Genomic DNA, 55404 nt, shown 5'->3' with positions numbered 1-55404 from the left:
CGACCCGCTGCGCGAGATCGGTGCGACCGACGTGAACGGCACGACGTCGTTCGACCGCACCAATTATTTCGAAACCGTGCCGCGTCCGGCGCTGGAGCGCGCGCTGTTCCTGGAAAGCGACCGCATGGGCTATCTGCTCGGCGCGGTGACGCAGGAGCTGCTCGACGAGCAGCGTGGCGTCGTCCAGAACGAAAAGCGCCAGGGCGACAACCAGCCCTATGGCCTGGTCCGCTACAAGCTGAGCGAAGGCATCTATCCGCCGGGGCATCCCTATCACCATTCGGTGATCGGATCGATGGCCGACCTGTCTGCGGCGCGGCTCGATGACGTGAAGAACTGGTTCCGCAGCTATTACGGGCCGAACAACGCGATCCTGGTGCTCGCCGGCGATATCGACGCAGCGGAGGCACGGCCGCTGGTCGAGAAGTATTTCGGCGCGATCCCGTCGGGGCCCGAAACGGTGACGCCCAAGATCACGATCCCGACGCTGGCCGAGGCGAAGTCGGAAGTGATCAAGGATCGGGTGGCAACCACGCGTATCTATCGCCTCTGGCCGGTCCCGGGCTACAAGAACGCCGACGCAGTGCAGCTCGACATCGCCGCCAGCGTGCTCGGCGGCCTTGCCTCCTCCCGCCTCGAAACCGCGCTGGTCCGTGAGGACAAGCTTGCGGTGAGCGCGTTCGCCTTCAACCAATCGCTCACCGACGCGGGCAGTTTCGGGGTCGGGATCGACGTTCGTCCGGGCGTCGACAAGGCGGCGGCGATTGCGCGGATGGACGCGGTGATTGCCGATCTGGTCGCCAACGGCCCGACCGCCGACGAAGTCCAGCGGGTGGCCACCAACACGCTCTCAGGACGCCTGGCGGGCCTGGAGGCGGTGGGCGGCTTTGGCGGCAAGGCGGTCACGCTGGCGCAGGGCGCATTGTTCGCAGGCGACCCGGCATTCTACAAGAAACAGCTGGCGGCCCTGGCGGCGGCGACCCCGGCGGACGTGCGCGCGGTCATGCAGAAATGGCTGACGCGCCCTGCCTACACCCTGACCGTCGAGCCGGGCGAGCGCGAGAATTACGTTGAGGCAACCCCCGTTGCCAAGGCGGCGCCCGCCCCGGCGGCTGCGGCAGCCCCGGTGGCGAAGGTCGATCGTGGCACCCGGCCCGAAGTCGGCTCGATCGCCGATCTGAGCTTTCCGAAGGTCGAACGGACCAAGCTGTCGAACGGTATCGAGCTGGTCTATGCCCAGCGCACCGCGGTGCCGGTCACGCAGATCGCGATGAGCTTCGATGCCGGCGTCGCCGCCGACCCGGACGGCAAGCTCGGCACGCAATCGCTGACGCTGGGGGTGATGGACGAGGGCACGACGACGCTCAATTCGCTCCAACTCGCCGAAGCGCGCGAGCGGCTGGGCGCGCGGATCACCAGCGACAGCTCGGCCGATCGTACCACGCTCCAGCTCTACACCCCCAGCGCCAACCTGGCGGGCTCGGTCGCGCTGGCGGCGGACATCGTCAAGAACCCGGCCTTCGCCCCCGCCGAAGTCGATCGGGTGCGTAACCAGCTGCTCGCCGGGATCCAGGCGGAGTTGAACAATCCGCAGGGCGTGGCACAGCGCGTGACCCCGCGGCTGCTGTTCGGCGACGCGCATCCCTATGCCAAGCTGGCCGCGGGTTCCGGCGACCCGGCGGCGGTCGCGAAGCTGACCCGCGACGACCTGGTCGCGTTTCACCGCAGCTGGATCCGGCCGGACAAGGCCAAGTTCTTCATCGTGTCGGATCAGCCGCTGAGCGCAGTCAAGGCGGCGCTCGAGGCACAGTTCGGCGGGTGGAGCGCGCCCGGTGCGCCCGGCGTCAAGGCGTTCGGCGTCCAGCCGGTTCAAACAAAGCCAAAGATCGTCTTGATCGACCGACCCAATTCGCCGCAATCGCTGATCGTGGGGGCGCAGCTGACCTCGCTCGATCCGAAATCCGATCTGCTTCCGACGCTGACGTCGAACGAGATCCTGGGCTCCGGGTTCCTGTCGCGCATCAACCTGGACCTGCGCGAGGCGAAGGGCTGGTCCTATGGGTCGCGCGGCGGCTTCGGGCTGAACGAGCGCGCGGTCAGCTATGTGGTCAACGCGCCCGTTCAGGCCGACAAGACCGGCCCCGCGATCGAATCGCTGCAACAGGTGATCGGCGGCTTCCTGAACGACAAGGGCACGACGAAGGTCGAGTTCGACCGCACGATCAACGGTGAGATCCGCGAACTGGCCGGCCTGTACGAAACCGGCGGCGCGGTGCTGACCGCGATGCAGTCCAACGACCGGTTCGGGCGGCCCGACAATTATTACAGCACCGTCGCGGCCGAATATCGCACGCTCCAGCCGACCCAGCTTGACGCTGCGGCACGCGCCGCGATCGACCCGAAGAACTTCGTCTGGGTCGTGGTCGGCGATGCAAGCAAGGTCCGCAGCCAGCTTGACTCGATCGGCCTTCCGGTCGAGGTCATGCCCGCCGCCGCGGCGGCGATGCCCGCAACCGCCGGCCGCCCCGCCAAGTAAACGACCGCGATAGGAGCAACGAACATGGCCAATGTGGATGGAAACTGGGATACCGTCGCCAAGACCCCGATGGGGGATCAGAAGGCGACGCTGTCGGTCGCATCGTCGGGCGATACCTTCACCGGCACCTATTCGGGTGCGATGGGCACGACCGAGATCAAGGACGGCAAGGTCGACGGCAACAACCTGACCTGGAAAGTCGACATCGTCGTGCCGATGCCGATGACGCTCGATTGCTCTGCGACGGTCGACGGCGACACGATCACCGGATCGGTCGGCGCCGGCGCGTTCGGCAGCTTCCCGCTGTCGGGAACCCGCGCCGCCTGATCGGGCGAAACCGCCGCAACCATGCGGCCCGCGCTCCCCGGTGGAGCGCGGGCCGTTTTGCTTCGGAGGTATGCGGCCGTGGCCTATTCGGCGGGGAGCGGTGCGATCGGTGTCCGCGATGCCGTCCGCTTCGCGCGGCGGCCGCCACGCGCCCAGAAGCTCCACACCGCCAGCGTGCCGAGCAGGGTGAGCGCAACGCCGGCCAACGTCAGCGCCAGACGGTAGGCGATGCCGCCGACCATCGCCGCATGCAGCGGGAACAGGGCGTTGAACGCCCGCAAACCGGGTGACAGCGTCATGGCGTCGCGTGCCTCGACCAACCGCGCATCCGCGGGGTCGAACCACAGCATCGTCCGGCCGTTGGGGAGCCATTCGGCGGGCTGGCGCATGCGGAGCTGCACCAGGTCGCCGGCCTCCCTTGGCATGCGGACCAGCCGGACCTCGGCATCGGGAAAACGCTGGCGCGCGCGCGCGAGCACACGTTGCCAGTCGATGCGGGCGGGAAGCGCGCTGCCCCTGATCACCGGCGGCTTGGTCATGCCGTCGAGCTCGCCCGCCGTCGAAAAAGGCGCGAGCATGACCGACGCGACCGGGCGTAGCGTCAGCATCATTCCCGTCGTCATACTGATCGCCAGCAACGGCGCGACCAGGATGCCCAGGTCGCGGTGATGCGTCAGGATTGCTGACCGGGTCAGCCGGCGGGGCAGCAGGCGCAGGCGGAAGGTCCGCCGGGTCCGCCACCACAGGATCGCCCCGGTGACAATGAAGCCAAGCCCGACGAGCCCGGCGATCCCGCTGATCGTCTCGCCAGCTTCACCGATCAACAGGTGATGGTGCAGGTCGAACAACCACAATTCCGGCCGCGCCCACACGCTGTCCCACCGCGCGACGATCTCGCCGCCCTGGCTCGCATAGGCCCCATGGCCGCGCCCATAGCCAAGCTGGCTGAGGCCGAACCCGTCGCTGGCGAACAGGATCGATGCGGGGCGATCGGCCGGCGCAACATTCGCCAGGCGATCCAGCTGCGCGGCCAGCGATGCCACGTCCTGGCGCGCGGGATCGTCGCTGCCGGGCGCGGAGATCCATTGCTGCTTCCACAACAGGATCGTCCCGCTCAGCCCGAGCAGCGCGAGCAACAGGCCGATCAGCCCGCCGGTCCAGCGGTGAATCAGGTCGAGCCAGCGCATCAGAAGCGCCAGTCCCAGCCGAGCGTGAAGTTGCGCCCGCGCCCGGCAAAGAAACGGGTGCGATCCGTCTGGAACAGCGTGTCGCTGTAATAGCTGACATATTGTTCATCGGTCAGGTTCTGGACCGCCAGGCTGATTCCGCCCAGTCCGGTGTCGTAGCGGATATAGGCGTCCGTGACCGTATAGCCCTCGAACCGGGTGTTCGCCGCGCGACCCGCAAAGTCGCGCGAGAGATAGACGTTCGCCTGCACCCGTGCGGTCAGTGGCCCGCTGACATAATCGGCGGCGAACAGCGCGCGGTCGGGAGAAATGTTGGCGCCGTCGAGATCGAGGTCGACGCGCCCGTCATTGTCGCTGTCCGATTTGCCGAGCAGGTGCGAATAGCCCACTTGGAGCTTCAACCCGTCGATCGGCGTCCTGACGCCCAGGTTGATTTCCAGCCCCTCGATTTCGATCCGCTGGCGCTGGACCTCGAAAATGTCGCCGGCGTTGCGCACCAACAGGCTGCCGAGGTCGCTCGACGACCAGAAATAGGTCGCCGACAGATCGAGCGGCCCGCGTTTCACCTCAACCCCGATCTCGCGATTGTTCGACACCACCGGGCTGACATTCAGGAAATTGTCGACGTCGACACCCGCGGTGTTCACCGCGCGCAGGATGCGGCCGATGTCGGCGATCGTATAGCCCTCGGCATAGCTGCCATAGACGCGAATGCCCTTTACCGGCTCGACGATCACGCCGCCGTTGAGCAGGACGTCGTCGAAGCTCGGGCTGCCGCCCGCCACCTGCTGCGGGCCATAGAAGAACAGGGTTTCGTAATCGGGGATGTCGAGCCGCACATTCTCCCACCGCGCGCCGCCGGCCAGCCGCAATTTGCCGTCGAACAGGCCCAGGTTGAGCTGGCCGAACGGGGCCAGGCTGCGAAATTCGGTGAAAGGCACCCAGGCGCGACCGGTCTGGAGCAGCTCCTGGCCGGTGCGGTCCCACAGGCTGTCGAAACCGACCGTTGCGGAAAGCGCGTCGATCACTTCGCGTTCGTAACTGAACCGCCCGCCGATCTTGCGCGACCGGTTGACCGACTGTTCGAACAGCGTGCGGGTGGGGTCGATGCGCGGATCCTGGAAATCGGCGAAAACGCCGCCGCCGAAAATGTCGCGCGACCGGTTCCAATAGCCCTGCAGGATCAGGTTGCCGCCGGCCAGGTCGGTATCGGTCAACGTCAGCGAGATCGTCTCGACCCGATTGGAGGCCGGTTCGCCCGGCGTCGTGCCACGTACACCGATCGTCGGCCGCCCGGCGGCGATGTCGGCGGGCGAACGCGGCACCACGACATAATTGGCGCGGCCCTCCAGCGCGAACCGGTTGGCGAACAACTCGATTCGCGCGGTGTCGCTCAATTGATAGCCGAGCCGCGCAAACACCGACCAGCTGTCGCTGTCCTGCACTTCGCCCTGGGTACCGTCAGGACCGATCACGTCGCCGTCACCGTCGAGGAAGACGCCGCGCCGCTCGAACGCCGCGCCGACGGTCGCGTCGAACGCGCCGCCGCGCCACGCGACCAGTCCCGCCGCCTTGCCGCCAAAGCCCGCATCCTCGAACCCGTTGCTCGCATTGCCCTGAAGCAGCAAGCGGCCGGCGATCCCGTCCGACTTCGGCGCTTCGACCACGACCTGGTTGATCACCCCGCCGGTCGCGCCGATGCCCTGCAGCGCGTTGGCACCATAGATGAGCTCGACCCGGTCGAGGAAGAACGGGTCGATCGTATAGCCGTCGCGCGATCCGTCGCGGATCGGCGTCGTCTGCGGAATGCCGTTGATCGCGAACAGCGGCGCGCGGCCGCGCAGCGATTCGCCCGCGCCCGACAATTTCTGGCGGGTGGGGGAGAAGGACGGCGACAGGTTGGCGACGGCGTCGACGGTCGATCCGGCAATCGCGACCTGCTGGCGCAGTTGCTCGCGATCGATGACGTCGACGGTCAGCGGCAGCGCATTTGCGGGCAGCCGCGTGCGCGCGGCGCTGACGACGATTTCGTCGTCGGCGGCGTCGTCGCCCGCCGGCAGGGTCGACTGTACGGCCGGGGCAGGGACGCCAGCCAGACCGGGCACATCGTCGCGATCAGCTGCATGTGCTGAAAACGGGCACAGGATCGTGCCGGCGGCGAGCAGGATGTTGAATTGGTAACGCATGGCCCTCCCTTTTCCGAGAGGGGTGGTAGCATCCGCTTTTGCAAATGCAAGCGGTTCGCAATAGCGATGTGGTTCAGGCTGCCCGGCTGGCGCGCAGGGCGGCGGAGCTTGACGCCCTGATGGCGTATCTCGACGCGAAGATCGCTTGGGTCGAACGCGGGGGGCAAGGTGAGGCGCCCCGGTTGCTGCCGCCGCCGCAGCAGCGACCCTAGAGCCCGTCTCCGACATCAAAGTTTTCCCGTGACCCCGGGCTTGACCCGGGGTCAAGCTCCCTTGCGCCGGATCAAGCAGCGGGACCCCGGCGCAAGGCCGTGGTGACGGGGAGAAAGCGGCCGGACTTCAGGACCGTGTCCATTCCCGGTCGATCTCTTCGAAGCGGGCTTGGCCTTGTCGTCGGACCGCCGTCAAATATCGGCGCGAGCGATCAGGGGGTCGCGCGCGATTCGACGCGGTCGCGGACCTGGGCGAAGGCGGTGCGCAGATCGTCCGCCGATGCCCGGTCGAGCGCGCCCGCGGCAATCTCGTCGGGCGACCAGAACAGCGAGGGGGCCTCGTCGTCCAGCATTGCCCAGTTCGGAAACATCCGCGCATCGACTTCGGCACTGACCAGCAGTCGCACATCGCCGTGGCGATCGTCAGCGACGATCCGCTCATATAGCGCATCGATGGCCGGTTCGGGGCCCTCGATCAGCTGCAGGTACAAGTCCTGACGACAGATCAGCGCACCGGTGATCTGGTCGCGGGGATTGTTCCGCCGCGCGCCGGACAGGATTCCGGCGAGCATCGCCCGGTCGAAGCCGAAGGGTTGCGACCGATAGATCAACTGCTTCACCATGGCCTGCTCCCGTCGAACCTCGACCGGGGTACGCGAAACGAGCGCCCGTGCAAGCGAGGACTTCGGGGCCGGCTGAGATCGCGGACGCCGTCGCGCCAGAGCGAATATGAAAAGGGCCCGGCGTCGCCGCCAGGCCCTTGTTCATTCGTGCGTCGAAGCGATCAGGCTGCGGCGATTTCCGCCACGTCGACCTTGATGCCCGGGCCCATCGACGAGCTGACCGCGATCTTGCGGACATATTTGCCCTTGGCACCCGACGGCTTGGCCTTGACCACGGCGTCGACCAGCGCGTCGAAATTGGCGCGCAGATCGGCCTCGGCGAAGCTCGCCTTGCCGATGCCGGAGTGGATGATGCCGGCCTTTTCGACGCGATATTCGACCTGACCGCCCTTGGCTGCCTTGACCGCTTCGGCGACGTTCATCGTGACGGTGCCCAGCTTCGGGTTGGGCATCAGGCCCTTGGGGCCCAGCACCTTGCCCAGGCGACCGACCAGGCCCATCATGTCGGGCGTGGCGATGCAGCGGTCGAATTCGATCGTGCCGCCCTGGATGGTTTCCATCAGGTCCTCGGCACCGACGACATCGGCTCCGGCTTCGCGCGCTTCGTCTGCCTTGGCACCCTTGGCGAACACGCCGACGCGCACCGTCTTGCCGGTGCCGGCGGGCAGCGTGACGACGCCGCGCACCATCTGGTCGGCGTGACGCGGGTCGACGCCCAGGTTGAGCGCGACTTCGATCGTTTCGTCGAACTTGGCGGTCGCATTCGCCTTCGCAAGTGCGATCGCCTCGTCAATGCCGTGCAGCTTTTCGGCGTCGATCGCCTGGGCCAGCGCTTTCTGCTTCTTGGTCAGCTTTGCCATGATCTCAGCCCTCCACCACTTCGAGGCCCATCGCGCGGGCGGAGCCTTCGATGATGCGGGTCGCCGCTTCGATGTCGTTGGCGTTCAGGTCCTTCATCTTCGCCTGGGCGATCTCGCTCAGCTTGGAGCGCGCGATCTTGCCTGCCGACACCTTGCCCGGCTCCTTCGAGCCCGACTTCAGGTTGGCAGCCTTCTTGATCAGGTAGGTCGCCGGCGGGGTCTTCGTCTCGAACGAGAAGGAGCGGTCGGCATAGACGGTGATGACCGTCGGCAGCGGCGTGCCCGCTTCCTGGTCGCCGGTCTGCGCGTTGAACGCCTTGCAGAATTCCATGATGTTGACGCCGCGCTGACCCAGGGCAGGGCCGATCGGCGGCGACGGGTTGGCCTTGCCTGCAGGAACCTGCAGCTTGATATAGCCGGTAATCTTCTTCGCCATTTACTTCACTCACTCTATCGGCCGGACGCGCGGGGCGTGCCGGCACCAAGTTTAGCGGTCCAAGCGACCGCTCTTTCGAACGGCCTCCCGCAACATTTCCATTCACGCGGAATAGGAAGGCGCGGCGCATAGCGTAAAGCCGTGCGCCGCGCAATCATTTGATACTTCCCTCCGGGCCGGTTGGTTCCGGCCCGCCGGGTCGACGGATCAGGCCGCCAGCAGTTCGGGCGGCGGCGTGATCAGGCTGATCGTGCTGGCCGAGCCCGAGGTCGCGAAGATGAGCGCCGCTTCGGTCACGCGGTCGCCCCCGCTCAACAGGATGGTGACGTCGTTGTCGCCATTTTCGATGAAGATGCGGTCGGCAGAGATCGTCACGTTGCTCCTCCCGATGCCGGTGAAGGCGGTCAGGTCGATGCGGTCGCCGCGGTCGAAATTGACGATGGTGTCGGTGCCGCCGCCCGGCGCGAACAGGAAGGTGTCGGAACCGTTGCCGCCTTCCAGCCGGTCGTCGCCTTCGCCGCCCCACAGCGTGTCGTTGCCATTCCCGCCATAGAGGCTGTCCGCGCCCGTGCCGCCGACCAGCGTGTCGTTGCCGTTGCCGGCTTCGATGCGGTCGTTGCCGCTCCCGCCCCACATGCTGTCATTGTCGTTGCCGCCGTCGATCGTGTCGTCGCCCTCGCCACCGTCGATGGTGTCGCGGCCATTTCCGCCGTCCAGCCGGTCATTGCCGCTGCCGCCGGCCAGCGCGTCATTGTCGTTGCCGCCGTCGAGCCGATCGTTGCCGGCGTCGCCCGCCAGCCGGTCGGTCCCGTTGCCGCCGTCGATCGTGTCGTCGCCCGCGCCGCCGAACAGCCGGTCATTGGCGTTGCCGCCATCGACGCGGTCATTGCCGGCACCGCCCTCCAGCACATCGTCGCCGTTGCCGCCGCTCAACGTATCGGCGAACGCGCTGCCGATGACGCGCTCGATGCCCGTGAAGCGATCGCCGTCGCTGCTGGAGCCCGCCCCGCTGTTGCCGACGGTGACGCGCACGCCGCTTTCCGCGTCGACATAGCTGATCGTGTCGAACCCGGCCCCGCCGTTCAGCACGTCCGCGCCGCCACGGCCGATCAACAGGTCGTCGCCGCCATTGCCGTTCAGCGTATTCGCGCTGGCATTGCCGAGCAGGACGTCGTTGCCGCTGCCGCCGCTGGCGTTTTCGATGACGACGCCGTTGGCGATCGTATATCCGCCCCAGATGCCATCGACGAACGACACGACCCCGCCGCCCGTCGGCGAATAGTCCAGCGTCGCTGCGGTCAGATCGATCTGTGCGTCGAGCGCGCCCGAATAGCGGATTTCATCGACGCCGCTCGTGTCGATGATGGTGGTGTAGAAGGTGCCGAGTTCGTTGACGTCGCGCAGCTCGTAGACATTGTTCCCGGTGTTGTAGGGGTTCACGCCATAGCGCGCCTGCAGGACGGCGATGTCGAACGCCCCCAGCGTCCCCGACCAGCCATTGTCCAGCCCCGCCGCGGTGAACGGCGTCGGGCCGGCAGGATTGAGCTGCCACGCGTCGTTGTACGACATCGTAGAGTAGACGCCCTGGTTGAGGTCGTAGAGGCCGAGCGTGCCGGTCGCCGAGGTCACGCCCAGCAGGACTTCCGAGCCACCGCCATTGTCATGCGGGTGGGCGAGCCCGTGCGCATGGCCGAATTCGTGAAGGATGACGGCAAAGGAATAGCCGCCCTGCAACAGGCTCTGCTGCTGATCGAAGCTCCACCCCCCGCTCAGGACGTTGAAGACGCCGACGCCCTGGTCGTCGCCGAACGCGGGACCCTGGGGGAAGAAATACGCGCCATATTGTTCGGACTCGGTCTTGAGCAGGCGGAACGTCGCCTGGTTGACGTCCTCGGTGATCTCGTACTTCACGCCCAGGACACGCTCGAATTCCCGGAGCGCGAGCATCACCTGCTGCTTTTCGAAGTCGTTCCAGTCGATGGTCACCATCGGCCCGCCATCGTCACCGGTCTGGCCGAAATTTTCGTCGGAATCGCCGAAATAGACGTAAGCGGTCGGCACGCCGTTGACGTCGACGAACTCGACATTGTTGGCGTTCGCCCAGTTGATCGAATCGAGCGGATCGAACTGGCTGGGGTCGACCTCGCGCACGTCGAGCGTATAGCCGCCGGTCTGATTGGGGTAAGCGAGCGTATCGAGATAATAGTATCCGCTCTCTTCCGGCACGAAGATCAGCCCCGAGCTGAGATCGGTTGGGAAGCTGAGATCGTCGTTGAACGTGACGAGATTGCCGCCCGCGTCATAGAGCGCGAGGATCGTGTCGAGTTCACCGCTCGGAACGGCGTTGGGATTGGTCCGGTAATCGGTCCCCCCCGCCAGATCGAAAAGGTAGACTTTGCCGGCCTCGAGATAGATCTTGTAGGTGTCGGTATCCTGGCTGGTCTCGATGTGACCGAACGTCGTGCCGAGCTCGATTTCCACGGCACCGGCGAAGGTGTCGGGAACCTGGTCGGTCGGCCGCTGAACCCAGATGTCGAGGGTGTAGTCGCCGTCATCGGCGGGATCGAAGGATTGCGCGGTGACGAAATAGGTGCCGCTGGTCGTGGCGGTGAAGGTCAGGAGCGAGGTGATGCCGACGCCGCCATCGTCGTCGAAGCTGATCAACGAGCCGGTGCCGCTGAACAGCGCGAGCAGCGGGTCGGCGAGCGGGTCCTCGCCCGCACCGCGCAGTGCGAAGGAATAGGTCTGGCCGGCCACCAGGGTGAGCGAAAAGACGCCCTGACCATCGGCGGTCAGCGTTCCGCCCAGCGTCGCGTCCGAATCGACCTTGATCGTCGCCGGTACGGTTCCGGGGACGATTCCGGCGATCGTCGCGGGAATGTCGTAATTGCCGTCGCGATTGCCGAACGCCTTGCCCTGGCAGGCCATACAGCCGCAGTTCACCACCGACTGTTCAGCCTTCGCCGCACCCAGTGCTTCGATGTCGAGATACATGAACGACCCTTTCCTGCTAACGCCGGGGCATCGACATCGCCCCCGATGACGACAAAGGATCATGGATCGGCGATGACTTCAAACACTCTTTTGCAGAAGGATCGGGCATGGTTGTATTGACAGGTCTCGCCTGCCTAATGGCCCTGGGCAGCGTCAATATTTCCGATGATGCGATGGCGTCGCGCCGATCGGAGCACGCCGGTCATGTTTCTGAAAAGGACGCTTCATCTCCGCCGCAATCGGGCACACCCCCGAAACGACTGCCCGATTCCGGCGGCAGGACGTTCGAGACGCTGGATGCCTATCTGGAACACCTTCGCACGCATGCCGCACCGATCGACCGGCCGTGGTATCGCGAAGTGCGCCCGGGCGTGTATCAGCTCGAAACAGGAAACTTCAGGCCGCTCGCCGGAGGGGGAAAGCCGCGCCTCTTCACGCGCGCGGAATTGATGCGGCGTTTCGGCTTCACCCGCTGAAGTGCAGGCGCGGCGCGCGTCAGAAGACGGCGTGATCGCCCAGTGCTGCGTCGATCTCTCCCGCGATCAGCCGTGCGTAATGATCGCGCAGCCGGTCATTGCCGAACGCGGGCGTGGCATCGGCGTCATAGGCGCCCGTTGCCTCGTCGCGCACCAGCATCGATTCGGTCGCATAATAGCGCCCGATTCGCGCGAGCTCGGCCTTGGCTGCGAGGCGCGTGCTCACGCGCCCGCCCGCGTCGAGCGCGGCGATGACCGCGTCGAGCATCCTGACCGGGACGTGGGTGAAACGCGCAGGCCGTCCCGTCAGTTCGAACAGCATCTCGCCCTGGTCGCGCGGGGTGATCGCGGGACCCGGCCCGCCAATCGGCAGAATGCGATTGATCCGCGCCGGGGCGTCGATGCAATCGGCCAGAAATGTCGCGAGATCGCGGTCGCTGATCGGTTTGCACGCGGTCAGCCGGCCGTCGCCGAAGACCATGAAGGGCTTGCCCCGCCGGACGCGCTCGACCTGACCCGACAGCGATTTGAAGAAGGCGGTCGGGCGGACAATCGTCCAGTCGAGCCCGGACTGCATCAACGCGGCCTCGAAGGCCAGCTTGGCGTGCTGAAAGGCGAGGCGGGGGGTCTGTACGCAGATCGCCGACAGCTGGATCATGCGGCCGATCCCCGCGGCCTGTGCGGCCGCCAATGCCTCGACATGCGCGGCATGGTCGATCGCCCAAGCGTCCGCGGGGACGCCGGTGCGCGACGCAAGGCAGGAGATCAGGACATCGAAGCCCCCCGCGCGAATCGCGTCGCGGGCAAGCGCCCCCGCGCTGGCGGCTTCCGCGACGTGCAGTTGCGCACCGTCGAGCTCGGCGAGCGTCCGGGCGCTGCGCCGGACCGGGCAGACGACGTGATGCCCGCGCGTGACGAGCGCGCGCGCGGTCGCGCGACCAATCGTCCCCGTCGCGCCGAGCAGCAAGACGCGGCGCGCGGGCGGAGCGGGGGCGGGCGGCGTCATATGATCACCCGCGCGTCGCCGTCGGCATCTTGATTATTTGCTGCGCTCGACCTGTTCGAAATCGAGTTCGACCGGGGTGGCGCGACCGAAAATCGACACCGACACCTTGACCTTCGACTTGTCGAAATCGAGCTCTTCGACCAGCCCGTTGAAGCTGGCGAAGGGGCCGTCGAGCACCTTGACCTGATCACCGATCTCGAAATCGACCTTGACCTTCTGCTTCGGCGCGGCGGCGGTCTCTTCCTTCGAATTGAGCATCCGCGTCGCCTCGGCTTCGCTGATCGCCTGGGGCTTGCCCGACGAACCCAGGAAGCCCGTCACCTTCGGCGTGTTCTTGACCAGGTGATAGACGTCGTCGTTCAGCTCGAGCTTGGCGAGCACATAGCCCGGCATGAACTTGCGCTCCGACTGGACCTTCTTGCCCCGGCGCACCTCAGTGACGTTCTCGGTCGGCACCTCGATCGCCTCGACGAGCTGGTCGAGCCCCATGCGGGTCGCCTCCGACATGATCGCGTCGCGAACCTTGTTCTCGAAGCCCGAATAAGCGTGGATGATGTACCAGCGTGCCATGTAAAGTTCCGTTGTTTGGGTCGCGATGGGCGCAGTCGGGCTCAGGCCAGCGCCAGCAGGCTCTTGACGATCATGTCGAACGCCGAATCGACCGCAAGGAAGAAGACGCCCAGGATCGTCGCCATGATGACGACCATGACGGCAGTCATGATCGTTTCGCGCCGCGACGGCCACGTGATCTTCGCGCGCTCGGCATTGACCTGGCGAAAAAACTCGGCGGGAGAAGTCTTGGCCACCTTGAAACATCCTGTTGTTGCATCGACCGCTTTTGGCAAAGGTCCGCCGCCCGGTCCTGCTTTCAGGAACCGGCGCCATCCCCCCAACGCTGTCGGATTGGGACCAGTATCTAGCGAAGGACGGCGGCTTTCGCAAGCATGCGCGACAGGTGGTCGGCGACCGGTGGTACGGACCTCGCCAATGGTGCCGCGCCGACCTATCCGTGTCGACACCGGGGCGTGGTCGCGGCGCTGCCGTGACGACATGCGCCCAAACGAGCCGATGGCGGGTCAGGCCGCATATGGCCCGCACCTCCGGCACACTATCAGACTGTATCGACGGCAAAATTGACGGACAGCCGTGACCGGAAAGGGCAATGCGTGGATTGCCCCGACGTTCGGGCTTGTCTATCCGCTTTGCCTCCGCCGGCTGAATACAGGATTGAACGATGACGCGCAGGAGTTTGGGTACGCGGCTCGTCAAGGCGGTGCAGAACCGGCGCGACACCTTTATGGCCCGTTCGGACGTTATCGCGCGCCTGCCGCTGTTTGCGCCCAATTCCGCGCCTGGATCATTACGCCAGCTGACCGACCTCACGCTGCAGGCGTGCGACCAGACCTTTCCGTTTCTGGTGGAGGTGGTGCGGGGTTGCGGCATCACGCCGATCGCGATCGAGGATGCCGAGGCGTTTTGTGCCGATCCGGCGCATCGGGCGATCGCCGACGCGATGAAACCGCTGTTCGACGGCCATGGCAGCGACAAGGCCAATGTCCACCAATATCACCTCGCTTACGGCCGCATCCTGGCCGAGATCGGTGCGGTGCAGGCGATGTTGGAGATCGGCATGGGTACGAACAATGTCGATGTCGCTTCAAATATGGGATCGGAAGGGCGGCCGGGCGCGTCGCTCCGCGCGTTCCGCGACTATCTGAAGGACGCCCAGATCTTCGGTGCCGATATCGACCGCGATATTCTGTTCACGGAGGAGCGCATCCGATCGTTCTTCGTCGACCAGACCGATCTGTCGAGCTTCGAACGGCTGGACGCCAGCCTGCCCGACAGTCTTGACCTGATCATCGACGACGGCCTGCATTCGCCCAACGCGAACCTGGCGGTCCTCGGCTATGCGGTGCGCAAGCTCAGGCCCGGCCAGTGGTTCGTGATCGAGGACATTCCCGAGCGCGCGACCACGTTCTGGCAGGGCATCGACCCGATCCTGGCGCGCCTCTTCGAGACGCATCTGATCCGGGTGTCGTCGGGTCTGCTCTATGCCGGGAAGCGCCGACCGGCGGCGTGAGATACGGCCCGGGTCGGCCTCATCGCCAGACCTTCATCAGGTCGCCGATGTGGCAGGAGTGGAGGGACTCGAACCCCCGGCCCTCGGTTTTGGAGACCGATGCTCTACCAACTGAGCTACACTCCTGTGCAGCGCAGGTCCCTAGCGTTCGGTGCCGGGCAGGGCAAGCGTTTCTCAGGCGGCGGCGCTGGCGGCGTCGCGGCCGGTCGTGAGGCGCCGGGCTTCCTCCACCGGCAGCGGACGGCCGAAATAGTAACCCTGTACCTTGGTGCAGCCCAATGCCTGGACCATGCGGTGCTCGTCCTCGGTCTCGACGCCCTCGGCGGTCGTCGCCATGCCCAGCGACTGGGCGAGCGCGACGACGGCGCGGATGATCGCGATTGCTTCCTTTTCGCCTTTCGACGCCGCCTGGACGAAGGAGCGGTCGATCTTGATCGACGTGAAGCGGGTGCGGCTCAGATAGCCAAGCGACGAATAGCCGGTGCCGAAGTCGTCAAGGCTCAGCCGCACCCCAAGATCGAGGATGCGTTCGAGCACCTGAACCGCGCCGGTGCCCTCGCGCATGAAGGCGCTTTCGGTGACTTCGAGCTCGAGGCGCCCCGGCGGCAGGCCGGTGCGCATCAACGTATCCGCGACGACGTTGACGAAACCGGGATTGTGGAGCTGTTCGGCGCTCACGTTGACCGCGACACGGACGGGCTCGCCCCACTTCACCGCTTCGGCACAGGCGGTGCGCAGCACCCAGTCGCCGATCGGGGCGATCAGGCGCGCATCTTCGGCCAGCGGCACGAACTTCGCCGGCGAGATCACGCCCATTTCCGGATGGGTCCAGCGCAGCAGCGCTTCGAACCCGGTGAGCGCGCCGGTCCCCGCGTCGACGACCGGCTGATAGGCCAGATGCAATTCGTCGCGGTCCAGCGCGCTGCGAAGCTCGATTTCGAGCACCCGGCGCTCTTCGGCGCGGACATGCAGCTGCGGCTCATAGGTGTGGTAGGCGCCACCGCCCGAATCCTTCGAGCGATAGAGCGCCAGATCGGCCGAACGGATCAGCATTTCCGCCGTCCGCCCGTCGCGCGGCCCGATCGCCACGCCGACGCTGGCGCCGATATACATGGTGTGATGGTCGACTTCGTAGGGCTGCGACAGCGTGGTGATGATCGTATGCGCCAGCGCCTCGATCCGCGCGGTGTCGCTGGCGTCGCGGACGACCACCGCGAACTCGTCGCCGCCCAGGCGACCGACCATCTCATTGTCGTTGACCAGCCGCGCCAGCCGCTCGGACACCTGGCCCAGCAGCCGATCGCCAATCGGATGTCCCAGCGAGTCGTTGACCGCCTTGAACCGGTCCAGGTCGATCATCATGAAGGCGCAACGCCCGCCCCAACGTTCGGCATCCGCCATCGCCCGCGCCAGCGTCTCGTTGATCAGGAGGCGGTTCGGAAGCCCCGTGAGCATGTCGAGGCGCGCCATGCGGTTGATCTTGTCCTGGGTCTGGCGCGCTTCGGTGACATCGGAGCCGACCCCGCGAAAGCCGATGAACATGCCGCGATCGTCATATTTCGGGCTGGCGGCCATTTCCCACCACCGTTCCTCGCCATTGACGTCGACCGGCAGCAGCAGGTCGCGAAAAGCCTCGCGGCCCTTCAGCTTCTCTGCAAGGACGCGCAGTCCCGCCGGCACGTCGCCGCTGTGCCAGGCCGGACCGGCGAGCACTTCGAGAAAGGGCCGGTCGTTGATCGTCGTCGGATCGACGCCGATCGACTGCGCAAAGCGGGGCGACGCGCGCACCACCCGCCGCTGTGCGTCGATCTCCCACAGCCAGTCCGCGCCCGAATCCTCGAACTCGCGCAGCAGCATGCTGACGGTCTCGTCGCGCTCGGCCAGTGCGATCTGACTGGCACGCAGCATCACGAGCGCCTTGCCCCGGGTGAAGCAGGCCAGCAGCAGCAGTCCCGTGAAAAGCAGTGAAAGCGACGCGCCGATCGCCGAACCGCCGAGGTAGATCATTGCCGATGCCGCGCCGCCAGTCACGAGCAGAAAGGTCAACCCGGCGAGCGGGAGCGATGCCATCGAAATCGCGACGCCGACCATGAGCACGCCGAGGATGAGGCAGACGCCGAACTGCTGCTGGGGGATGGCACCGGCCGCGAACAAGAGGGGAGGGACGCTCCAAACCGCTGCCAGGGCGACGCCTTCAAGGACGGTGTCGCGGATCTCCGACGCGCTGGCGATATAGGAAACGGCCGCTTTTCGCGCCAATCGCCGAAACACGATGGCCAGCGCCACCGACGCCACCGTCGCGCCCCAGCTCATCAGTTGCCAGGCCGGAACATCCGGCCGGAAGAGCAGGATCATCAATGCCGCGCAGATCAGGTTGGCGCCGCCGGTAAACAACGCCAACTGCCGTGCCGCATTGAGCTGTGCCGCACGCATAGCGCCCCAGTTCGCGCCCTCCGCAGAGTCGCGCAGCCCCAAAAGCGCGCCGTTATCGATGCGCGGCTCGGACAAAAGGGGGCGTTGCGGCTTGCTCACCGCGCCACGCTTACCAGCCGATGGTTAGCGAGCCGTTTCGCTTGAGATCAAATTCGATCAAATTACGCGAGAGGCCGTTGGCGGTCAGGCGGCCAGGTCGTACGGCTTGATCTCGCCGGCAAGATAGAGGTTGCGGGCCTTGGCGCGGCTGAGCTTGCCCGAACTGGTACGCGGCAGCGTGCGCGGCGGCACCAGTTCGACGACGCAGTTCATCCCCGTCACCGAGCGCACCCGCTCGCGAATCTCGTCGCGCAACCGCAGCCGCTCGGCCTCGTCCGACGTACGGCACTGCACCAGCACTGCGGGCGTCTCCTCGCCGCCCGGGGTGGTGATCGCGAAGGCGGCAATGTCGCCGGCCTTGAACCCCGGCAATTGCTCTACGGCCCACTCGATGTCCTGCGGCCAGTGGTTCTTGCCGTTGATGATGATCATGTCCTTGGCCCGGCCGACGATGTAGATGTAGCCGTCCGACATGTACCCCATGTCGCCGGTATCGAGCCAACCGTCGGACATGCATGCGGCGGTTGCCTCCAGGTCCCGGAAATAGCCCTCCATCACCGACGTGCCGCGGCACCACACCTTGCCGATCGCCTTGTCAGGGAGCGGCGTGCCGTCCTCCTCGCGGATCTGGATTTCCATGTCGCGCACGGGCTTGCCGCAATTGACGATGGCGCGGAACCGCTGCGGACGATCGGCGCGCGCGACGCCGCCCGACAGCTGGGTTTCCTCGACCAGCTCGACGACGATCCCTTCGCCCGGCGGCATGATCGATACTGCCAGCGTCGCCTCCGCCAGACCATAGCTGGGCAGGAAGGCCGACGCCTTGAACCCCGCTTCGGCGAAGACGTCGACAAAGCTCTGCATCACGTCCGGGCGGATCATGTCGGCACCGTTGCCGGCCAGCCGCCAGCGCGACAGGTCGAACCGGTCGGCGGCGCGCGTCTGGCTGGAGATGCGGCGCGCGCAGATGTCGAAGCCGAAGGTCGGCGAATAGCTGATCGACGTGCCTGGATTGCGGGTGATCAGGTCGAGCCAGGCGAGCGGCCGCCGCGCGAAATCCTCGGTCTTGAGGTAGTCGGTCGACACCTGATTGGCGATCGGCGACAGGAAGCAGCCGACCAGCCCCATATCGTGATACCACGGCAGCCACGAGATGCAGCGGTCGCGCGGTTCGAGCTGCATGCCGTGCGCGTGTGCCGCCAGGTTGTTGAGCAGCGCGCGATGGGTGATCACCACACCATGCGGAAAGCGCGTCGATCCGCTGGAATATTGCAGATAGGCGATATCGTCCGGACCGGCCTGGGGCAGCTCGGCTGCCGGGGCCTGGCGGCGCGCGAACGAATCCCAGTCGACGCCCTCGACCCCGCACTGGCGTGCAGCATCCCCGGCCATCGCCGCCAGCGATTCGGGATAGAACAGAAATTTGGGGTCGCAGCTGTTCAGCTGGACCGAAAGCTGGTCGACATAGGCATCGCGCCCGCCGAAACTGGTTGGCAGCGGCAGCGGCACGGGCCACGCGCCGGCATAGACGACGCCGAAGAACAGGCTGGCGAAATCGGCACCCGTCTCGGCGACCAGCGCGATGCGATCGCCCGGGACGACGCCCGCGGCGATCAGGCGCTGCGCCTGATCGATGGCATCCCGGCGCAGCTCGGAAAACGGATAGGCACGCGCCAGCTGGCCGCGCGCATCATGGAAATTGAGGCCGCGCCGTCCACGGGCGGCATAGTCGAGCGCTTCGCCCAGCGTCGCGAAATCCGCGAAGCGACGGGGCAGATCGTCTTCCAATGCCGTCGGGACCTGCGTTTGCGTGTCGACCGCCTTAACCGGTTCTTGCGAAATCTGTGCTGTCATCAAGTCCAACTCGCGCCCTTCGCTGCCGGTCCGTCGGCGGCGCGATGTCGCGCGCACCTCGGCCAGACTGATTATCGACCCCTAGAATCGGTGCGCACTGTGGCATAATCATGGCGCATGACGCGGCGTCCATCCAAGTCGCCCGGTCGGGCACCGCCGATCGACGCGCCGACGCTTGATCGTCTCGCGCTGCGCTATGTCGAACGCTACGCCACGACACGCGCGAAGCTGGTGGCCTATCTTGATCGCAAGCTCGCCGAGCGTGGCTGGGCGGACGCGCGCCCGGACCCGGTCGCGCTCGCGGACCGGCTCGCCGACCTCGGCTATGTCGACGACCGTGCCTATGGCGAGGCCAAGGCGACGGCGATGGCCCGACGCGGCCTGGGCGCGCGCCGCGTCGACGCGGCGCTGTGGCACGCGGGCGTGCGCGGCGAGGATGCGGAGGACATTGCCCCCGTCATCGCCGGGCAGGCGGTGGAAAGCGCGCTGCGCTTTGCGCGCCGCCGGCGCTTTGGTCCCTTTGCCGACGCCCGGGCCGAAGGCGCGGTGCGCGAGCGCCAGTTCGCTGCCATGCTTCGGGCGGGACATGCACCCGAAATCATTGGCCGAATCCTCCGGATGGCACCGGGAGAGGACACGCAGACCCTGTTCGGGACAGAATAGCCGAAAGAAACTTTTGTTACGGCCAACGCTCGTGTTAGAAAGCGTCCCCGGGGGAAGGTGGACTATGCGTGCTGAGACAACGCGCGCATCGGATCGATATATCGACGATGCGTCCGACATTGCGGTTTCCAATGCTGCCGAAGAAGCAGATGAAATGCTCGTCAGCGGTTCGGTCAAGTGGTTTGATGTCGCGCGCGGCTTTGGCTTCATCGTTGCCGACGATGCGGGCATCGGGGACATTCTGGTTCATTTCTCGGTACTTGAAGAACATAAGCGCCGCAGCCTGCCCGAGGGGGCGCGGATCACCTGCCGCGCGGTGCGGCGCCAGCGCGGCTTTCAGGCGCGCGCGATTGTCGACATCGACACATCGACCGCGGTCGAATCGCTGCGCGCGCGCCCCAGCGACCGTGCGGAGCGGTTGCAGTTGCTGGACGTCGCCGGCCCGTTCGAGCCGGTCAAGGTCAAGTGGTTCAATCGCCTGAAGGGCTATGGCTTCCTGGTTCGCGACGGCCGGCCGGGCGACATTTTCGTGCATATGGAAACATTGCGCGTCGCCGGCATCGAGCATGTCGAACCCGACCAGTCCGTCGAAGCGCGGATTACCGACGGCGAAAAGGGCCCGCTCGCGGTCGCGGTTCGCCAGCCCGGCTGATCGCGTCCATGCGCGTGCCAGCTCTCGCCTTGCTGCTCGCCGCGTGCGGGCTTCCCGGATGCAATGGCGGCAGCGCCGACCGGACGCTGACCGCGGCCGAGGAAGCAGCGGGGTTGGTCCTGGTCTCGATCGAGACGCGCGCCGGCGCCACGCAGTGGTTCAAGGTCGAAACCGCCAGCACCATACCCCAGCAACAGCGCGGCCTGATGTTCCGTCGCGACATTCCGGAAAATGGCGGGATGCTCTTCTATCCCTATCCGCCGGATGGCAGCGGCCCGCGCGAGGCGAGCTTCTGGATGAAGAACACCCCGACCTCGCTCGACATCATCTATATTCGCCCCGATGGGACGATCGCGCGGATCGCGGCGGGCACCACGCCCTTTTCCGAAGATCAGATCCCGTCGGGCGAGCCCGTGTCGGCCGTCCTCGAGCTTCGCGCCGGCCGCGCCGCCGCGCTGGGAATCGCACCGGGCGATCGGGTGCGCTTCGAGGGGTTCGACGCCCCGGCAGGTTAGCGCGCCGGCTGTCGATCGCATCGGCGGTTGTCGTCGCCGGGCCAAGCAGCTATCGGGCGCATATGGGTATCCTGTCGTCGATCTTCACCTGGTGGAACGGTGCCACCATCGGCACCACGCTGGCGCTGCGCGGCATGCGCAAGGTCGGCGTCGACCCGCTCGGCAACCGATATTTCCAGGGCGGGACGGACACCAACGGCCAGCCGCGCCGCTGGGTGATCTACAAGGGCGCGAACGACCCCAGCCGGGTGCCGCCCGCCTGGTTCAGCTGGCTGCATCACCAGATCGAGGGCGTTCCCGACGACGCGCTGCCGCCGCCGCGCGCGTGGCAACAGCTTCCCGTCCCCAACCTGACCGGCACCCCGGCGGCGTACCGTCCGCCCGGCGCGCTCGACCGCGGCGGCCACCGTCATGCCGCCGCCGGCGATTATGAGGCGTGGACGCCCGACGCGTGACCGCGCGTCGTGTCCTTATCGGCGTCGCGATCGCGGGCGTGCTCGCGGCGGCGGCGTGGTTCGGTTATCGCGGCTTTGTCGCCAGCACGACCCGGAAGCCGGTCTCCAGCACGATCGCGATCGCGGTTCCGGAGGCGACGGTGGGCAGCGACGTCGTGACCGTCGACGACGGCGCCGCCGCCAGCGTCCCGGGGGCCACGCCGATGGCCGATCGCGTGGCGGTGATCGGCGTACTCAACAAGCGCAATGGCGAGACCCGCGAGTTCCGGCTGAAGCCCGGACAGAGCGCGCGCTTCGGTGACGCGATCGTCCGGCTGCGCGCATGCGAGCGCACCGCGCCGTGGGAGGCCGAACAGCTGACCGGCGCGTTCGTCCAGCTGATCGTGCGCCAGTCGGACAACAGCGCCGGTCGCGCCTTCTCGGGCTGGGTCTTCGCCGAACGCCCCGCGCTCAACGTCGTGCGCCACGCGGTCTACGACGTCTGGCCCAAAAGCTGTGCGATGACCTTTCCGGCGACCGGGCCCGATACGGTGGCGGCGGGCAGTGCGCCCGGCCCGGCATCCGGCCCCAGACGGTCGAGCGCCGACCAGTCCCCCTCGACCGAAGGCGCGCCGACGGCGACGCCCCCGGCGGTCGCGCCGAGCGAGGCACCGAGCAACGCCATATAGTCGGCGCGCGCGACCTCGATCGTTCCCATCGAGGCAAGGTGATCGGTCTGGAACTGGCAGTCGAGCAGCGTGAAGCCGCCGATCCGCAGCCGTGCGACCAGCCAGGCGAGCGCCACCTTTGAGGCATCGCGCGCGCGGCTGACCATGCTCTCACCGAAAAAGGCCCGGCCGAGCGCCAGTCCATACAGCCCGCCGACCAGCCGGTCGCCGTCCCAGCATTCCACCGAATGCGCGAAGCCCAGCGCGTGGAGCCGAAGGAAGACTCGCTCGATCGGGCCGTTGATCCAGGTATCGGGCCGGTCGGGCGCGGCCTCGGCGCACAGGCGGATGACGTCGGCGAACGCGGCGTCGGCGGTGACGCGATAGCGATCGGCGGCGATCGTCTTGCGCAACGATCGCGACAGGTGAAAACGGTCGATGGGCAGGATGCCGCGCAGCTTGGGCTCGACCCAGTAGACGCTCTGTGCCGCGCGATGATCGGCCATGGGGAAAACGCCCATCGCATAGGCCTTGAGCACCATGCCGGGGTCGAGCTCGTTCAGGCCCGACATCGCGTCATTTTTCCTGGACCAACAGTTGCTCGATCCGCTGCCACAGCGCGGCGAATGCCTGGGCCGGCTTGCTGCGCGGCGCGGTCGATCCCACCGGCTTGCCGGTCGCTGCCATCGCCTCGATCGCGCTGGCGGCGGGAATGACCGGCCAGTCGGGGTGCCGCGCGATCGCCTCGCCATGCAGGCGGCGGCGGCGATCGACCATCGAATGCACGGGCAGAACCCGCAGCTTCTTCGCCCCGATGCGATCGAGATGCGCGCTCACTTCACCAAAGGCGCGCGTGGACAGCGTCGACGGGATCACGGGCACGACGATGAGGTCGGCGGCGCGCATCACCTGTTCGCTCGTTTCGGTCAGTCCCGGCGGGCAATCGAGCAGCACATGGTCATGGCTCTGGCCCAGATCGCCGAGCAGCTTGGCCAGCCGCTTCTTCTTGTCGAGCTGGTGAAAGACGATGTCGAGTCCGCGCAGCGAGGTATCGGCGGCGATCAGGTCGATCCGCTCGAACGCCGTCGGACGAATCAGCTTGGCGACCTCGACGTCCTTCGTGAACACCGCCTGCGCCTGGTCCTTGGCGCGCTTTTCGGGGGCGAGCAGAAAGCTGCTCGCGGCCTGGGGATCGAGATCCCATACCAGCGTTCGCCGCGCCGACAGCATCGCCGCGCACCACGCCAGATTGACGGTCAGCGTGGTTTTCCCCACGCCTCCCTTCAGGCTGTAGATCGCGATCGTCGCCATGCCGCGTCCTGTTCCTTTCGAGCCATGTTCGCCCGACTATCCCGCCTGATGCGGGCGAAGTCGAGACGCATCGGGATCATGCGGTCGATAAAAAGGGGCCGGCGGCATGTGCCACCGGCCCCCGATCGAAAGGAAATCGGGCGATCGCGCGATCAGAGGTGACAGCTCAGCGTACCGCCGCCCGGCTTGGTAAGAGTGACGTTCTTTTCGTCGCCCTTCAGCGTGTAATCGCTGCCGGTATAGGGATCGCCGGCATTTTCCGCGCGCAACTGGGTCGGCAGGCCGTCCTTCGTGTCCAGGCGGATATTGGCGAGCTTGTCGCCATTGAAGAAGTCGACGTACAGCAGGCTGTTGTCCTCACAGCGGAAGCTGACGCTGGCCCGGATCGACGGGGGCAGCTCGACCGGGCCCTTCTTGGCCTTTTCGGCGGCGAGCGGATCGGGCGCGCGCGAATCCACGACTTCCGGTTCGGGCTCACCGCAGGCGGTGAGGGCGAGGGCAACAGAGGCGGTTGCCAGCGACAGAAGGAGCTTTTTCATCGCCCCAAGCCTTCGCTGATGCAGCAGGGCGCGTCAAGATGGCAGTTGGCAGGTCCAGCGGCGTTGTCGTAGCGTCAGCCGGGTCGAACTTGGCGCACTGCAGCAAGATCGTCCCAGCTGGCGGCGGCTAGCGTTCGATCCGGGTGACATGCCCCATCTTGCGCCCCGGGCGGGCCTCATGCTTGCCATAGAGATGCAGATGCGCGTCATCCTGCGCGATCAGGTCCGGCCAGCGCGTCACCTGATCCCCGATCAGGTTCTCCATCCGCACCGCTCGGGCGGTCAGCCCCGTCGGCCCGAGCGGCAGGCCGCAGATCGCGCGGACATGATTTTCGAACTGGCTGGTCTGCGCGCCCTCGATCGTCCAGTGGCCGCTATTGTGGACGCGCGGCGCCATTTCGTTGAACACCGGCCCGGCGTCGGTGGCGAAGAACTCGAGCGTCAGCACGCCGATATAGTCGAGCCGCTCGGCCACCCGGCCGGCCAGCGCCGCGGCCTCGGTCCACTGGCTTGCGACCATCGCGGGGGCGGGGAGGGCGGAACTGGCAAGAATGCCATCGGCATGTACATTGACCGGCGGCGGGTAGCCCATGATCGACCCGTCGGCACCGCGGGCCAGCACGATCGAAAATTCGTGGGCGAACCGCACGAACCCCTCGAGGATCGCCGGCGCGGCACCGATCGCGGCCCATGCCGCATCGGCGTCGGCGGGGGTGTGCAGCCGGGCCTGCCCCTTGCCGTCATAGCCGAACCGCGTCGTCTTGAGGATCGCGGGGCAACCGATCGCGGCGATCGCCGCATCCAGTCCGGCGCGGCTGTCGACCTCGCGCCAGGGAGCCGCGCGCCCGCCCAGATCCTCGACAAAGCGCTTTTCCGCGGTCCGGTCCTGGGCGACGCGCAACGCCGCGACCGACGGGCGTACCGGCACGGTTGCAGCAATCGCCGCGATCGGATCGGCGGCGATGTTCTCGAACTCATAGGTGACGACATCGACTGCCTCGGCAAAGGCGGCGAGCGCGTCGGGATCGTCATAGGCGGCGCGGGTGAACGCGAAGCAGACATCGTTGGCCGGCCCGCTCTCGGGTGCCAGGATGTGGGTGCGATAGCCGAGCTGAACCGCCGCCACGCCGATCATCCGGCCCAGCTGGCCGGCACCGATGATCCCGATCGTCGATCCGGGGGGCAGCAGGCCGGGCGTCGTCATTGCGGGTCGATCACCACATCTTCGGTCTGGCGCGCGCGCCATGCCACCAGTCGCTCGCCCAGCGCCGCGTCGTGCGTCGCCAGGATCGCTGCCGCCAGCAACCCGGCATTGGTCGCGCCCGCCTTGCCGATCGCCAGCGTGCCCACGGGGATGCCGCCGGGCATCTGGACGATCGACAACAGGCTGTCCATGCCGCTCAGTGCCTTGGATTCGACGGGTACGCCCAGCACCGGCAGGTGCGTCATCGCCGCCGCCATGCCGGGCAGGTGCGCGGCCCCGCCGGCGCCGGCGATGATGACCTTCAGCCCGCGCCCGGCCGCCTGTTCGGCATAATCGACCAGCCGCTTCGGTGTCCGATGGGCGGAGACGACCTTGACCTCGTGCGCGACGCCCAGTTCGCTGAGCGCGTCGGCGGCATGGCGCATCGTCTCCCAATCGGAAGTGCTGCCCATGATGATGCCGACCAATGGTGTCATGCCCAAGTCCCGGAGCCCGAATTCAGGAAGCGCAGCCTCTAGAGCGCGTCGGGGGGTGGGGCAAGGACGGATGCCGCCGCGCCGATCGCGCGGGTCATGCGCAGCAACGGGACCGGCTCGCCGCCGCGATGCTCCGTCACGGCTTCGACCGGGCGGTATCCTGCGGCGCGATAGAGCGGCACGCCGGCCATCGTCGCCATCAGCTCGGCCCGGGTGAAGCCTTCGCCGACCGCTGCGCGCTCGCAGGCAGCCAGGATCATGCGTCCGACGCCGCGCCGGGCATGGCGGGGATCAGTGTACATCGCCCGGATGCGCGCAGCGTCGGTCGCGGGGTCGAGCAGACGCGGCTCGCGCAGCGTCGTGCTGGCATCGCTGCCGTACAGGGTGGCACGCCGGCTCCATCCGCCGCATCCGGCCAGGTCGCCGGCGGCTTCCACCACGAAATAGGTGCCGTCGGCGATGAGCTGGCTATCGAGCCCCATCACCGCGCGGCTCGCCTCGATCTGGGCCGGGGTCAGGAAATCGCGCTGCAGCGTGGCGATTGCCCGCGCCATCAGCCCGCGCAGCGCGTCGAGGTCATTCGCGCGCGCGGGGCGCAGCGCGAGCATGCCGTTACCGCTCGTTCAGATAATAGCGGTCGGTCGCGCCCAGCTGATCGTCCAGTTCATAGACAATCGGCTGGCCGGTGGGGATTTCCAGACCCGTGATGTCGGCGTCGGAGATGCCCGAGAGATGCTTGACCAGCGCGCGCAGCGAATTGCCGTGGGCGGATATGACGACGCGCTTGCCCGCGCGCAGTTCGGGCGCGATCCGCGCTTCCCAATAGGGCAGAACGCGCGCAATCGTGTCCTTCAGGCTCTCGGTCGCCGGGACCGCGATGCCGGCATAGCGCCGATCGTTCGAGAGATCGAACGCGCCGCCCGGTTCCATCGGCGGTGGCGGCACGTCGAAGCTGCGCCGCCACACATGCACCTGTTCCTCACCGTGCTTCGCCGCGGTTTCGGCCTTGTTGAGCCCGGTCAGCCCGCCGTAATGGCGCTCATTGAGCCGCCAGTCCTTCTCGACCGGCAGCCACAGCCGCCCCATTTCCTCCAGCACCAGGTTGAGCGTGCGGATCGCGCGCGACTGGAGACTGGTAAAGCACAGATCGAAATCGAGGCCCTTTTCCGCGAGCAGCTGCCCGGCCGCGCGCGCCTCCGCGACGCCCTGGTCAGTCAGGTCGACATCCCACCAGCCGGTGAAGCGGTTTTCCAGGTTCCACGCCGACTGGCCGTGGCGGATCAGGACGAGCTGGGGCATGGTCTGGAGCCTTTTCGAACGGATAGGTGTCGACGCTCCCTAAACGCTGAAACGGGAAGGACAAGGTTTTGCCTCATCCTCCCCGTTTCATCGGGCCCGTCTTGCGCCGGAGTTAGAAGCGGATGCGTCCGCCCGCATAGAAGCGGCGGCCGAACACGTCATAGACGCCCGCGGCGGTGTCGGTGCCGGTCACGTTGAACACCGACCCCGACAGGATGTTCGGCGCGTCATTGTCGAGCAGATTGTCGACGCCGACATAGAACTCGTACGTCTTCGCCGCAGTCCAGCTCAACTGGGTGTCGAGATAGAATTGCGCCGGAACCGTGATGTCCTCGGCTTCCAGCCCATAGGCTTCGAGCGTCAGGTCATCTTCCGCGGACCGGCCGATATAGGTGCCGGTCACGTTCCACCGGAAATCATCGTCGGCATAGTTGAACGATGCGGTGAACCGGTCCTTGGCCGAACCGATTTCGCCGGCAAAGTCGTCGCGCTGACCTCCTTCGAGCGGGATGACATAACCCTTGAGCAGGTGGGTATAGGCGACGCGCAGGCCGATCGTGCCGGTATCCGACAGCACCCGCACCGGGGTGTTCCAGGTCACGACCGCGTCGATGCCCTCGGTCGCCGCCGACCCACCGTTGATGAGCGGCGCGTCGATGAACTCGAGCGACCCCGCGCTGTTCGATGCGGTCGGCGTCGCGCGGCGCTGGATGAGGTCGCAGAAGTCCTGGTCGCCGGCTTCATAGCATTGCGCGAGCGTGAACTGGCGCGGGGCCGAGGTGATGTAATCCTCGACGTCGATGTTGAAGTAATCGACCGACAGGCTCAGCCGCTCGAAAATGCCGCCCAGCTGGCGCGGTGCCAGCACCGCCCCGAAGGTGTAGGAGCGCGACTTTTCCTCGTTCAGGTCGGGATTGCCGCTGTTGAAGCCGCTGATCCCCTGAACGTCGGGCTGGGTGAGGGTGAAGGTGCCGTTGGCCGCGATGTTGGCCAGCACGCCGGGTGCCGCACGGCAATTGTCGCCGATCGTGCCGCCGCCCGTCGCACCGATGCCCTCGCACGGATCCTGAAGACCGGTGGGGAAGGTCTGCGACGGACCGGTGAACAGCTCGCCGATGTTTGGCGCGCGCACCGAACGGGCATAGGTGCCGCGCACGCGCAGGCCGTCAAACGGCTCCCAGTCGCCGCCGACATTCCAGGTATAGACCGTGCCGACCGTCGAATAGTCGGAGATGCGGCCCGCCGCGGTCAGGTTGAGCGACTTGAAGAACGGGGTGTCGGCCAGCACCGGAATGCGCAACTCGCCAAAGACTTCGCGCACGTCGAACGAACCCGCCGTGTCGGGAATGGCGTTGCCGCCGTTCAGCCCGGCATTGGTCAGCGCATCGTTGTTCTCGGTGCTCGATTCCTTGCGATATTCCGCACCGACCGCGATGCCCAGCGGGCCGGCGGGCAGGTCGAACAGCTCGCCCGACAGGCTGCCCTGGATCTGCTGCTGGGTGATGCGCGTCTGAAACGACTGGGGCGCCTGAACATATTGGGCGGCCTCTGGCGTGATCGATCCGGCGCCGAACACGTTGATCGGCACGCAGCCCTGGGCCCGCGCGGTCGCGCTGGCGCAGACGGCGTCGGTGGTCGATCCGTTGTTGTTCAGGTCGTTGACGTCGGGGATCGCCGCCAGCGCGTTGGCGAAGTTGAGCACGTTCACCTGGCCGTTCGAAATCTGCGATTCCGACGTGCGGCCATAATTATAGAACACGTCCCAGCGGAACCGGTTGTCGAACAGGTCGCCTTCCAGGCCGACGACGAAGCGATAAAAGTCGCGCGACGTGCTGCCGTTGCGGGTGCCGATATCGCTCAGCCGGCGGGCGAAGGAAATGTCGCGCAGGCCGTCGCCATCCTCGTCCTGGGCGGCCGCCGCAATCGCGCCGGGCACCAGCGGGTTGAGCACCGCCACGCCGTTCACGAACGTCTCGATCGGCACCAGGCCGCCGGAGGCGGGGAAGATGTTTTCCGATCCCAGCGCGAACGGCTCGATCTCGCGCGACGAGCTGGTGTTGTTGAACGTGCCTTCGGCATAAACGCGGACGCTGTCGGTCACGTCATAATGCGCGCGTCCGGCGAACAGATAGCGTTCGACCGGCACCGCGATGGTGCGGAAGAACTGACGGTTGAAACCGTTGACGTTGGTGTTGAACCCGGTCTGCAGATTGCCCTGCGGGTCATAGGTGAAGGACTGACCCCCGGCGGTGAAGCGGCCCTGCGGCGCGAAACCGGACAGGAACGGCTCCAGCGGCGTGCCATAATCGGCGGGGTTCTCGCCCGTCGCCAGGAAGGTGTCGATATCGTCGAGCACCGTGTTGCGGCGACGGCGCGACAGCAGGCCGCCTTCGTTCGAATAGCCGGCGTGCAGCATGATGTTGCCGCGGCCATCGGCCAGGTTCGCGCCAAAGGTGATGTTCGCCTGATAGCGCGGATCATCGCCGCGTTCGGTGATGCCATATTGCGCGTTGGCTTCCAGCCCTTCGAAATTGTCGCGGTAGATGAAGTTGACCACACCCGCGACCGCGTCCGAGCCATAGATTGACGACGAACCGCCGGTCAGCGTGTCGACGCTTTGCAGGAACTGGGTCGGGATAACGTTGGTGTCGACGGTCGCCGATCCCGGCACGCCGGAAACGACGCGGCGGCCGTTGATCAGGACCAGCGTGCGCGCGGTGCCCAGGTTGCGCAGGTCGATGCTGGCGACGCCCGTGCCCGACGTCAGGAACGCGGTGTTGGTGCGTGCAAAGGTCGGCGCGCCGAACACCGGATTTTCGAGCAGCAGTTCCTGGACATTGGTGATGCCCGAATCGGTGATCTGCTGGATGGTCGTCGTCTGCACCGGCGCGATCGACGTGGCGTTGGGCGATACAATGCGCGAACCGGTCACGACGATCGCTTCGTCGCGCTGGTCCTGATCCGTCTGGGTCTCGGGCGTTTCGGCCTGCGGCTCGGCGGGGGCGGCGGGCGTCTGCTGCGCGTGGGCGGGAACGGCGATCAGCGACATGGACAGCGCCACGGCGGCGCAACCGGCCATCAGGCCGGCGTTACGCGAATACAACATTTTCTACTTCCTTACGCTACGCAACACATACACGGTCGCCGCCGGTCACCCGGCATTGACCCCCGCGCCGGCGATACGCGCCGGTTCGGGATGCGCGGCAGAAAGCAGGGATGCGCCCGCGACAAAAGCGTCAATCGACATGCGCGCGCACGGAAACCGCCGCGACTGTGGCTCTGCGGCAACAGTCGTCGGGATGAGGGCTTACAGGTCGTCGATCATCCCGGCCAGCGTGTCGAGGCAGGCGTGCGCGAGCAGCTTGCACCGGTCGGGCGACCAGCCGAATTGGGGGTCGGGCGCGGGATCATGATCCTTGAACGGCATTTCCAGCGTCATCGCGACCGCGCCGAATCGCTCGGCCAGCTGGTTGGTCGACATCGCCAGATTGGCCTTGCCCGGCTTGGCCTTTTCATAGCCGCGCTGCGTCTGGAACAGCGGCGTCGTGGCCTCCAGCGCGTGGGCGAACCGGTTGAATTTCGCACCCAGCGCATCGGTCCAGCCTGGAATCCCCTCAAACCCGGCCAGGAAGTTGGCGGGGATCGCTTCGTCGCCATGCACGTCCATCGCGAAGTCGACGCCGGTCGCGTCCATCGCCGCCAGCACGCACAGCACTTCCGGGCTGCGTTCGGCGGTGGGGGCGTGCCATTCGCGGTTGAGGTTGACGCCGGCGGCGTTGGTGCGCAGGTGCCCGCGCCGCGACCCGTCGGGGTTCATGTTGGGCACGATGTGCAGCGTCGCCGCCGCGCGCAGCCTTGCCGCGGTCGCATCCTTCGCGTCGGTCAGCTTCTCGAGCGCGCCCTCCATCCACCATTCGGCCATGCTCTCGCCGGGATGCTGGCGGCCGTAGAGCCAGACCTGCTTCGCACCGGTACCGAGTTCGAGGCAATCGATCGGCTGCCCGTCGAGCGAACGGCCGAGCGTGCGGTGGCGGACGCCTTCGCGCGCGCCGATCCGCGCGATCAGGTCGTGATGACGTTCCATCGCATAGGGCGCAAAATAGGCGAACCAGGCGACGTCGCCGCTGAACTGATGGGTGAATGACAGGACTCCGCCGGCATAATCGGTGTCGGTCATCCGCCAGTACGCACGATCGGTGCTCATCCGCGCGCGATAGCCCGGCCAGCCGAACGCATAGGCCGCGCCGCCCGCATTCAGGATCCGGAAGGTCAGCGTGCGTCCGCGCGCGCCGGCGGCGCGGAAATGGAACCATTGATAGAAATCGGACTGATGATCGGGCACGATCTCAAGGTCGATGCGGTCGCCTTCGATCGCGACCAGGCGAATATTGCCGCTGTCGAACGCGGCATTGATATCGATGCTCATTTGACCGTGATAGTGATGCCGGACTCGCCGGGAAAGTCCCTGAACAGCGCGGATGCGACCTTTTGTGCCTGGGCGATCGGCTGCGCAGCGTCGGTGCGGGCGATCGCCTGGGTCGTGGCCTTGCCGTCCCAGATCACCGTCGCGTCCCCTTGACGCCGCAACTGCACGACGATGTCGGTCGCCAGCACCTCGCGCGTGCCGCCGCCGATGCCGAAACCGACGCCGCCGCCCAGCCCGACCCCGCCGCCGCGCCGGCCGCCGCTGATCCCGCCGCCACCGACGCCGATCGACACCGGCGCGGGCTTTTCCACCGTGCCGACCGGGCGGCGCTGGAACCCGACCGCGGCGACATAGTCGGCGGTGCGCGGGTCGGCCGCGGCGGCAAAGCCCAGCCGCGCCATTTCCGCCTGTACCGCATCGGCATAGGTGCGATATTCCGGCCCGGTGGCAAGCTGGCCGCCGACCGGCTCGACCGCGACGGTGCCCGCGGGAATCGCGCCGCCCAGATGATAGCGGGTGACGTCGACCGGCCCGGCGCGCGGCGTTGTGGCGCATCCCGCCACAAGGATCGTCGCCGCCAGCGCGGTCATCGGAAGGAGGGAGCGGGTACGGAACATGGCCAGTCTCCTGTCGCGGGCAACGAACCGCCCGCCGCACCCGCTATGCGACAGAAATCGGGCGACGGCCAGCATCGCCGGGGGGACGCGCGCGGCTTGACTTGCGCGCGGCCAATCGTTAGGCGGCACGCTCTTTCCGGGCCACCCGGAACCCCGACACCTATTGAAAGCCAAGTGAGCCGGTCATGAAGATCGTCAATTCCCTCAAGTCGCTCAAGGGGCGGCACCGTGACAATCGCGTGATTCGCCGTCGCGGCCGCATCTATGTGATCAACAAGACCAATCGCCGGTTCAAGGCCCGCCAGGGCTGAACCACGATCGGTCGCGCTGAACCGGCCTGCCTCTCCCTGACCGGAGACGCGGGCCGTTTGCGTTCGTCCGCCCCCATATTGCCGAGCAGCGCATGGCATCGCCCCGGATCTCCGCCGTCATCTTCGATATCGGCAACGTCCTGTTCCGCTGGCACCCGCGCTTCCTCTATGAGCGGCTGATCGCCGACCCGGCCGCGCTTGACGCCTTCGTGCGCGATGTCGTGAACGAGGAATGGCATTTCCAGCACGACGCCGGCCGGCCGTTCGCGGAAACCTCCGCCGAGCGGATCGCACAGTTTCCCGAACATGCCGATCTGATCGCCGCCTGGGGCCCGCGCTTCAACGAAAGCCTGCCCGGCCCGGTCGACGGGATGGTCGAGATCGTCGAGCAATTGGACGCGGCGCAAGTGCCGCTGTTCGCGATCACCAACTTCTCCGCCGAGTTCTGGCCCCCGTTCCGCGCGACCCAGGCGGCCCTGTTCGACCGTTTCCGCGACATCGTCGTGTCGGGCGAGGAGCGACTGGTGAAGCCCGACCCCGCCATCTACCGCCTCGCGCTCGCCCGCTTCGGGCTGCGCGCGGAAGAAGCGATGTTCATCGACGACAACCCCGCCAATGTCGCGGCGGCGGCGGCACTCGGCATCCACGCCATCCGGTTCGAGGCGGCGGCGGGGGTGCGGGCGGAACTGCGGCGGCTCGGGCTGCTCGGCTGAAGGCGACCGGCAGGGATCAACCCCGGCTGACGAACCTCAGCCGACAGAACCGATCCGCGACAAGAAATCGCTATTGCAAATCGATCGCATTAAATTAGGGAGCATCCATCGTTCATTCAGCCGGCCGGTGTCGATGCGCATGCGTTCCCTCAAGTCCCTGTCGATCCTTTTGAGCAGTTCGCTCGGCATGGTCATTTCCAACCCGGCCGCGGCGCACATGACCGACGAGCCGGCACAGCGTTCGGACGGCAACGACATCATCGTCACCGGCCGAGCGGTCGGTTATGAAGCCGAGAACAGCGTTTCGACCCGCGACGGTGCCACCCTGCTTGAAACCCCGCAATCGGTGCAGGTGCTGACCGAGCAACTGCTGCGCGATCAGCGCGCCGACACCTTCTCGGCGCTTGCGAACGTGCCCAGCGTGCGGAACGCCGCCCCGGTCAATTTCGACGGACTGCGCGTTCAGGTGCGCGGCTTCTTTGCCCCCACCGCGCTGGACGGTCTGTTGTCGAAAGTCGGCAACGGGCCGGCGGCCAATCTCGGTCCCGACCTGACTGGCATCGAGCGCGTCGAGGTGTTGCTCGGTCCCGCATCACTGTTGTTCGGCAATTCGTCACCCGGCGGGACGATCAATTTCATCACCCGCCAGCCCGAGGACGAACCTGCCTATTTTCTGACCGGCACGGTCGGATCGTATGACTTTTACCGCGTGGAAGCGGATTTGACCGGCCCGCTCGATGCGCCGGGCCGTCTGACCTACCGGCTCAGCACCTCGTTTCGCGACCAGGGCTCGTTCCTGGAGGGCGCGAACACCCGCAACACGGTCGTGAACCCGTCACTGACCGCAAAGCTGGGCGATCGTACGCGGTTGACGGTGGAGGGGTCATACAAGCTGCTCGAACTCGACGGCCAGAATTTCGGGCTGCCCGCGGTCGGCACGATCCTGCCCAACCCCAATGGCCGCATTCCGCGCCGCCGCAATGTGAACACCGGCGGCATTGATGTCGAACAGTTCCGCATCGGCACGCGCCTGGTGCATGAGTTCAATGCGGACTGGTCAATCAGCAATATCTTCCGCTTCGTGGATACGCAGTATGATGTCGTCGGGGCAGAATTCCCCGGCACGCTGGCCGCTGATGGCCGGACCCTGCAACGCTTTCCCTTCGACGCCTTCGACCGCTATTCGGAATATCAGACGCAGACGACGCTGCGCGGCAATTTCACCACCGGCGCAGTGCGGCATTCGTTGATCGCCGGGCTGGACCTTTCAAGCTCGCGCGCCGATTTTCTGTCGATCGATTTTGATCCGTCAGGCCCGATCGACATTTTCGCCCCCGTATACGGCGCGCCGCGTGGCGCTGCGGTGTTTACCTTCGATGCGGGCAACCGCCTGAGGGAACTCGGCGTGTTTGTTCAGGACCGCATCAGCCTGGGCGATCGTTTCAGCGTTGTTCTGGGCGGTCGTTACGACACCTATGATCAGACCGACCTCGATCGCGTCGCCGACACCCGCACCGTTCAGTCCGGCAGCGCGTTCAGCCCGCGGGTCGGCGTGCTGTTTCAGCCGCGCGAGACGCTGTCGCTCTATGCCAGCTTCAGCAAGTCTTTCCAGCCGCAGACCGGACGCACCGTCAACGGCGATCCGTTCGAACCGACACGCGGCGAGCAGGTCGAAATCGGTGCCAAGGCCAAGCTGGCCGAGAGCCTGACCGGCACGGTCGCGGTCTATCAGGTCACCCAGACCAACGTCGCGACGCCCGACCCGGACAATTTCGGATTTTCCGTGCTCGACGGTGAGCAGCGCAGTCGCGGCGTTGAACTGTCGCTTGCCGGTGAAATCCTGCCGGGCTGGAATGTTCAGGCCAGCTACGCCTATCTCGACGCCGAAGTCACGCGGTCCAACGATCCCGCCGTGCTTGGCCGTCAGGTCCAGCGGACGTCGCCGCATTCCGCCAGCCTGTGGTCCAGCTATGAAATCGCATCCGGCAGACTGAAGGGGCTGGGGTTTGGCGGCGGCGTGTTTGTCGTCGATGATCGGCCCGTGACCAGCGCGAACACCTTGACCCTGCCGGGATACACCACGTTCGACGCCGTCTTGTCGTACCGGATCGATCGGTGGCGTCTGGCGATCAACGGCAAGAACCTGACCGACAGCTTCGCGTTCGATGCCTTCGGCCCCGACCGGGTGACCTATGGCGTGCCGCGCACGATCGAGTTCACCGCGTCGCTGGATTTCTAGGGGCGATGCGCCGCTCGCTCCTCTTGTCGTGGCATCGCTGGTTCGGGGTGCTCGGCGGGCTATGGTTGTTCGTGATCGCGTTTACCGGCTGCTTCCTGGTTTTCTTTGGCGAAATTGATCGCTCCCTGAACCCGGATCTTTACCGGGCGATGTCGGGTCCAGGCGCAGCGGTGAAACTGGGGCCAGCCGTCGCTGCGGCGGAGGCGGCATGGCCCGGCTCGACCGCGCGATATGTGCACCTGCCGCAAGATGCCGGCGACACGATTCGCGTCGAGTTGGCGGATCGGGCCGGACATCCCGGCGCGGTCGGCCCACAGGGTCGCCAGGTCTTTGTCGATGCTGCCAACGCCCGGGTTCAGGGCAGCCGCGTTTTCGGACAATGGACGCTGGAACGCGCCAGCATCATGCCGTTCCTGTATAAGCTTCATTATGAGCTGCACGGCGGTGCGTGGGTCTACTGGCTGCTCGGCGTGGTGGCATTGATGTGGCTGGCCGACCATCTTTTGTCGGTTCCGCTGGCGCTGCGTTCCGCCAAACGCTGGCGTGACAGCTTCCGGCTGCGTGGGGGTGCCAAGGGACATAAGCGCGTTTTCGACCTGCATCGCGCCGCCGGAATGTGGCTGTTGCCGGTTACCGCGACGCTGGCCTTCACCGGTGTCTATTTCAACCTGTACGATCAGTTCATCGCCGTGCTGAAGCCGATCAGCGCGCCGACGCCGACCGTTGCCGAGCAACGCCCGCCGCTGCCCGCGCCGCTCTATGCCCCACCGGTTGACGCCGATCAGGCATGGGCGGTCGCTCGGACTCAGGGTCAGGCGCGCTCGGCGTCGGGGCTTGTCTATCATGCCGACAAGGGGGTGTGGACGGTCTACGCCCGTGACCCGCGCGACATCATTGCCGATCTGGGCTCGCGTTATATCGCGATCGACGCGCGCACCGGTGCGCTGCTCGGTGACACGCAATATGTGCGCGGCACGGCGGGCGACGTGCTGGTCGCCTGGCAATATCCGCTGCACAGCGGCAAGGCGCTGGGATGGCCGGGGCGCATCCTGATCCTGCTGGCCGGCATCGTGACCTGCGTGCTGACGGCCACCGGCTATCTGATCTGGTGGCGCCGGGCCCGCGCCCGGCGGTTGGCTCAACGTCACGGCACGGCGGTCGCCGTCACACGACCCAGCCTGCAGCCTGCCGAATAATCACCGGAGACGGCGGGGCTTCACGTCCCCTCAGTCCCGATAGCCCTTCAGCTCATCCCCGGTGATCCCCACCACGTGCAGCACGTTGGTCGATCCCGGCGTTCCGAACGGCACGCCCGCGCAGATCACGACGCGCTCGCCCGCGCCCGCAATGCCGTGGCGCAGCGCCATGCGCTTGGCCTTGGCGACCATCTCCTCGAACGAGTTGACGTCCTTGGTCTGCACCGCGTGCACGCCCCACAACAGGCCCAGCCGCCGCGCGGTTTCCGCCTTGGGGGTCAGCACCAGGATCGGCACCGACGGCCGCTCGCGCGCGATGCGGCGCGCGGTCGATCCCGACATGGTGAAGCAGATGATCGCCTTGGCCGACACCGTCGCGGTGATCGACTTGGCGGCTTCTGCGAGCGCGTCGGCCGTGGTCGGGTCGGGGCGCAGCACGGTGAAGTGCACGCGGTCGCCATGCGCGGGGTCGCTTTCGACCGCGTGGGCGATCGCGTCCATCATCGCGACCGATTCGACCGGCCACGCGCCCGCCGCGCTTTCCGCCGACAGCATGATCGCGTCCGCGCCGTCATAGACCGCGGTCGCCACGTCGGACACTTCGGCGCGGGTGGGGGTGGGGGCGGTGATCATCGATTCGAGCATCTGGGTCGCGACGATCACCGGGCGGCCAAGCCGGCGCGAGGTCTCGACGATGCGCTTCTGCATCGGCGGCACGGTTTCCGGCGGCAATTCGACGCCCAGGTCGCCGCGCGCGACCATCACGCCGTCGCACATCTCGACGATCTCCTCCAGCCGCTCGACCGCGCTCGGCTTTTCGATCTTGGCGAGCAGCGCCGCGCGACCGCCGATCAGCCGCCGCGCCTCGGCCAGATCCTCGGGCCGCTGGACGAAGCTCAACGCGATCCAGTCGACGCCCTGGTCGACCGCGAAGGCGAGGTCGGAGCGGTCCTTTTCGGTCAGCGCCGCCAGCGGCAGCACGACGTCGGGCACGTTCAGCCCCTTGGAATTGGAAAGCGCGCCGCCGACGATCACTTCGGTGATGATCTGATCGGGATCATGGTCGGTGACGCGCAGCACCAGCTTGCCGTCGTCGAGCAACAGCCGCGCGCCGTTCTCGATCCCCTCGAAAATCTCGCGGTGGGGCAATTCGACGCGCTGGGCGTCGCCCGGCGTCTTGTCGCGATCGAGGACGAAGGTCTGGCCGCGTTCCAGCATCACCTTGCCCTCGGCGAACTTGCCGACGCGCAGCTTCGGACCCTGCAGGTCGGCGAGGATGGTCGTCGGCCGGCCGATCTTGCTTTCCAGCCCGCGGATCGCCTCGATCACAGGAATTTTCGATTCCTGGTCGCCATGGCTCATGTTGACGCGGAACGCGTCCGCGCCGGCGCGCATCAGCGCCTCGATCATTTCGGGCGTGCTGCTCGCGGGGCCGAGCGTTGCGAGTACGCGAACCTTGCGCAGGCGGGGGGGCAGGAATCGAACGGGGGCGGCCTTGGTCATGGGGAGGATGCGTCCTTGGCTTGTGCTTGCCCGCGTCTAATCCATATTTGTTGCGGATCAACCGCGGAGGACAGCGATGGACGATCTTGACCGGCTGGACGATGCGGTCGCGGCGGCGGCATTTCGGCGACTGGTGCGCCATCTGCAACATCGTGACGATGCGCAGAATGTCGATCTGATGGGTCTGGCGGGGTTTTGCCGCAACTGCCTGGCCGATTGGATCGGCGAGGCGGCGGCGGAAACCGGCGCGCCGATCGACCGCGACACCGCGCGCGCGCTGACCCATGGCATGCCCTATGCCCAGTGGAAGGCGCGCCAGCCCGAGGCGACGCCCGAGCAGATCGAGCGCATGGCGGCGAGCGTTGCGCGCAATCGCCGCGACGCCGCGCTCGATGTGGCGCTTGACGCGAGCTTCCCGGCGAGCGACCCACCTGCCATGACCGAACCGGGGCGCTGAATCGTCGGCGAACCCGGCAACTTGGGGGACGCCTGATGAAAGCCATGATCGCCACCGCGCTGCTCGCCGGCAGCCTGCTCGCCACGGCGCCCGCCGCGGCACAGAGCGCACCGTCCGCGGCGAAGATCACCTATATCCACGCCGGCCAGCTGCTCGACCGGCCAGGCCAGGCGCCGCGCGGGGCGAGCACGATCATCGTGCGCGACGGCAAGGTGGCCGAGGTCCGCGACGGGTTCGTCGCGCCGGAATCTGGCGCGAAGCTGATCGACCTGAAGGACAAGTTCGTCCTGCCCGGCCTCATCGACCTGCACGTCCATCTGTGGGGCTATCGCGGCGATCCGCTTCAGGCGCGCGCGACGGCGCTCAATCGCGAGACGACCGACGACCTGCTTTATGCGGTCGGCAATGCGCGCAAGACGATCGACGCGGGCTTTACGACGGTACGCGACCTGGGCGGCAACGCGCGCGGCATCCGCTCGCTGCGCGACGGTATCGCGCGCGGCGACGTGGCGGGCCCGACGATCGTCAATGCCGGCCAGATGATCTCTGTGACGGGTGGCCACGGCGACGGCACCAACGGCGCGCGCGAGGACATTGCCGAGATGCTGAAGGAAACGCAGATCAACATCTGCAACGGGGTCGAGGATTGCCGCCGCGCGGTGCGCCAGCAGGTCGGGCTGGGCGCGCTCTATATCAAATTCGCCGCGACCGGCGGCGTCTTGTCCAACGTCTCGGGCGGGCTGGGCCGCGCGATGACGCCGGACGAGATGCGCGCGATCATCGACACCGCGCACAATCTCGGCCGCCGCGTCGCCGCGCACAGCCATGCCGCCGAAGGGACGCAGGCGGCGGTCGAGGCTGGCGTCGACACGATCGATCACGGCACCTTCCTGGACGACGCGACGATCCGGCTGATGAAGGCAAAGGGCACCTGGCTGGTCCCGACCATGCTCGCGCCCCAGGCGGCGTTGGCGCAGGCGCGCGCCGGGCAGTTGCCGCCCGCCACCGTGCCCAAGGCGGAAGCGGCAGCGGCGGCCGCGATCGAGAGCCATCGCAAGGCGATCGCCGCCGGGGTCAAGATCGCTTTCGGCACCGATACCGGCGTTTCGCCGCATGGCGAGAATGCGCAGGAGTTCGCACTGATGGTCGCCGCCGGGATGAAGCCCGCCGACGCGATCCGCGCCGCAACGGTCAGCGCGGCGGACGTGCTGGGCCAGGCCGCGACGCTCGGTCAGCTCGCGCCCGGGTTCGAGGCTGACCTGATCGCGGTGTCGGGCAGCCCGCTCGACGACGTGACCCGGCTGGAACGCGTCGATTTCGTCATGGCCGACGGGGTTGTCCACAAGTCGCTGTGACTGGGCGGTTGCGCCGCGCGCCCCGGTTCGCCTAGACGCGCGGCAACCATTCATTCCAGCAAAGCGGGAACATCATGACGGACAATGTGTCGGCGGAACAACTGCGCCTGTTCATCGAGCGGATTGAACGGCTCGAAGAGGAAAAGCGCGGCATCGCCGACGATATCAAGGACGTGTTTGCCGAAGCCAAGTCGACCGGCTTCGACGTCAAGACCATGCGCCAGATCATCCGCCTGCGCCGCATGGAAAAGCACCACCGCGACGAAGCCGAAGCGCTGCTCGAGACCTACAAGGCGGCACTCGGCCTCGCCTGAGGCCGCTATCCGGGAGTTCTACGCATGATCCTGACCACGACCCCCGATGTCCAGGGCAAGGTGATCACCGCCTATCACGGCGTCGTCGCCGCAGAAGTCATCATGGGCGCCAACCTGTTCCGCGATCTGTTCGCCAATATCCGCGATCTGGTCGGCGGTCGGTCTAATGCGTATGAACGGCCGCTGCGCGACGCACGGGCGATGGCGATGGACGAACTCGCCGCCGAGGCGCGCGAGAAGGGCGCGAATGCTGTCGTCGGCATCGACATCGACTATGAAGTCATCGGCGACAAGGGGTCGATGCTGATGGTGTCGGTGTCGGGCACCGCGGTCACCGTCAGCGGCTGAACCGCGCGACCAGGGGCGTTACAGAGAGCGAATATGGCAGGTCATTCCAAGTTCAAGAACATCATGCACCGCAAGGGTGCGCAGGATAAAAAGCGCTCGTCGCTGTTTTCCAAGCTCAGCCGCGAAATCACCGTCGCGGCCAAGTCCGGGCTGCCCGATCCCGACATGAACCCGCGCCTGCGCGCCGCGGTCAATGCGGCCAAGGCGCAGTCGATGCCCAAGGACAATATCCAGCGCGCGATCGACAAGGCGCAGACGGCCGGCGGCGAGAATTATGAGGAAGTGCGCTATGAGGGCTTCGGTCCCGGCGGCGTGTCGCTGATCGTCGAGACGCTGACCGACAACCGCAACCGCACCGTCACCAACGTCCGGCTGGCGATCAGCAAGAATGGCGGCAATCTGGGCGCGCCGGGATCGGTCAGCCACGCCTTCGACCGGATGGGCCTCATCACCTATCCCGCCAGCGCGGGCGATGCGGAAAAGATATTCGAGGCTGCGCTGGAGGCGGGCGCGGAGGATGTCCAGTCGACCGATGACGGGCATGAAATCTGGACCGCGCAGGATGCGCTGCACGAAGTCGCCAAGGCGCTGGTGCCCGTGCTGGGCGAAAGCGAGAGCGCCAAGCTCGCCTGGCGGCCGCAGACGATGGTGACGGTCGATGAGGCCGACGCGGCGACCCTGTTCAAGCTGATCGACGCGCTCGACGACGACGACGACGTCCAGACCGTCTGGGGCAATTACGAAGTTCCCGACGAGGTGATGGAGAAGTTAGCATGATAAGGCACTTGTCAGCTCTTGAGCTTCGATCAATCGCAACTGGAGGTGGCAGCCTGCATGTGGATGGCTCACAATTTGACATGTTAGCGCTGAGATCAATCGCTACGGGGTTAGCGCGTGGTGCGACCTTGATCGTGTCGAACTCAGCGAAGTTTAGCGCTCTGGAAATGCGGTCCATTGCTACAGGCGCGGAAGAAGGCGCTACTGTACTTTTCCAGTAGATGTTGATCCTGGGCCTCGATCCCGGGCTCGGCACGACCGGCTGGGGCCTGATCCGGGCCGAGGGCAACCGGCTTTCGCACCTCGCCAACGGCCAGCTCAGGACCGATGCACAGGCCCCGCTGCCCCGGCGGCTCGCGCATCTCGATGCGATGCTCGTCGCGCTGATCGCGGCGCACGCGCCCGATGCGGCAGCGGTCGAGGAAGTGTTCGTCAACGCCAACCCCCAGTCGACGCTGAAGCTTGGTCAGGCGAGGGGAGTGGTTCTTTGCGCGGCGGCACGTGGTGGGATCGATGTCGGCGAATATGCCGCACGGCTGGTCAAAAAGGCGGTGGTCGGGGTCGGCAATGCCGAAAAGGCGCAGGTCCACGCCATGGTCGCGCGCCTGCTCCCTGGCGCGAGGATCGCCGGAGCGGACGCCGCCGACGCGCTCGCGGTCGCCATCTGCCATGCGCATCACGCCGCCAGCCGCCGCGCCGGGCTCGCCTGACCGCGCCACGGCGCGCCCCCGCGGGGGTCCTTCCGCCGGCGTCCTTCACGGCTTGCTTACCATTCGGGGCTAATCGGACGGGCATGTATCACGACGCGCCCATCGCCTCCGCGACCGCCGATCCACGCCCCGCATCCGCGGTATCGGACATGGTCGGCATGGTCGGGCTGGGCGGACTGATTGCGTGGACGATCATCGCCCGGCACTTCGGGCTGGCGGGGCCGCTCTCGGCGCTGACCAACGTGCTGGCCTGCGCGGTGCCGATGGTTCTGTGGTCGGTGTTCGTCGACAAGGTGCATCGCAACCCGTCGACCGGCATCGACTGGTCGCGCCCCCGGCCGTGGCGCGAGGTGCGCGCTATCAGCATGACCAAGCTCGCCGGGCTGTGGCTCACCTGGGCCGGCATTGCGGCGATCTATGCGGTGGTTCGCCTGTACTGGCAGGGAAACTACGCGTTCGCGATGCAATGCTTCATGGTCGCCGCGCCGGCGATGATCGTGCTGTCGATCCCCTATCTCCTGTGGCTCGACCGCTATCTGGTCGAACCTCGCGACGGCACATGGGCGCTGGGCGCCTGGCTGCTCGGCAAGGAGGAGCCGGTCGACGGCGAAGCCATCAAGCGTCACCTGCGCGCATGGGCGGTCAAGGCGTTCTTCCTCGCCTTCATGCTGTCGATCGTGCCGGGCGGATTTGCAGATTTCGTCCGCCGCGAGACGACGGGCATCTGGACCGACCCGGTCGCGCTCGCCAACTGGCTGATCACCTACATGTTCGTGATCGATGTCGCAGCGGCGACCAGCGGCTACGTGCTGACGATGCGGCCGCTCGACGCGCATATCCGCACCGCCACCCCGCATTTCGACGGATGGATCGCGGCGCTGATCTGCTACCCGCCCTTTGTGCTGATGCGCGAGGGCGGCCCGCTGGACTATCATCCCGCGACCGCCGAATGGAGCTACTGGTTTCAGGGCTTGCCCTGGATCTTGTGGATCATCGGCGCGCTGCTGGTGGTGCTGACCGCGATCTACGCCTGGGCGACGCTGGCATTCGGCATCCGCTTTTCCAACCTCACCCATCGCGGCATTCTGACCCACGGACCCTACGCGATCACGCGCCACCCGGCCTATCTGTCCAAGAACCTGTTCTGGTGGCTGGCGACGGTGCCCTTCTTCGCGACCACCGACAGCGTGGTCGACGCGGTGCGCAACACCGTGCTGCTCGCGACGGTCAGCGCGGTCTATTACTGGCGCGCGAAGACCGAGGAAAAGCATCTGGGCGAAGACCCGGCCTATCGCGAATATTACGACTGGATGACCCGCAACGGGCCGGTGCCGCGCTTCTTCGCCTGGCTGGCGGGACGGCCGGGCAAGCGGATGGGCGAAGTGCCGGCGGAATAGGTGGCGTGTCCTCGTTCGGCGCTAACCCTCGTAGATCATAAGGCAATTAGCAAACGCTTTCGGCACAAGTGCTGGGCGGCCAGAACTGAGCAGTTAGGCGCCGTCAGGATCAACAAGCGGCTTGCCGCGCTCTCCTTTCCGCCAGCGCCAAGGTAGCTCCCGACTAGCATTGAAGCCGAAGGCCACGCGCTCTCGGACACAGTTCACAAGTCGCACATCGTTAGTCGAAGAGGGAACGGACACTTCCTCCCCGGCCAGGCCGTACAGCCCCATTTCGAAGTCCGTCGAGCCGCAAGTTCGGAGCGCCTCGCCTAATTCAATGGCCGATGCTGAACGATTACCGGGATTGAACTGCGTAGGAACGTAGCCATCCGCTCCATAAACCCAAAGATAAAGGCGCTCTCGTTGTGTAGTAACAGACGTCTCGCGGGAGCAAGACGTCGTCAGAAACAATACGATCAGTATGAAACTGCGCACCCCCTATTTTGGCGGATTATCTTCGCAACCGCAATGGGTTGGGTACCGACCGGCCGTTTTATCAGTCCACGCTCTAGAACCGCGACCCTTCGTAAATCCGGCTGACATCGCCGCCCCATTCGCCGTGATAGAGATCGAGCAGCAGTTCGGCGGGCACTTTGCCGCGGCGGACAATCTCGCGCAGCGGGTCGAGATAGCCGGTTTCGTCGTCGCCTGCGCCGTTGTGGCGCGCGCGGGCAGCGAGCCCGGCATGGGCGATGTCGAGCACCTGGCCGGCAATATCGCGCAGTCTGCCGCCACCGGGCAGCGGCGCGTCGAGCGCGAGCCTGGGCACCGCGTCGCGCAACGTCTGGCGATCCTCGATCCCCCAATCCTTGACCAGATCCCACGCCGCATCGAGCGCGCCTTGGTCATAAAGCAGCCCGACCCACAACGCCGGCAGCGCGCAGATGCGGTTCCATGGCCCGCCATCGGCGCCGCGCATCTCCAGGAAGGTCTTGAGCCGCACTTCGGGAAAGGCGGTCGACAGGTGATCCGCCCAGTCGTCGATCGTCGGCTTTTCGCCCGGCAGTACCGACAGCTCGCCGTTCAGGAAGTCGCGGAACGACAGGCCCGCCGCGTCGATATAGCGTCCGTCGCGATAGACAAAATACATCGGCACATCGATCGCATAGTCGGCGTAGCGTTCATAGCCGAAGCCGTCTTCGAACACGAAGGGCAGCATCCCGGTGCGGGCCGGATCGGTGTCCGACCAGATATGGCTGCGGTAGGACAGATAGCCGTTCGGCTTGCCCTCGGTCAGCGGCGAATTGGCGAACAGCGCGGTGGCGAGCGGTTGCAGCGCCAGCCCGACGCGGAACTTCTTCACCATGTCGGCTTCGGACGAATAATCCAGGTTCACCTGGATCGTGCAGGTGCGCAGCATCATGTCGAGTCCCAGCGTGCCGACGCGCGGCATGTGGCGCAGCATGATGGCATAGCGGCCCTTGGGCATGATCGGCAGCTCGGCGCGCGTCTTGTCGGGCCACATGCCCAGCCCCAGAAATTCGATGCCGAGCCGCTGGCCGACCGCCTTGACCTGCTCCAGGTGCCGGCCGGTTTCGGCGCAGGTCTGGTGCAGATGCTGGAGCGGCGCGCCCGACAGCTCGAGCTGCCCGGCGGGTTCCAGGCTGACCGTGCCGTCGGGACCGGCGAGCGCGATCACCTTGCCGCCTTCCTCGACCGGCTTCCAGCCGAACTCGATCAGGCCGGTCAGCAGGTCGCGGATGCCGCCCGGCTCGTCATAGCTCGGCGCGTGCTGATCGGCGATCGAATAGACGAACTTTTCATGCTCGGTTCCGATCAGCCACCGCTCGCGGGGTTTCTCGCCGCCGGCGAAATAGTCGATCAGTTGCGATCGCTGTTCGATCACCGCTGCGTTGCGATCCGAAACCGTCTTGGTGCTCATGGCGCGCCCTTACTCCCGGTCGGTTTGGTGCGCTAGCGCAATCTCAGGACCAGTCGCCCGCAGCCGCCATCCACAGCCCGATCGCCGCAACCGCCGCGGTATCCGCGCGCAGGATGCGCGGACCGAGCGCGATGCCGACGGCACCCGGCGTCGCCAAAATCGCGTCGCGCTCCGCGTCGTCGAAGCCGCCCTCTGGACCGATCAGGATCGCCGCCGGCCCCGGATGCGCGCGCATCGCGTCGAGTGCGGGCGCGCCGCCGGCTTCGTCAGCGAAGAACAGGGCGCGCTCTGCTGGCCAATCCTTGAGCAACGCGGCCAGCTTCACCGGCTCGTCCAGCCGGGGAAGCGCTGTGCGCCCGCATTGCTCCGCCGCCTCGACCATGTGCGCGCCGAGCCGGTCGAGGTTGAGCTTGTCGACCACGCTGCGCCGGGTCAGCACCGGCTGGATGCGATCGACGCCCAGCTCGCACGCCTTTTCGATCACCCAGTCGATGCGACCCTTTTTGATTGGTGCGGCGCACAGCCACAGGTCGGGCACGGTTTCGCGCGGGCGCAGCAGCTCGCGCACCGCGACGTCCAGCGCGCGCTTGCCGACCGACTCGGCCACCGCCAGCCATTCGCCCGTCGCATCGTCGCACAGCTTGATCGGGTCGCCCGCCTTCAGCCGCATGACCGCGATCAGATAATGCGCCTGCGCGCCGTCGAGCGTCAGGTGCTGGCCGCTCGCGAGCGGGGCGGGGACGAACAGGCGCGGCGTCGATTGCGGTGGCCAGGCGGGGGTAGCGGGCATGGGGGTCGCCTTAGCGCGACTTTGACCGCCTTGCACCCGGCGGCTCGCCTTTGTCGTGCGCAAGGTGGTGCGAAGTCGTGCCGGCATGATAAGCGCCGCGCGCGGCATCGTCGCATGACGCCGCCCTCGCAGGAGACACCGACCAGCGTTTATGTCCCAGGCCGTTGAAACCCCGCCCGACAGCCAGTCGCTCGGCATGCTGCGCGTCCTGCCGGCGCGCGCGCGGCCGTTTGCGCTGCTCGCCCGCTTCGACCGGCCGATCGGCTGGTGGCTGCTGTTCTGGCCCGGCGCGTGGGCGATCGCGCTGGCGGGCGGTGTCGTCGACCGCTGGCCGCTGCTCGCCTGGTTCCTGCTCGGCTCGATTGCGATGCGGGGTGCGGGCTGTGTCTATAACGACATCGTCGACCGCGATCTCGACGCCCGCGTCGCGCGCACGCGCAGCCGCCCGCTGGCGAGCGGCGCGGTGTCGCTGCGCGCCGCATGGCTCTGGCTGGCGACGCTGTGCCTGATCGGCCTGGTCGTATGGGTCCAGCTCGGCTGGCCGTCGCGCCTCGTGGCATTGGCCAGCCTGGGGCTGGTGGCGGCCTATCCGTTCATGAAACGCGTCACCTGGTGGCCGCAGGCGTGGCTCGGCCTGGTCTTTGCCTGGGCTGCGCCCGTTGCGTGGGTGGAGGTCGCTGGTGGCCTGACCTGGGCCGGCGCGCTGCTTTATGCCGGCGCGATCGCGTGGGTGATCGGCTACGACACGATCTATGCGCTGCAGGATGTCGAGGACGACGCGCTGGTCGGCGTGCGATCGTCGGCGCGGCGGCTGGGCGCGCGCGTGCGCGGCGGGGTTGGGCTGTTCTACGCGCTCGCGCTCGCATTCTGGGCGGGTGCGTTCTGGTCGATCCGGCCCGATCCGCTGGCGATCGCCGCATTGGCGCCGGCGGCGCTGCATCTCGGCTGGCAGGTCGCGACGCTCGACCGCGACGACGGCGCGAGCGCGCTGGCGCGGTTCCGGTCGAACCGCACCGCTGGGCTGCTGATGTTCGCCGCCGCGTTCGTCGTCGGGACCACGGCAGGGCTTTGACGATCGTGCCCCGCGCTCCTAAGTCGCTGCGATGCTGACCCCCCAAATTGCCCAGGATCGTGCCGCCGCCGCGATCACCCAGGTCGTCGCCGCCGGTGCCGACGCCGCCGATGCGGTGCTGATCGCCGACACATCGGTGTCGGTATCGGTGCGGCTCGGCAAGCTTGAGGATGTGGGGCGGTCCGAAGGTGCCGAGCTAGGCCTGCGCGCCTTTGTCGGCCAGCGGTCGGCCAGCGTTTCCACCGCCGACCTGTCCGACGACGCGCTGCGCGAGCTTGCCGGGCGCGTCGTGGCGATGGCGCGCGCCGCGCCGGAAGACCCTTGGGCGGGCCTGGCGCCGGCGGATCGCCTGTTGCATGGGGCGCCGCCGCTCCTCGACCTGGACGATGGGGGCGAGGGGGACCCCGCCACGCTCAAGGCGCGCGCCCTTGCGGCGGAGGACGCCGCGCGCGCGGTGCCGGGGATCACCAACAGCGATGGTGGCAGCGCCAGCTTCGGCCGGTCGACGGTCGCGCTCGCGACCAGTCATGGCTTTGCGGGCAGCTACAGTGCGACGAGCTATGGCGTATCGGCCAGCGTCCACGCCGGGCCGACCGGCGACATGCGCGGCGACTATGCCTTTCATTCCGCGCGCCACGAAAAGAGGCTGGAAGCGCCCGAGATGGTCGGGCGGCGTGCCGGCGAGCGGACGGTCAGGCGGCTGAACCCGGTGCGCATCGCCAGCGGCACGATGCCGGTCGCGTTCGATCCGCGCGTCGGGGGCAGCCTGCTCGGCCATCTGGTCGGCGCGATTGCGGGCACCGCGATCACGCGCCGGACCAGCTTTCTGCTCGATGCGCTGGCGACCCAGATCTTCGCGAGCGGCATCGGCATCGTCGACGATCCGCATCTGCCCCATGGCCTGCGATCACGGCCTTTCGATGGCGAAGGGCTGCCGGTGTCGCCGACGCGGATCGTCGATCGCGGAGTGCTGCAGACCTGGCTGCTCGACAGCGCGTCGGCGCGGCAACTCGGGCTTGAGCCCACGGGTCATGCATCACGCGGCCTGTCCGGCGCACCGGGCGTGGGGACGACCAACCTCTATCTCGAACCCGGCATGGTGCCGCCCGACGCGCTGATCGCCGACATCGACCGCGGCATCTATGTCACCTCGCTGATCGGACAGGGGGTGAACGGCGTGACCGGCGACTATAGCCGGGGGGCGTCGGGTTTCGTGATCGAGAACGGCACGATCGGCGCGCCGGTTGAGGAGATCACGATCGCCAGCAACCTCAAGGATATGTTCGCCGCGCTCACCCCTGCCAACGATCTCGAGTTTCGCTACGGCATCAACGTGCCGACGCTGCGCATCGACGCGATGACGGTCGCCGGTGGCTGAGGCGCTGGCCGAACGGGTCAGCGCAATTGCCGCGGAGGCCGGGCGGCTGGCCATGTCGCGCTGGCGCGGCGATTTTGAACGTTGGGAGAAATCGCCGGGCAATCCCGTGTCCGAGGTCGATCTGGCCGTCGATCGGCTGTTGCGCGCGCGGCTCGCCGCGCTGCTGCCCGACGCCGGCTGGCTGTCGGAGGAGACGTTCGACGATTCGTCGCGGCTGCGGGCGCAGCGGGTCTGGGTGGTCGACCCGATCGACGGCACCCGCGATTTCGTCCGCGGGCGCGATGGCTGGGCGGTATCGATCGCGCTGGTCGATCGCGGCCAGCCGGTGGTCGCGGTGCTCGAGGCCCCGGCGCGGGGCGAAAGCTGGCGCGCGGAACGGGGGCGGGGGGCGTGGCGCGGCGATCGGGCAGTCCAGGCGAGCGCGCGCGATCTGCTCGCGGGTGCGCGGGTGCCGACCGATCAGTTGCCGCGTGCCGATATGGACCTGGTCGCGGTCGCCAAGCCGAACTCGATTGCGCTCAGGATCGCGATGATCGCCGCGGGCGACGCGGATCTGCTGGCGACGCTGCGTTGGGGCGCGGAATGGGACATTGCCGCGGCCGTCTTGATCGCGCGTGAGGCCGGCGCGATCGTCACCGACGCGCTGGGGCGCAAGCTGCGCTTCAATACGCCGCGCGGCGAGGCGTTCGGCGTGCTGGCCAGCGCGCCCGGCATCCATGACGCCGCGGTCGAATGGCTGCGCGCACGGGCCGTGGCGGGCCTGGCCGCGCCCGAATTGAAGGCCGGTCGCGCGGGATGAATCGCGATCTTGTCCGCGGTCCAAAACGGGTTAGGATGACGCCATGCTTCCCGTGATCTACGGCCTGTCCGGCCTCACCCTGACCGACGACGAGCGCGCGTTCTTTCGTGACAGCGACCCGCTCGGCTACATCCTCTTCAAGCGGAATATCGGCGATCGCGCGCAGTTGCGCGCGCTGACCGACAGCCTGAGAACGCTGAGCGGCCGCGACGACGTGCCGATCCTGATCGATCAGGAAGGGGGCAAGGTCGCGCGGATGACGCCGCCCGAATGGCCGGCATTCCCGACCGGCGCGCGCTTCGCCGAGCGATATGACGAAGCACCTGCCAGCGCGATCGAGGCGGCACGCGCCAACGCGCACGCGATTGCACTGACGCTGGCGGAGGTCGGCATCAACGTGAACTGCCTGCCGCTGCTGGACATCCGTCAGCCCGATACCACCCCCGCCGTCGCCGATCGGACGCTGGGCGGCGATCCGATGCGCGTCGCCGCGCTCGGCCGCGCGGTGATCGAGGGGCTGGCGATGGGCGGCGTGCTCGGCGTGATGAAGCACGTGCCCGGGCATGGCCGCGCCGTCGTCGACAGCCATCATGAACTGCCGGTGGTCAGGGCGGATGCCGACGCGCTGGCCGCCGACATCGCACCGTTCCGCACGCTTGCCCCGCTCGCGCCGATGGCGATGACGGCGCACGTCGTGTTCGAGGCGTGGGACGCGGCCAACCCCGCCACCCTTTCGGCGACGGTGATCGAACAGGTGATCCGGGGGGCGATCGGCTATGACGGCCTGCTGATGACCGACGATATCGACATGAAGGCGCTGTCCGGCACCGCGGGCGAGAAGGCGGCGCGCGCGATCGCCGCGGGCTGCGACGTGGTGCTCGATTGCTGGGCGCGGATGGACGAGATGGTCGAAATTGCCGGGCGACTGTCGCCGATGGGCGCGCAGGGCCATGCCCGGCTCGACCGGGCGATGGCGATGCGTCGTCCGGCCGAGACGGCGTCGCTCGACGGGCTGCTGGCGCGTCGCGACGCGCTGATGGCGGCGTGAATTGCCCGACGTCGCCGCCGGCGAAACGCTGACGGTCGATATCGACGGCTGGGAAGGGCCGCTCGACCTGCTCCTCACGCTGGCACGCAGCCAGAAGGTGGACCTGAAGGCGATCTCCATCCTGGCGCTGGTCGACCAGTATCTGGCCTTCATCCGCGATGCGCGCACGCTCAAGCTCGAGGTCGCGGCGGAGTATCTCGTGATGGCGGCCTGGCTCGCCTATCTCAAATCCGCGCTGCTGCTGCCGAGCGACCCCGAGGTCGAGCCCAGCCCCGAGGAGCTGGCGATGCGCCTGCAGGCCCGGCTCGAACGGCTGCAGGCGATGCGCGAGGCGGGAGCGCGGCTGCTGGCGCGCGACCGGGTCGACCGCGACGTGTTTCTGCGCGGCGCGCCGCAGGGGCTTCGCAACGTCCGCCAGATCCGCTGGCACGCCGAACTCTACGATGTCATTGCCGCCTATGGCCGGGTGGCCGCGCGGACCCGCCCGGTGCTGCACATGGTCCAGCCGCGCGCGGTGATGACGCTGGAAACGGCGATCGGGCGGATCGGCGCGCTGATCGGGACGACGATCGACTGGGCGCGGATCGAGGCATTCCTGCCCGATGCGCCGGGCGATCCCGGCTATCGCCGTTCGGCGCTGGCCTCCAGCTTCGTCGCCGCGCTCGAGCTCGCGCGGCAGGGGCGGGTCGAACTGCGCCAGCAGGCACCGTTCGCGCCCCTCTATCTGAAGGCGGCCGATGCAACGGCCTGACGAAGCCATGCGCGCGGTGGAGGCGGTGCTGTTCGCCGCGACCGAGCCGCTGAGCGTCGCCGATCTGCGCCGTCATGTCGGCGGCGATGTCGACGTCGCGGCCGCGCTGGCCGCGCTGGCGCAGGATTATGAAGGGCGCGGCGTGGAGCTGGTCATGCGCGGCGAGCGCTGGCATTTCCAGACCGCGCCCGACCTCGCCCATTATCTGCGCCGCGAGCAGGAAGAGCCGCGCAAGCTGTCGCGCGCCGGGATCGAGACGCTGGCGATCATCGCCTATCACGAGCCGGTCAGCCGCGCGGAGATCGAGGCGATCCGCGGCGTCCAGATTTCCAAGGGTACGCTCGACGTCCTGATGGCGGCGGGCTGGATCCGTCCTGCCGGGCGGCGCGAGGTGCCGGGCCGCCCGCTCACCTATGCCACCACCCCGGCGTTCCTGACCCATTTCGGGTTGGCGAGCCGGCGCGACCTGCCCGGGATCGACGACCTGCGCGCCGCGGGGCTGCTCGATCCCATTGATCTCGCGCTCGGCGATGCCGATCTGGCAAATATGGATGAGGAAGCGTAGAGAGGCGCTGACTCGAGGAGAATCGTCATGGGTGGTTTCAGCCTGGTTCACTGGCTGGTGTTCGGTGTCGTCGCGATCCTGCTGTTGGGCGGCGGCCGCTTTTCCAACCTGATGGGTGACGTTGCCAAGGGCATCAAGAACTTCAAGAAGGGGATGGCCGAGGACGATTCCACCCCCGAGCCGACCCGGATCGAGGGCAAGCGCGCCACCGACCCGACGTTCGATCGCGACGCCGAACGGACTCGCGAAGAACGCTGAACGGCGGTTCGCCCGCTGCTGATCGGCAGCCGAATGTGCGGATAAGTTGATGCTGGATGTAGCGCCCACCGAATTGCTGGTCGTCGCGGTCGTGGCGCTGCTCGTCATCGGTCCGAAGGACCTGCCCAAGGCGATGCGTTTCGTCGGCAAATGGGTCGGCAAGATGCGGGCGGTGACGCGCCAGTTCCGCTCGGGCTTCGACGCGATGGTGCGCGAGGCCGAGCTTCAGGAAATGGAAAAGAAGTGGGCGGCGGAAAACGCGCGGATCATGCGCGAGCATCCGCCGACCGCGGGCCAGCTGCCCGCGCCGGATGCAGCGATCGCCACGGGCGAGGATACGGGGCCCCAGATGGTCGCCCAGCCGATCATTCGCGATGAGACCGCTTCGGCCGCGCCCGCACCGGCGCGCCATCCCGACGACGGAGCCGATCCGCGTTGAGGGACATCGACAACACCGAAGCGCCGCTGCTCGACCACCTGATCGAACTCAGGCGGCGGCTGCTGTACTGCGTGCTTGCGTTGCTGCTTTTCTTTGGCGTGGCCTTTTATTTCGCCAAGCCGATCTTCGGATTCCTGGTCCATCCGCTGGCAGACGCGGGTCAGGACCGATTGATCTTCACCCAGATTTTCGAGGCGTTCTTCGTCAAGGTGAAGGTCGCGTTCTTTGCCGCGATGATGCTGTCCTTTCCGATCATCGCCAACCAGCTGTGGCAGTTCGTGGCCCCGGGGCTCTACCGCAGCGAGAAGCGGGCGCTGCTGCCGTTCCTGCTCGCGACACCTGTCCTCTTCACCGCCGGCGCCGCCTTGGCCTATTATTTCGCGATCCCGGTCGCGCTCAACTTTTTGCTGGGGCTCGAGGGCGACCTCGGGGGCGGCGTGCGCCAGGAGGCATTGCCGTCGGTCGGCAATTACCTCGACTTCGTGATGCAGTTCCTGTTCGCCTTCGGCGTTTCGTTCCTGCTGCCGGTGCTGCTTATGCTGCTGGAACGGGCGGGCGTGGTGACGCGCAAGCAACTGGTCAGCGCGCGGCGCTATGCGATCGTTGCGGCGTTCGGGATTTCGGCGGTGCTGACGCCGCCGGATATCGGTTCACAGTTCCTGCTCGCGGTGCCGATGGTGCTGCTTTACGAGCTTGCGCTGATCGGCATCTGGCTGACGGAACGTCGGCGGGCGGCCAACAGCGGTGCCGGCGAAGACAGCGACGCCGCGCCGGCTTGAGTTGGCCGGAGCGCAGCAGGGCTTGGCACCCGTGCCACGCTCCGGCCTGGTATCCGGTTACTTGCTGTCGTCGGCAGCGTCGGCGACGGCACCGCCCGCCGATTCGACGTCACGGCCGACGCCCTCGACCGTATTGCACGCGCTGATCGCCAGCGCGGCAGCCAGCACGGTAAATCCAAGAAACTTACGCATCGTCACGCTCCATCATTCAGGGTTTGACCAGTCCAGAATGTCCGGTGCGCGCAATCGTTCCGTTTGCGACGCGATCACGTCGGGATCGCCGGTATCTTGGGTGAAAGCGAAGGGGACATCTGACCCGCGGAATCCGGTCTCGGCCGGAAAAGTGAAGGCCCGAAGGCGTCACAGCGGGGGGGAGAGGTGTGACGCCTTCGGGCCTATAGAGTGGATAGCGCGAGCGGGGGGGCATAAGGTCGCTATCCGCACCTAGAAACCATGGACGGCGTTTTCGGTTCCGCGCGTTTTCGCGCACGCGCAAAAAAATCTTCGCTAGCCCTCGGCGTGCGCGACGATCGGGATTTCGAAGAACCCGGCAAGCGGGTCATGATGCAGCGTCGAGCGAAGCTGGCGTGCCAGGCCGGTGATGATCCGGCTGTAGCGAGTCTGCATCAGTGTCTGGAAATCGGGTGAATCGACGAGGCCCGGCGACGTGATCCGCACGACCGCGCGCTCGTTTCCGTCGGTCGGCCGGACCGAGATGCTGAGCATACCCGCTGGGCTGCATTCCATTGCGAGCTCGACCAGTTCGGTGATCAGAAACGCGACGGCCACCGCCACATCCTGGGAAACCAGCACGGGATGCACATTTAGGGTCATCGACGTCCGCGCCGCTGAATCGGGTGCGTTGGCGCGAAGGTTGGACGCCAGTTCGCCGATGACGGCGCGCAGCTCCAGCCCGCGATTTTCCTCCAGCTCCGCATAATGATGCCGATGGACGACCGCCAGCGCGTCGACCCGGCGCTGGATGGCGGCATAGGCTTCGCTTGCGGCTGTGTCCGACGTTGAACGCGCATGGAAATTGATCAGGCTCGCAATCACCTGAAGATTGTTCTTCACGCGATGATGCACCTCGCGCGTGAGGCGGGTTTGTCGCACCAGACCCTCGGCCAGCCCTGCCTCGTGCGTGCGTACCGTGACGGTGATCGCCCGGAACGTTTCGCTCAGCGCGTGGATTTCCTGAGCGGGCAGGGTGCCGAAATGTTCAACGGCGAGCGTATCGCCGGGGCGATAGTTGCCAACGATCCGACGCAGGCGACGCAGCGGTCGGATCAGCAGGCGGTCGACGACGAACCAGGCAATCGCGGCCGCCGCAAACCACATCAACAGGGGCAGCAGCATCGTGACGATCAACGTCGTCGTGATCGGTGCGCCATAGATCCGCATTTCGAGCGCCAGGTCTTCGATTCCGAGCGGGAGACGCGTTTCCTCCACGCCGTCCAGGATGCCGCCGTCCGGCAGCGCCTCGAGTGAAAGCCGGCCATCCTCGCTGGCTAGCGCAGCGCCGTAGCGCGACAAGAATCCCGTCGGGCGGGCAATCGAGCCGAGAAAGGCGATGGGGAAGAAGGCCTCCGCACGAACCCCCTCGTCACCCGGCGCGGTCAGCCGCACGGCGAGGCCGCGCGCCGGCACGATTACGGTCCCGCGCGCGCTCGATTGCAGCGCGCGGGCCGCATCCTCCGGAATCTGGCCCCCGCACAGCACCGCGCCGGCTTTGCCGGTGATGTGAAACTGGACGCCAGTCGTGGCCTGCGCTGCATACACGCCCTGCACCCGCGCGCACGCGCCCGTGTCGGTCGGATCGGCTTCCAGCGCGTTCAATCCGGCACGCAACGCGGCGAGATCACCGCCCAGCTCGATCGACAGGGCCCGTGAAGCTTCGGCGGCGGCGACACGCAGCCGCGCGGCGGCTTCCTGGTCCGCGATGCGGGAGGTCTGGATCGACGCATAGGCCGCGATCAGGGCAAGCGGCAGCAGCGCGACGCTGAGGATCAGGAATACCTTCGCGCCGGTCGGGATAGCGACGGCAAGCGAAAGCAGCGGGCGGGCAGGGTCGTCACGCCGATTTGGCGCGGGGCTAGGATCATCCGGCACGGCGGTAAACGGCCAACGGAGTCAGATCAGCACGCAGCGTGCTCAGCCGAGCTTGC

General features: G+C 67.0%; 55 protein-coding genes, 1 tRNA gene and 1 pseudogene (2 of these 57 cut by a window edge). 29 read left to right on the top strand and 28 right to left on the bottom strand.

Annotated features, from left to right (window positions below):
- Both AX676_RS02335 and AX676_RS02330 read left to right on the top strand, forming a co-directional pair.
- Window positions 1-2536: the 3' portion of a M16 family metallopeptidase gene (locus AX676_RS02335; protein ID WP_066482676.1), read on the top strand. The gene continues 335 nt to the left of window position 1, outside the view; the window shows 2536 of its 2871 coding nt (coding positions 336-2871); its start codon lies off the left edge, out of view; its stop codon occupies window positions 2534-2536.
- A gap of 24 nt (window positions 2537-2560) precedes the next feature.
- On the top strand, window positions 2561-2863 hold the full coding sequence (locus AX676_RS02330; RefSeq protein WP_066482675.1) for a hypothetical protein: 303 nt from the start codon (window positions 2561-2563) through the stop codon (window positions 2861-2863).
- Window positions 2864-2946: 83 nt separating this feature from the next.
- On the opposite strand, the gene AX676_RS02325 is transcribed toward AX676_RS02330, so the two are convergent.
- From AX676_RS02325 to AX676_RS02300, 6 genes are all read right to left on the bottom strand, one after another.
- On the bottom strand, window positions 2947-4050 hold the full coding sequence (locus AX676_RS02325) for a PepSY-associated TM helix domain-containing protein (protein ID WP_066482674.1): 1104 nt from the start codon (window positions 4048-4050) through the stop codon (window positions 2947-2949).
- Window positions 4050-6236, bottom strand: a complete 2187-nt coding sequence (locus tag AX676_RS02320) for a TonB-dependent receptor (RefSeq protein WP_082731135.1) — start codon at window positions 6234-6236, stop codon at window positions 4050-4052. Before AX676_RS02320 ends, AX676_RS02325 begins: the two co-directional genes overlap by 1 nt.
- 424 nt (window positions 6237-6660) lie before the next feature.
- A complete protein-coding gene (locus AX676_RS02315; RefSeq protein ID WP_066482673.1) occupies window positions 6661-7071 on the bottom strand; it encodes a BLUF domain-containing protein in 411 nt (136 codons plus the stop codon).
- A gap of 161 nt (window positions 7072-7232) precedes the next feature.
- Window positions 7233-7931, bottom strand: coding sequence for a 50S ribosomal protein L1 (gene rplA / locus AX676_RS02310; RefSeq protein ID WP_066482672.1), 699 nt, complete (start codon window positions 7929-7931; stop codon window positions 7233-7235).
- 4 nt (window positions 7932-7935) lie between these two features.
- Window positions 7936-8367, bottom strand: coding sequence for a 50S ribosomal protein L11 (gene rplK, locus AX676_RS02305; protein ID WP_066482671.1), 432 nt, complete (start codon window positions 8365-8367; stop codon window positions 7936-7938).
- Window positions 8368-8574: 207 nt separating this feature from the next.
- Entirely contained in the window at window positions 8575-11361 is a 2787-nt protein-coding gene (locus AX676_RS02300) for a hypothetical protein (RefSeq protein ID WP_066482670.1), read from the bottom strand.
- Window positions 11362-11468: 107 nt separating this feature from the next.
- Between AX676_RS02300 and AX676_RS02295 the strand changes: the two genes are divergently transcribed.
- Entirely contained in the window at window positions 11469-11837 is a 369-nt protein-coding gene (locus AX676_RS02295; RefSeq protein WP_156437838.1) for a hypothetical protein, read from the top strand.
- A 19-nt stretch (window positions 11838-11856) separates the two neighbouring features.
- Here the strand turns inward: AX676_RS02295 and AX676_RS02290 are convergent, their stop codons facing one another.
- From AX676_RS02290 to secE, 3 genes are read right to left on the bottom strand one after another with little or no spacing between them, the layout of a single operon-like run.
- Window positions 11857-12843, bottom strand: coding sequence for an NAD(P)H-binding protein (locus AX676_RS02290; RefSeq protein ID WP_066482665.1), 987 nt, complete (start codon window positions 12841-12843; stop codon window positions 11857-11859).
- Between the two features lie 33 nt (window positions 12844-12876).
- On the bottom strand, window positions 12877-13413 hold the full coding sequence (gene nusG, locus AX676_RS02285; RefSeq protein ID WP_066482659.1) for a transcription termination/antitermination protein NusG: 537 nt from the start codon (window positions 13411-13413) through the stop codon (window positions 12877-12879).
- A 41-nt stretch (window positions 13414-13454) separates the two neighbouring features.
- Window positions 13455-13649: a preprotein translocase subunit SecE gene (gene secE, locus AX676_RS02280; RefSeq protein WP_066482657.1), complete on the bottom strand. Its 195-nt coding sequence runs from the start codon at window positions 13647-13649 to the stop codon at window positions 13455-13457.
- A gap of 428 nt (window positions 13650-14077) precedes the next feature.
- Between secE and AX676_RS02275 the strand changes: the two genes are divergently transcribed.
- Window positions 14078-14926, top strand: coding sequence for a hypothetical protein (locus AX676_RS02275; RefSeq protein WP_156437837.1), 849 nt, complete (start codon window positions 14078-14080; stop codon window positions 14924-14926).
- Window positions 14927-14976: 50 nt separating this feature from the next.
- Here AX676_RS02275 and AX676_RS02270 read toward each other — a convergent pair.
- The 3 genes from AX676_RS02270 to AX676_RS02260 all read right to left on the bottom strand — a co-directional run bounded on the left by AX676_RS02270 (window position 14977) and on the right by AX676_RS02260 (window position 19312).
- Window positions 14977-15052: transfer RNA gene (locus AX676_RS02270), tRNA-Trp, on the bottom strand.
- 48 nt (window positions 15053-15100) lie between these two features.
- Window positions 15101-17458 (bottom strand): EAL domain-containing protein, encoded by a 2358-nt coding sequence (locus AX676_RS02265; RefSeq protein WP_066482652.1) that lies wholly within the window; start codon window positions 17456-17458, stop codon window positions 15101-15103.
- Between the two features lie 84 nt (window positions 17459-17542).
- Window positions 17543-19312, bottom strand: coding sequence for a fatty acyl-AMP ligase (locus tag AX676_RS02260; protein ID WP_066482821.1), 1770 nt, complete (start codon window positions 19310-19312; stop codon window positions 17543-17545).
- A 117-nt stretch (window positions 19313-19429) separates the two neighbouring features.
- On the opposite strand from AX676_RS02260, the gene AX676_RS02255 reads away from it, so the two are divergent.
- The 5 genes and pseudogenes from AX676_RS02255 to AX676_RS16990 all read left to right on the top strand — a co-directional run.
- Window positions 19430-19975 (top strand): RecX family transcriptional regulator, encoded by a 546-nt coding sequence (locus AX676_RS02255; protein ID WP_066482641.1) that lies wholly within the window; start codon window positions 19430-19432, stop codon window positions 19973-19975.
- 64 nt (window positions 19976-20039) lie between these two features.
- The gene (locus AX676_RS02250) at window positions 20040-20627 is read left to right on the top strand and encodes a cold shock domain-containing protein (RefSeq protein WP_066482635.1); all 588 of its coding nucleotides are present in this window, start codon (window positions 20040-20042) and stop codon (window positions 20625-20627) included.
- Window positions 20628-20635: 8 nt separating this feature from the next.
- Window positions 20636-21142 carry a DUF192 domain-containing protein gene (locus tag AX676_RS02245; protein ID WP_066482633.1) on the top strand — a complete coding sequence of 169 codons (507 nt, stop codon included), beginning with the start codon at window positions 20636-20638 and terminating at the stop codon, window positions 21140-21142.
- Window positions 21143-21204: 62 nt separating this feature from the next.
- Entirely contained in the window at window positions 21205-21597 is a 393-nt protein-coding gene (locus AX676_RS02240) for an NADH:ubiquinone oxidoreductase subunit NDUFA12 (protein ID WP_066482631.1), read from the top strand.
- A gap of 203 nt (window positions 21598-21800) precedes the next feature.
- Window positions 21801-22034: pseudogene (locus AX676_RS16990) on the top strand (DUF2155 domain-containing protein); the annotation flags it as partial.
- Window positions 22035-22069: 35 nt separating this feature from the next.
- On the opposite strand, the gene aat reads toward AX676_RS16990, so the two are convergent.
- The 10 genes from aat to AX676_RS17615 form a co-directional block, all read right to left on the bottom strand.
- A complete protein-coding gene (gene aat, locus AX676_RS02230; RefSeq protein WP_066482628.1) occupies window positions 22070-22816 on the bottom strand; it encodes a leucyl/phenylalanyl-tRNA--protein transferase in 747 nt (248 codons plus the stop codon).
- A gap of 4 nt (window positions 22817-22820) precedes the next feature.
- Window positions 22821-23555, bottom strand: coding sequence for a ParA family protein (locus tag AX676_RS02225; RefSeq protein ID WP_066482627.1), 735 nt, complete (start codon window positions 23553-23555; stop codon window positions 22821-22823).
- Window positions 23556-23707: 152 nt separating this feature from the next.
- The gene (locus tag AX676_RS02220; protein ID WP_066482624.1) at window positions 23708-24094 is read right to left on the bottom strand and encodes a hypothetical protein; all 387 of its coding nucleotides are present in this window, start codon (window positions 24092-24094) and stop codon (window positions 23708-23710) included.
- Window positions 24095-24221: 127 nt separating this feature from the next.
- On the bottom strand, window positions 24222-25298 hold the full coding sequence (locus AX676_RS02215; RefSeq protein WP_066482617.1) for a 5-(carboxyamino)imidazole ribonucleotide synthase: 1077 nt from the start codon (window positions 25296-25298) through the stop codon (window positions 24222-24224).
- Window positions 25295-25774, bottom strand: a complete 480-nt coding sequence (gene purE, locus AX676_RS02210) for a 5-(carboxyamino)imidazole ribonucleotide mutase (RefSeq protein ID WP_066482616.1) — start codon at window positions 25772-25774, stop codon at window positions 25295-25297. Before purE ends, AX676_RS02215 begins: the two co-directional genes overlap by 4 nt.
- Before the next feature lie 38 nt (window positions 25775-25812).
- Entirely contained in the window at window positions 25813-26382 is a 570-nt protein-coding gene (locus AX676_RS02205; protein ID WP_066482614.1) for a GNAT family N-acetyltransferase, read from the bottom strand.
- Between the two features lie 4 nt (window positions 26383-26386).
- Window positions 26387-27073 (bottom strand): 2,3-diphosphoglycerate-dependent phosphoglycerate mutase, encoded by a 687-nt coding sequence (gpmA, locus tag AX676_RS02200; protein WP_066482612.1) that lies wholly within the window; start codon window positions 27071-27073, stop codon window positions 26387-26389.
- Window positions 27074-27185: 112 nt separating this feature from the next.
- Complete coding sequence (locus tag AX676_RS02195; RefSeq protein ID WP_066482610.1) at window positions 27186-30179, bottom strand: TonB-dependent receptor domain-containing protein; 2994 nt, start codon at window positions 30177-30179, stop codon at window positions 27186-27188.
- Between the two features lie 201 nt (window positions 30180-30380).
- Window positions 30381-31499: a M14 family metallopeptidase gene (locus AX676_RS02190; protein ID WP_066482607.1), complete on the bottom strand. Its 1119-nt coding sequence runs from the start codon at window positions 31497-31499 to the stop codon at window positions 30381-30383.
- Window positions 31496-32116: a DUF4136 domain-containing protein gene (locus AX676_RS17615; protein WP_066482605.1), complete on the bottom strand. Its 621-nt coding sequence runs from the start codon at window positions 32114-32116 to the stop codon at window positions 31496-31498. Before AX676_RS17615 ends, AX676_RS02190 begins: the two co-directional genes overlap by 4 nt.
- A 185-nt stretch (window positions 32117-32301) precedes the next feature.
- Between AX676_RS17615 and ykgO the strand changes: the two genes are divergently transcribed.
- The 4 genes from ykgO (at window position 32302) to AX676_RS02165 (ending at window position 36575) form a co-directional block, all read left to right on the top strand.
- Window positions 32302-32427 carry a type B 50S ribosomal protein L36 gene (gene ykgO / locus AX676_RS02180; RefSeq protein ID WP_066482602.1) on the top strand — a complete coding sequence of 42 codons (126 nt, stop codon included), beginning with the start codon at window positions 32302-32304 and terminating at the stop codon, window positions 32425-32427.
- Window positions 32428-32519: 92 nt separating this feature from the next.
- Window positions 32520-33140: an HAD family hydrolase gene (locus AX676_RS02175; protein ID WP_066482599.1), complete on the top strand. Its 621-nt coding sequence runs from the start codon at window positions 32520-32522 to the stop codon at window positions 33138-33140.
- A 133-nt stretch (window positions 33141-33273) separates the two neighbouring features.
- On the top strand, window positions 33274-35379 hold the full coding sequence (locus AX676_RS02170; RefSeq protein ID WP_066482597.1) for a TonB-dependent siderophore receptor: 2106 nt from the start codon (window positions 33274-33276) through the stop codon (window positions 35377-35379).
- Window positions 35380-35384: 5 nt separating this feature from the next.
- Window positions 35385-36575: a PepSY-associated TM helix domain-containing protein gene (locus AX676_RS02165; protein ID WP_066482595.1), complete on the top strand. Its 1191-nt coding sequence runs from the start codon at window positions 35385-35387 to the stop codon at window positions 36573-36575.
- A 30-nt stretch (window positions 36576-36605) separates the two neighbouring features.
- Here AX676_RS02165 and pyk read toward each other — a convergent pair whose 3' ends face one another.
- A complete protein-coding gene (gene pyk, locus AX676_RS02160; protein ID WP_066482593.1) occupies window positions 36606-38078 on the bottom strand; it encodes a pyruvate kinase in 1473 nt (490 codons plus the stop codon).
- A 76-nt stretch (window positions 38079-38154) separates the two neighbouring features.
- Between pyk and AX676_RS02155 the strand changes: the two genes are divergently transcribed.
- From AX676_RS02155 to AX676_RS02125, 7 genes are all read left to right on the top strand, one after another.
- Window positions 38155-38535 carry a DUF1244 domain-containing protein gene (locus AX676_RS02155; protein ID WP_066482589.1) on the top strand — a complete coding sequence of 127 codons (381 nt, stop codon included), beginning with the start codon at window positions 38155-38157 and terminating at the stop codon, window positions 38533-38535.
- Window positions 38536-38570: 35 nt separating this feature from the next.
- Window positions 38571-39890: a metal-dependent hydrolase family protein gene (locus AX676_RS02150; RefSeq protein WP_066482580.1), complete on the top strand. Its 1320-nt coding sequence runs from the start codon at window positions 38571-38573 to the stop codon at window positions 39888-39890.
- 74 nt (window positions 39891-39964) lie between these two features.
- A complete protein-coding gene (locus tag AX676_RS02145; protein WP_066482577.1) occupies window positions 39965-40204 on the top strand; it encodes a DUF2312 domain-containing protein in 240 nt (79 codons plus the stop codon).
- Window positions 40205-40228: 24 nt separating this feature from the next.
- Window positions 40229-40552, top strand: a complete 324-nt coding sequence (locus AX676_RS02140; protein ID WP_066482575.1) for a heavy metal-binding domain-containing protein — start codon at window positions 40229-40231, stop codon at window positions 40550-40552.
- 33 nt (window positions 40553-40585) lie between these two features.
- Window positions 40586-41329: a YebC/PmpR family DNA-binding transcriptional regulator gene (locus AX676_RS02135; RefSeq protein WP_066482572.1), complete on the top strand. Its 744-nt coding sequence runs from the start codon at window positions 40586-40588 to the stop codon at window positions 41327-41329.
- Window positions 41330-41550: 221 nt separating this feature from the next.
- Window positions 41551-42039: a crossover junction endodeoxyribonuclease RuvC gene (ruvC, locus tag AX676_RS02130; RefSeq protein WP_066482569.1), complete on the top strand. Its 489-nt coding sequence runs from the start codon at window positions 41551-41553 to the stop codon at window positions 42037-42039.
- 83 nt (window positions 42040-42122) lie between these two features.
- On the top strand, window positions 42123-43436 hold the full coding sequence (locus AX676_RS02125) for a methyltransferase family protein (protein WP_156437836.1): 1314 nt from the start codon (window positions 42123-42125) through the stop codon (window positions 43434-43436).
- 550 nt (window positions 43437-43986) lie between these two features.
- On the opposite strand, the gene AX676_RS02120 is transcribed toward AX676_RS02125, so the two are convergent.
- Both AX676_RS02120 and AX676_RS02115 read right to left on the bottom strand, forming a co-directional pair.
- A complete protein-coding gene (locus tag AX676_RS02120; protein WP_066482567.1) occupies window positions 43987-45360 on the bottom strand; it encodes a glutamate--cysteine ligase in 1374 nt (457 codons plus the stop codon).
- Window positions 45361-45403: 43 nt separating this feature from the next.
- Window positions 45404-46150, bottom strand: a complete 747-nt coding sequence (locus AX676_RS02115; RefSeq protein WP_066482565.1) for a 16S rRNA (uracil(1498)-N(3))-methyltransferase — start codon at window positions 46148-46150, stop codon at window positions 45404-45406.
- A 151-nt stretch (window positions 46151-46301) separates the two neighbouring features.
- On the opposite strand from AX676_RS02115, the gene ubiA reads away from it, so the two are divergent.
- From ubiA to tatC, 9 genes are read left to right on the top strand one after another with little or no spacing between them, the layout of a single operon-like run.
- Window positions 46302-47222, top strand: a complete 921-nt coding sequence (gene ubiA, locus AX676_RS02110; protein WP_066482562.1) for a 4-hydroxybenzoate octaprenyltransferase — start codon at window positions 46302-46304, stop codon at window positions 47220-47222.
- A gap of 31 nt (window positions 47223-47253) precedes the next feature.
- A complete protein-coding gene (locus AX676_RS02105; protein WP_066482557.1) occupies window positions 47254-48600 on the top strand; it encodes a TldD/PmbA family protein in 1347 nt (448 codons plus the stop codon).
- Window positions 48593-49399 carry a 3'(2'),5'-bisphosphate nucleotidase CysQ gene (locus AX676_RS02100; RefSeq protein WP_066482552.1) on the top strand — a complete coding sequence of 269 codons (807 nt, stop codon included), beginning with the start codon at window positions 48593-48595 and terminating at the stop codon, window positions 49397-49399. The genes AX676_RS02105 and AX676_RS02100 overlap by 8 nt, the downstream gene beginning before the upstream one ends.
- Before the next feature lie 43 nt (window positions 49400-49442).
- A complete protein-coding gene (locus AX676_RS02095; RefSeq protein WP_066482551.1) occupies window positions 49443-50447 on the top strand; it encodes a glycoside hydrolase family 3 N-terminal domain-containing protein in 1005 nt (334 codons plus the stop codon).
- Window position 50448: 1 nt separating this feature from the next.
- A complete protein-coding gene (locus tag AX676_RS02090) occupies window positions 50449-51198 on the top strand; it encodes a segregation and condensation protein A (protein ID WP_066482549.1) in 750 nt (249 codons plus the stop codon).
- On the top strand, window positions 51185-51763 hold the full coding sequence (scpB, locus tag AX676_RS02085) for an SMC-Scp complex subunit ScpB (RefSeq protein WP_066482547.1): 579 nt from the start codon (window positions 51185-51187) through the stop codon (window positions 51761-51763). The genes AX676_RS02090 and scpB overlap by 14 nt, the downstream gene beginning before the upstream one ends.
- 27 nt (window positions 51764-51790) lie before the next feature.
- Window positions 51791-52021: a twin-arginine translocase TatA/TatE family subunit gene (locus tag AX676_RS02080; RefSeq protein WP_066482545.1), complete on the top strand. Its 231-nt coding sequence runs from the start codon at window positions 51791-51793 to the stop codon at window positions 52019-52021.
- Between the two features lie 49 nt (window positions 52022-52070).
- Complete coding sequence (gene tatB, locus AX676_RS02075; RefSeq protein WP_066482543.1) at window positions 52071-52460, top strand: Sec-independent protein translocase protein TatB; 390 nt, start codon at window positions 52071-52073, stop codon at window positions 52458-52460.
- Window positions 52457-53239, top strand: a complete 783-nt coding sequence (gene tatC, locus AX676_RS02070; protein WP_066482541.1) for a twin-arginine translocase subunit TatC — start codon at window positions 52457-52459, stop codon at window positions 53237-53239. Before tatB ends, tatC begins: the two co-directional genes overlap by 4 nt.
- Window positions 53240-53296: 57 nt before the next feature.
- Here tatC and AX676_RS02065 read toward each other — a convergent pair whose 3' ends face one another.
- From AX676_RS02065 to AX676_RS18205, 3 genes are all read right to left on the bottom strand, one after another.
- Window positions 53297-53431 carry an entericidin A/B family lipoprotein gene (locus AX676_RS02065; protein ID WP_066482540.1) on the bottom strand — a complete coding sequence of 45 codons (135 nt, stop codon included), beginning with the start codon at window positions 53429-53431 and terminating at the stop codon, window positions 53297-53299.
- A 315-nt stretch (window positions 53432-53746) separates the two neighbouring features.
- The gene (locus tag AX676_RS02060) at window positions 53747-55348 is read right to left on the bottom strand and encodes a sensor histidine kinase (RefSeq protein ID WP_231726149.1); all 1602 of its coding nucleotides are present in this window, start codon (window positions 55346-55348) and stop codon (window positions 53747-53749) included.
- Window positions 55349-55390: 42 nt separating this feature from the next.
- Window positions 55391-55404: the end of a NepR family anti-sigma factor gene (locus AX676_RS18205; RefSeq protein ID WP_156437835.1), read on the bottom strand. The gene runs 349 nt beyond the window's last position; 14 of the gene's 363 nt are visible here — the last part of the coding sequence; its start codon lies beyond the right edge, outside the window; it ends in the stop codon at window positions 55391-55393.

It is taken from the genome of Sphingomonas sp. CCH21-G11 (assembly GCF_001555965.1).
GTDB lineage: Bacteria > Pseudomonadota > Alphaproteobacteria > Sphingomonadales > Sphingomonadaceae > Sphingomonas.
The sequence above is the reverse complement of the archived record's forward strand: the minus strand, read 5'-3'. Positions and strand labels throughout refer to the sequence as shown.

What these genes read in the sequence shown, in the direction of transcription:
- AX676_RS02330 (WP_066482675.1), top strand. Translation starts at nt 2,561, where the DNA reads ATGGCCAATGTGGATGGAAACTGGGATACCGTCGCCAAGACCCCGATG.
- AX676_RS02325 (WP_066482674.1), bottom strand. Translation starts at nt 4,050, where the DNA reads ATGCGCTGGCTCGACCTGATTCACCGCTGGACCGGCGGGCTGATCGGC.
- AX676_RS02320 (WP_082731135.1), bottom strand. Translation starts at nt 6,236, where the DNA reads ATGCGTTACCAATTCAACATCCTGCTCGCCGCCGGCACGATCCTGTGC.
- AX676_RS02315 (WP_066482673.1), bottom strand. Translation starts at nt 7,071, where the DNA reads ATGGTGAAGCAGTTGATCTATCGGTCGCAACCCTTCGGCTTCGACCGG.
- rplA (WP_066482672.1), bottom strand. Translation starts at nt 7,931, where the DNA reads ATGGCAAAGCTGACCAAGAAGCAGAAAGCGCTGGCCCAGGCGATCGAC.
- rplK (WP_066482671.1), bottom strand. Translation starts at nt 8,367, where the DNA reads ATGGCGAAGAAGATTACCGGCTATATCAAGCTGCAGGTTCCTGCAGGC.
- AX676_RS02300 (WP_066482670.1), bottom strand. Translation starts at nt 11,361, where the DNA reads ATGTATCTCGACATCGAAGCACTGGGTGCGGCGAAGGCTGAACAGTCG.
- AX676_RS02295 (WP_156437838.1), top strand. Translation starts at nt 11,469, where the DNA reads ATGGTTGTATTGACAGGTCTCGCCTGCCTAATGGCCCTGGGCAGCGTC.
- AX676_RS02290 (WP_066482665.1), bottom strand. Translation starts at nt 12,843, where the DNA reads ATGACGCCGCCCGCCCCCGCTCCGCCCGCGCGCCGCGTCTTGCTGCTC.
- nusG (WP_066482659.1), bottom strand. Translation starts at nt 13,413, where the DNA reads ATGGCACGCTGGTACATCATCCACGCTTATTCGGGCTTCGAGAACAAG.
- AX676_RS02275 (WP_156437837.1), top strand. Translation starts at nt 14,078, where the DNA reads ATGACGCGCAGGAGTTTGGGTACGCGGCTCGTCAAGGCGGTGCAGAAC.
- AX676_RS02260 (WP_066482821.1), bottom strand. Translation starts at nt 19,312, where the DNA reads ATGACAGCACAGATTTCGCAAGAACCGGTTAAGGCGGTCGACACGCAA.
- AX676_RS02255 (WP_066482641.1), top strand. Translation starts at nt 19,430, where the DNA reads ATGACGCGGCGTCCATCCAAGTCGCCCGGTCGGGCACCGCCGATCGAC.
- AX676_RS02250 (WP_066482635.1), top strand. Translation starts at nt 20,040, where the DNA reads ATGCGTGCTGAGACAACGCGCGCATCGGATCGATATATCGACGATGCG.
- AX676_RS02245 (WP_066482633.1), top strand. Translation starts at nt 20,636, where the DNA reads ATGCGCGTGCCAGCTCTCGCCTTGCTGCTCGCCGCGTGCGGGCTTCCC.
- AX676_RS02240 (WP_066482631.1), top strand. Translation starts at nt 21,205, where the DNA reads ATGGGTATCCTGTCGTCGATCTTCACCTGGTGGAACGGTGCCACCATC.
- aat (WP_066482628.1), bottom strand. Translation starts at nt 22,816, where the DNA reads ATGTCGGGCCTGAACGAGCTCGACCCCGGCATGGTGCTCAAGGCCTAT.
- AX676_RS02225 (WP_066482627.1), bottom strand. Translation starts at nt 23,555, where the DNA reads ATGGCGACGATCGCGATCTACAGCCTGAAGGGAGGCGTGGGGAAAACC.
- AX676_RS02220 (WP_066482624.1), bottom strand. Translation starts at nt 24,094, where the DNA reads ATGAAAAAGCTCCTTCTGTCGCTGGCAACCGCCTCTGTTGCCCTCGCC.
- AX676_RS02215 (WP_066482617.1), bottom strand. Translation starts at nt 25,298, where the DNA reads ATGACGACGCCCGGCCTGCTGCCCCCCGGATCGACGATCGGGATCATC.
- purE (WP_066482616.1), bottom strand. Translation starts at nt 25,774, where the DNA reads ATGACACCATTGGTCGGCATCATCATGGGCAGCACTTCCGATTGGGAG.
- AX676_RS02205 (WP_066482614.1), bottom strand. Translation starts at nt 26,382, where the DNA reads ATGCTCGCGCTGCGCCCCGCGCGCGCGAATGACCTCGACGCGCTGCGC.
- gpmA (WP_066482612.1), bottom strand. Translation starts at nt 27,073, where the DNA reads ATGCCCCAGCTCGTCCTGATCCGCCACGGCCAGTCGGCGTGGAACCTG.
- AX676_RS02195 (WP_066482610.1), bottom strand. Translation starts at nt 30,179, where the DNA reads ATGTTGTATTCGCGTAACGCCGGCCTGATGGCCGGTTGCGCCGCCGTG.
- AX676_RS02190 (WP_066482607.1), bottom strand. Translation starts at nt 31,499, where the DNA reads ATGAGCATCGATATCAATGCCGCGTTCGACAGCGGCAATATTCGCCTG.
- AX676_RS17615 (WP_066482605.1), bottom strand. Translation starts at nt 32,116, where the DNA reads ATGTTCCGTACCCGCTCCCTCCTTCCGATGACCGCGCTGGCGGCGACG.
- ykgO (WP_066482602.1), top strand. Translation starts at nt 32,302, where the DNA reads ATGAAGATCGTCAATTCCCTCAAGTCGCTCAAGGGGCGGCACCGTGAC.
- AX676_RS02175 (WP_066482599.1), top strand. Translation starts at nt 32,520, where the DNA reads ATGGCATCGCCCCGGATCTCCGCCGTCATCTTCGATATCGGCAACGTC.
- AX676_RS02170 (WP_066482597.1), top strand. Translation starts at nt 33,274, where the DNA reads ATGCGCATGCGTTCCCTCAAGTCCCTGTCGATCCTTTTGAGCAGTTCG.
- AX676_RS02165 (WP_066482595.1), top strand. Translation starts at nt 35,385, where the DNA reads ATGCGCCGCTCGCTCCTCTTGTCGTGGCATCGCTGGTTCGGGGTGCTC.
- pyk (WP_066482593.1), bottom strand. Translation starts at nt 38,078, where the DNA reads ATGACCAAGGCCGCCCCCGTTCGATTCCTGCCCCCCCGCCTGCGCAAG.
- AX676_RS02155 (WP_066482589.1), top strand. Translation starts at nt 38,155, where the DNA reads ATGGACGATCTTGACCGGCTGGACGATGCGGTCGCGGCGGCGGCATTT.
- AX676_RS02150 (WP_066482580.1), top strand. Translation starts at nt 38,571, where the DNA reads ATGAAAGCCATGATCGCCACCGCGCTGCTCGCCGGCAGCCTGCTCGCC.
- AX676_RS02145 (WP_066482577.1), top strand. Translation starts at nt 39,965, where the DNA reads ATGACGGACAATGTGTCGGCGGAACAACTGCGCCTGTTCATCGAGCGG.
- AX676_RS02140 (WP_066482575.1), top strand. Translation starts at nt 40,229, where the DNA reads ATGATCCTGACCACGACCCCCGATGTCCAGGGCAAGGTGATCACCGCC.
- AX676_RS02135 (WP_066482572.1), top strand. Translation starts at nt 40,586, where the DNA reads ATGGCAGGTCATTCCAAGTTCAAGAACATCATGCACCGCAAGGGTGCG.
- ruvC (WP_066482569.1), top strand. Translation starts at nt 41,551, where the DNA reads ATGTTGATCCTGGGCCTCGATCCCGGGCTCGGCACGACCGGCTGGGGC.
- AX676_RS02125 (WP_156437836.1), top strand. Translation starts at nt 42,123, where the DNA reads ATGTATCACGACGCGCCCATCGCCTCCGCGACCGCCGATCCACGCCCC.
- AX676_RS02120 (WP_066482567.1), bottom strand. Translation starts at nt 45,360, where the DNA reads ATGAGCACCAAGACGGTTTCGGATCGCAACGCAGCGGTGATCGAACAG.
- AX676_RS02115 (WP_066482565.1), bottom strand. Translation starts at nt 46,150, where the DNA reads ATGCCCGCTACCCCCGCCTGGCCACCGCAATCGACGCCGCGCCTGTTC.
- ubiA (WP_066482562.1), top strand. Translation starts at nt 46,302, where the DNA reads ATGTCCCAGGCCGTTGAAACCCCGCCCGACAGCCAGTCGCTCGGCATG.
- AX676_RS02105 (WP_066482557.1), top strand. Translation starts at nt 47,254, where the DNA reads ATGCTGACCCCCCAAATTGCCCAGGATCGTGCCGCCGCCGCGATCACC.
- AX676_RS02095 (WP_066482551.1), top strand. Translation starts at nt 49,443, where the DNA reads ATGCTTCCCGTGATCTACGGCCTGTCCGGCCTCACCCTGACCGACGAC.
- scpB (WP_066482547.1), top strand. Translation starts at nt 51,185, where the DNA reads ATGCAACGGCCTGACGAAGCCATGCGCGCGGTGGAGGCGGTGCTGTTC.
- AX676_RS02080 (WP_066482545.1), top strand. Translation starts at nt 51,791, where the DNA reads ATGGGTGGTTTCAGCCTGGTTCACTGGCTGGTGTTCGGTGTCGTCGCG.
- tatB (WP_066482543.1), top strand. Translation starts at nt 52,071, where the DNA reads ATGCTGGATGTAGCGCCCACCGAATTGCTGGTCGTCGCGGTCGTGGCG.
- AX676_RS02065 (WP_066482540.1), bottom strand. Translation starts at nt 53,431, where the DNA reads ATGCGTAAGTTTCTTGGATTTACCGTGCTGGCTGCCGCGCTGGCGATC.